We start from the raw sequence: 55,836 nt of genomic DNA, 5'->3' as shown, positions 1-55,836 counted from the left end.
GCTGGCGGCCGCGGGCAGGGCGGCTTCACGCTGCTCGAACTGCTGGTGGTGATGGTCATCATCGGCCTGCTGGCCGCCTACGTGGCCCCGAGCTACTTCGGCCAGGTCGGGAAGTCGCAGGAGAAGGTGGCGCGCGCGCAGATCGAGGCCTTCGACCGCGCGCTCGAGCAGTACCGGCTCGACGTCGGCATGCTGCCGAGCACCGAGCAGGGGCTGGCGGCGCTGGCCACGGCTCCCGAGGGCCAGTCGCGCTGGGCCGGCCCCTACCTGAAGCGCCAGGTGCCGCTCGATCCCTGGGGCCATCCCTACCACTACCGCCATCCGGGCAGTCGTGCGGAGTTCGACCTGTTCTCCCTGGGCAAGGACGGTCGCCCGGGCGGCGAAGGCGAAGCCGCCGACATCACCAACTGGTGAAGCCGATGCGATTCCACGTCAGGGGCCTGAAGGGCGCGCGGGAAGTCGCGGCGCTGACGATCGATGCCGCCGATGCGCAGGATGCCGCGCACCAGGCGCGCGAGCAGGGCGTGAGCGTGGTGTCGGTGCGCGCCGAGCGCACGCCGCTGCGCCTGCCCGGGGCGTCGCGGCGCTTTCCGCTGCTGCTGTTCGCGCAGGAGCTGGTCGCGCTGCTGGACGCCGGGCTCAACGCGGTGGAGGCGCTCGAGATGCTGTCCGAGCGCGGCGCCGGCGGCGCGCCGCAGCCGGTGCTGCGGCGGCTGCGCGCGGCGCTGCAGGACGGCCACACCTTCTCGCAGGCGCTCGAACGCATGCCCGAGCTGTTCCCGCCGCTGTTCGTCGCGGCGGTGCGCGCCAGCGAGCGCACCGGCGACCTGCGCGAGGCGCTGGCGCGCTACATCGACTACCAGGTGCAGGTCGAGCAGGCGCGGCAGAAGCTCGTCAACGCCACGATCTATCCGGCGCTGCTGCTCGGCGTCGGGGCGCTGGTGGCGGTGTTCATGCTGGTCTACGTCGTGCCACGCTTCAGCCTGGTCTATGCCGGGCTGGGGCAGGACCTGCCGCTGCTGTCGCGGCTGCTGCTGGGGCTCGGCGAGGGGCTGCGCGACCACGCGCTGCCGCTGGCGGCGCTGCTGCTGGCCGGCGCAGCGGCCGCCGTCCAGGCGCTGCGCCGCCCGCCGCTGCGGCAGTGGCTGCTGACGCGGCTGCTGTGGCGCCTCCCGGGGGTCGGCGAGCGCGCGCGCCTGCACCAGCTCGGGCGCTTCTACCGCACGATGGGCATGCTGCTGCGCAGCGGCATCCCGGTGGCGAGCGCGACCGAGATGGCCGCCGGGCTGCTCACGCCGAGCCTGCGGCCGGCGCTGCAGCATGCGACGCGGCAGCTGCGCGAGGGGCAGGCGCTGTCGGTGGCGCTCGAGCGCAACGGGCTGGCGACGCCGGTGGCGCGCGGGCTGCTGCAGGTCGGCGAGCGCAGCGGCCGCATCGGCGAGATGATGGAGCATGCCGCGACGCTGTGCGAGAACGAGATCGCGCGCTGGATCGAGCGCTTCACGCGGCTGTTCGAGCCGCTGCTGATGGCGGTGATCGGCCTGGCGGTCGGCGTGATCGTGCTGCTGCTCTACCTGCCGGTGTTCGAGCTGGCCGGCAGCATCCGCTGACAGCACGGCCCGGCGGCGGCTCCGCTGCGGATCAGGCCTCGTTGCCGGCCGGGCCCGCGGCCCGGCCGGCGCGGTAGTCGCCCGGCCGCGCGCCGGTCCATTTCCGGAACGCGCGGTGGAAGGCGCTCGGCTCGCGAAAGCCCAGCAGGTCCGCCATCTCGGCGATGCTGAGCCCGCCGTGGCAGAGGTGGTGGATCGCGATGTCGCGGCGCAGCGCGTCCTTGATCTCCTGGTAGGACACGCCCTCGGCCTCGAGGCGGCGCCGCAGTGTCGCCGGGGCGACGCCGAACCTCGCGGCCAGCTCGTCGAGCGTCGGCCAGGGCGCGCCGAGGCTGCCGCGCAGCTGGCGGCGGATGCGCGCGCTCCAGCCCTCGGTGTTGCGGTACTTCAGGAACACCGACTGCGGCGCGCTGCGCAGGAAGGCCTTCAGCGCCGCCTCGTCCTGCACGATGGGCAGCGCCAGCACGCGCGCGTCGAGCCGCAGCTCGGTGCTCGGCGCGTCGAAGCGCAGCTGCTGCGAGAACAGCAGCCGGTATTCCACGGCATGCTCGGGCGCCGGGTAGGCGAAGTCGGCGGCACGGATCGCGATGCGCCGCCCGCCCAGCCAGCACAGCAGGCCGTGCACCATCACGAGGTAGGTCTCGACCGCGAAGCGCCGGTCCGCGAGCCCCGCCATGCGGTGCCCGATGCGCAGCACGCAGTCCGCGCCCTCGACGTGCAGCTCGGCGTCGATGTCGTCGAGGAAGACCGCGAAGCCGCGCAGGCACTGCCGCAGCGCCCGCTCGAGCGTGCCGCAGTGCAGCAGCGCATGGCACAGCAGCGCGAAGCTGCCGACCTTCATGCGCCGCGCATCGAGCCCGAAGAACTCGTCGTCGAGCTCGCGCGCGACCGCCAGCCACAGCGCCGCGAAGGCGCGCGCCGGCACGCGCGCCTGCGCCGCGCCGAGCAGCGCGGCGGGGATGCCGGCCTGCGCGAGCACGCGCGGCAGCGCGGCGGCCGGCAGCTTGGCGAGCGCGGCACGCACGAAGTACATCGAGACGCTGTCTTTCTCCATCCGGGGCAGGGCGGCGCGACTGGCAAAAACGCGCAGCCGCAGTGATCGCTTTCGCTATGGCGGCGCGCGCGCAGCCTTCCTAAACTGGGGAGGATACCTTTCCCGTCCCTCGCCACCGTACTGCAGGAACCTCGCACCGTGACCGACCTGTCCGCCGACTACAAGGCCCTGACCGAATTCCGCCCGCAGCACAAGGTCCGCTTCGTGACCGCCGCGTCGCTGTTCGACGGGCACGACGCCTCGATCAACATCATGCGCCGCATCCTGCAGGGCATGGGCGCGGAGGTGATCCACCTCGGCCACAACCGCTCGGTGGACGAGGTCGTGACCGCCGCGCTGCAGGAGGACGCGCACGGCATCGCGATCAGCTCCTACCAGGGCGGCCACGTCGAGTACTTCAAGTACATGGTCGACCTGCTGCGCCAGCGCGGCGGCGCGCACATCCAGGTCTTCGGCGGCGGCGGCGGCGTGATCGTGCCGGCCGAGATCCGCGAGCTGCAGGCCTATGGCGTCTCGCGCATCTTCAGCCCCGAGGACGGCCAGCGCATGGGGCTGCAGGGCATGATCGGCGAGATGCTGATGCGCAGCGACCGCGACCTGTCGGTGCACGCGTCCAAGGACGTCGCGGCGATCCAGGGCCACGGCGAGATGGCCTGGCGCGCGCTCGCGCAGCTGATCACGGCGCTGGAGAACGGCGCGGCACCCGCCGAGGTGCGCGAGGCGCTGCAGGCGCAGGCGGCCGGAAAGCGCGTGCCGGTGCTCGGCATCACCGGCACTGGCGGCGCGGGCAAGTCGAGCCTCACCGACGAGCTGATCCGCCGCATCCGGCTCGACCAGGACGACGAGTTGCGCATCGCGGTGATCTCGATCGACCCGTCGCGGCGCAAGAGCGGCGGTGCGCTGCTGGGTGATCGCATCCGCATGAACGCGATCAACCCGTGGAGCAAGGGATCCCGGGTCTACATGCGCAGCCTCGCCACGCGCGACTTCGGCAGCGAGATCAGCCAGGCGCTGCCGGACGTGATCGCCGCGGCGAAGGTCGCCGGCTTCGACCTCGTGGTCGTCGAGACCTCGGGCATCGGCCAGGGCGACGCCGCGATCGTGCCGCACGTCGACGTGCCCGTGTACGTGATGACGCCCGAGTTCGGCGCCGCGAGCCAGCTCGAGAAGATCGACATGCTCGACTTCGCCGAGTTCGTCGCGATCAACAAGTTCGACCGCAAGGGCTCGCTCGACGCGCTGCGCGACGTCGCCAAGCAGGTGCAGCGCAACAAGGAGGCGTTCGGCAAGCGGCCGGAGGAGATGCCGGTGTTCGGCACGATGGCCGCGCGCTTCAACGACGACGGCGTCACCGCGCTGTTCCAGGCGCTGATGCCGCGGCTGAAGGAGCTCGGCCTGAAGGCGGGGGAAGGGCGCCTGCCGCTGGTGGACACCCGCCACAGCACGCAGCAGACGCCGGTGGTGCCGCCGGCGCGCACGCGCTACCTCGCCGAGATTTCCGATGCGGTGCGCGGCTACAAGAAGCGCGCGCGCGAGCAGGCGAAGCTCGCCCGCGAGGCGCAGCAGCTGCTGGCCTCGGAGGCGATGCTGAAGGCGGCCTGCTGCGACGCCGCGGCCGAGGCCGCCGGCCCGAGCCTGCGCCAGCTCGCCGACGAGCGCCTCGCCAGGCTCGATTCGCACTCCCGCAAGCTGCTCGCGCAGTGGCCCGAGATGCAGAAGGCCTACGCCGGCGACGAGTACGTCGTGAGGATCCGGGACAAGGAGATCCGCACCTCTCTCGTGCACACGACGCTGTCGGGCAACAAGATCCGGAAAGTCGCGCTGCCGCAGTACGAGGACCACGGCGAGCTGCTGAAGTGGCTGCTGCTGGAGAACGTGCCCGGCTCCTTCCCCTACACCGCCGGCACCTTCGCCTTCAAGCGCGAGGGGGAGGATCCGACCCGCATGTTCGCGGGCGAGGGCGACGCCTTCCGCACCAACCGTCGCTTCAAGCTGCTGTCGGAAGGGATGCCGGCCAAGCGCCTGTCCACCGCCTTCGACTCGGTCACGCTCTACGGCAACGACCCGGACCCGCGCCCCGACATCTACGGCAAGGTCGGCAACTCGGGCGTGTCGATCGCGACGCTCGAGGACATGAAGGTGCTGTACTCCGGCTTCGACCTGTGCAGCCCGAGCACCAGCGTGTCGATGACGATCAACGGCCCGGCGCCGTCGATCCTGGCGATGTTCATGAACACCGCGATCGACCAGCAGCTGGAGAAATTCCGCGCCGACAACGGCCGCGAGCCCACCGACGACGAGACGGCCAAGATCCGGGCCTGGGTGCTGGAGAACGTGCGCGGCACCGTGCAGGCCGACATCCTGAAGGAGGACCAGGGCCAGAACACCTGCATCTTCTCCACCGAGTTCAGCCTGAAGGTGATGGGCGACATCGCCGAGTTCTTCGTGCACAACCGGGTGCGCAACTTCTATTCGGTGTCCATCAGCGGCTACCACATCGCCGAGGCCGGCGCCAACCCGATCAGCCAGCTCGCGTTCACGCTGTCCAACGGCTTCACCTTCGTGGAGGCGTATCTGGCGCGCGGCATGCACATCGACGACTTCGCGCCGAACCTGAGCTTCTTCTTCAGCAACGGCATGGATCCGGAGTACACCGTGCTCGGCCGCGTGGCGCGCCGCATCTGGGCGGTGGCGATGCGCGAGAAGTACGGCGCGAACGAGCGGTCCCAGAAGCTGAAGTACCACATCCAGACCTCGGGCCGGTCCTTGCACGCTCAGGAGATCCAGTTCAACGACATCCGTACCACGCTGCAGGCGCTGATCGCGATCTACGACAACTGCAACAGCCTGCACACCAACGCCTTCGACGAGGCGATCACGACGCCGACGGAAGAAAGCGTGCGCCGCGCGATGGCGATCCAGCTCATCATCAACCGCGAGTGGGGCCTGGCGAAGAACGAGAACCCGAACCAGGGCGCCTTCATCATCGACGAGCTGACCGAACTGGTGGAGGAGGCGGTGCTCGCGGAGTTCGAGAAGATCGCCGAGCGCGGCGGGGTGCTCGGCGCGATGGAGACCGGCTACCAGCGCGGCAAGATCCAGGAGGAGAGCATGCACTACGAGATGCTCAAGCACACCGGCGAGTACCCGATCATCGGCGTGAACACCTTCCGCAATCCGCACGGCGACCCGGTGCCCGAGACGATCGAGCTCGCGCGCTCGACCGAGGAGGAGAAGCAGAGCCAGCTGCAGCGCCTGGAGGCCTTCCACGCGCGCCATGCGGCCGAGGCGCCGGTGCAGCTCGCGCGGCTGCAGCAGGCGGTGATCGAGAACCGCAACGTGTTCGAGGTGCTGATGGACGCGGTGCGGGTGTGCTCGCTCGGGCAGATCACCAACGCGCTCTACCAGGTCGGCGGCCAGTACCGGCGCAACATGTGACGGGAGGCCCGGAGGGGGCAAGAGGGGGTCCCGAGGGGGGCGGGAGCGGCCCTGGCGGCCGGCACTCCGGTCCGTCCCCCGTCCCTGCGGGGTAATTCCCCTCCGGTCGGGGGAAATACCCCCTCTAGAATGAGCGAAAGGCTGCCAGACGTCGCAGCCCCGATGGAGAACAGCTCATGCCGCAAGCCAAACCCAGCGCAGCCGGCGCCGGGACCGAGGGCGCCGAGGGCTCGGTGCGCACACTGAAGAAGTATCCGAACCGCCGCCTCTACGACACACAGACCAGCAGCTACATCACGCTCGCCGACGTCAAGCAGATGGTGCTCGAAGGCGAGACCTTCGTCGTGCGCGACGCCAAGACCAACGAGGACCTCACGCGCAGCATCCTGCTGCAGATCATCCTGGACGAGGAGTCCTGCGGCGTGCCGATGTTCTCGACGCAGATGCTGGCGCAGATCATCCGCTTCTACGGCCACACGATGCAGGGCCTGATGGGCTCCTACCTGGAGAAGAACATCCAGACCTTCATCGACGTGCAGAACAGCTTCGCCGAGCAGTCCAAGGGCATGTACGAGGGCGTGAACCCCGAGCTCTGGACCCAGCTGCTCAATGTGCAGGCGCCGATGATGCAGGGCCTGATGACGAGCTACCTCGAGCAGTCGAAGAACCTGTTCGTGCAGATGCAGGAGCAGATGCAGAAGCAGGCCGAGTCGCTGATGCCACCCGGCTTCCCGGGCTTCCCCGGCAGCAACAAGCGCTGACGGCGGCTTCCCGCCGAGCCGGCCGGCCTGCATGTGCCGGCCGGATGTCCTGCCGCGCGCCGCCCCCACGGGACGGCCGGGAAGCCCGCATCGGCGAAAATCCCGGCCATGACGCAAGACACCCTCTCCGCCGGCGCCGTCGAGGCCGGCGCGACCCCCCGCATCGGCTTCGTGAGCCTCGGCTGCCCGAAGGCGCTGACCGACTCCGAACTGATCCTCACGCAGCTCAGCGCCGAGGGCTACGCCACCTCCAAGACCTTCGAGGGCGCCGACCTCGTGATCGTCAACACCTGCGGCTTCATCGACGACGCCGTCAAGGAGAGCCTGGACACGATCGGCGAGGCGCTCGCCGCCAACGGCAAGGTGATCGTCACCGGCTGCCTCGGCGCGCGCACCGGCGAGGCCGGCGGCAACCTGGTGCAGCAGATCCATCCCAAGGTGCTGGCCGTCACCGGCCCGCACGCGACGCAGGAGGTGATGGACGCGGTGCACAAGCATGTCCCGAAGCCCCACGACCCCTTCGTCGACCTGGTGCCGCCGGCCGGCATCAAGCTGACCCCGAAGCACTACGCCTACCTGAAGATCAGCGAGGGCTGCAACCACCGCTGCACCTTCTGCATCATCCCGGGCCTGCGCGGCGACCTGGTGTCGCGCCCGGTCGGCGACGTGCTGACCGAAGCGCAGCGCCTGTTCGAGGGCGGCGTCAAGGAACTGCTCGTCGTCAGCCAGGACACCAGCGCCTACGGCGTCGACGTGAAGTACCGCACCGGCTTCTGGAACGGCTCGCCGGTGCGCACGCGCATGCTCGACCTGGTGCAGCAGCTCGGCGCGGTTGCCCAGCGCCACGGCGCGTGGGTGCGCCTGCACTACGTCTACCCCTATCCGCACGTCGACGAGATCGTGCCTCTGATGGCGCAGGGCCTGGTGCTGCCTTACCTGGACGTGCCCTTCCAGCACGCGCACCCGGACGTGCTCAGGCGCATGAAGCGCCCCGCGAGCGGCGAGAAGAACCTCGAGCGCATCCAGCGCTGGCGCGAGCTGTGCCCGGAGCTGGTGGTGCGCTCGACCTTCATCGCGGGCTTCCCCGGCGAGACCGAGGAGGAGTTCCAGTACCTGCTCGACTTCCTGCGCGAGGCGCAGATCGACCGCGCCGGCTGCTTCGCCTACTCGCCGGTTGAGGGCGCGGCAGCCAACGAGCTGCCCGGTGCGTTGCCCGACGAGGTGCGCGAGGAGCGCCGCGCGCGCTTCATGGCGGTGGCCGAGGAGGTGTCGGCAGCGCGCCTGAAGCGCCGCGTCGGCGCCACGATGCAGGTGCTGGTCGACTCGGCCCCGGCGCTCGGCCGCCGCGGCGGGGTGGGGCGCAGCTACGCCGACGCGCCGGAGATCGACGGCACCGTGCGGCTGCTGCCGCCCGAGAAGGCGTCCAAGACGCTGAAGGTCGGCGAGTTCACGCGCGCGCGCATCGTCGCGACCGAGGGCCACGACCTGATCGGCTTGCCGATCTGAGCCTGAACCCCGCGGGGCGGCGCTGCCGGTGCCGCCCTCTTAAGATGGCGGCATGAAGCCGCCCACCTCCACCGAGCTGATCCACCATCCCTACACGCCGCCCGAGGGTTTCCAGGCACCCCAGCCCGGCGTGTTCAAGGCCTCAACGGTGCTGTTCCCCAACGTTGCCGCGCTGCGCGCGCGCAACTGGAAGGAAAAGACCGGCTACACCTACGGCCTGCACGGCACGCCCACCACCTTCACGCTCGAGGAACGCCTCGCGACGCTCGAGGGCGGGCGGCAGGCGCTGCTGACGCCGAGCGGGCTCGCCGCGATCGCGCTGGTCGACTTCGCGTTGTTGAAGACCAGCGACGAGGTGCTGATCCCGGACAACGCCTACGGGCCGAACAAGGAACTCGCACGCCACGAGCTCGCCGCCTTCGGCATCGCGCACCGCTTCTACGATCCGCTGATCGACGCCGAGGCGCTGAAGGCGATGATCGGCGAGCGCACGCGACTGCTGTGGCTCGAGGCGCCGGGCTCGGTGACGATGGAGTTCCCGGACTTGAGCGGGCTCGTGCGCGCGGCGCGCGAGTGCGGCGTGATCACCGTGCTCGACAACACCTGGGGCGCGGGGCTGGCCTTCCGCCCCTTCGATCTCTGCGGCGACGGCAGCCTCGGCGTCGACATCTCGGTGCAGGCGCTGACCAAGTACCCCTCCGGCGGCGGCGACGTGCTGATGGGCTCGGTCACGACGGTCGACGAGGCGCTGCACCTGAAGCTGAAGTTCGCGCACATGCGTCAGGGCTGGGGCGTGGGCGCCAACGACGTCGAGGCGGTGCTGCGCAGCCTGCCGACGCTGCCGCTGCGCTACGCGGCGCACGACGAGGCCGCGCGCGAGCTCGCCCGCTGGTGCCAGAAGCAGCCGGAGATCGTGCAGGTGCTGCACCCGGCGCTGCCGGGCTCGCCCGGTCACGAGCACTGGCGGCGCCACTGCCGCTCGGCCGCCGGCCTGTTCTCGGTGGTGTTCGACCCGGCGCTCGGCTGGGCCAGGGTGGACGCCTTCGTCGACACGCTCAGGCTCTTTCGCATTGGCTACTCCTGGGGCGGCCCGATGAGCCTCGCGGTGCCCTACGACATCGCCGGCGCGATGCGGGCGCAAACGCATGGCGTGCGGGGACCGCTGGTGCGCTTCTCGGTCGGCCTCGAGGCGGTGTCGGACCTGATCGGGGACCTGGAGCAGGCCTTGCGCACCTTGCGGTGAGGGGGCCAGGCGGCTGCAATCTCCGGCCGGGGAAATACTTTTTGTTACATTGGCTCGTTTGATACAAGATGTTTCACGAGGCGCGATGAAGCTAGGAACAGTGCGAGTGACGCTGCGGACGGCGGACCGGGAGTGCGTGTCCGAGTTGGACGTCATCTGGATCGGCAACGCGCCGCACGCGGTCCTCGAATGGCGGCCCGGGCCGGGCGGTCCCGTTCCGGCGGAGACGCTGCGGCTGCGGACCAGCCATCTGCATCCTCTGGAATCGGAGGACGGCGAGGGCTCGGAGGACGAGGACGAGGTCCAGAAGTGGCAGTACTCGGCCCCGGTGGACGAGGCGAGCAAGATCGTCCACTGAGGCGCTGACGCCAAGCCGGGCAGGCGCGGCACCCGCCGCGGGACGGGCCGTCGTGGCGCCGCCGCCCCCGCGCAGCCGTCGCGGGCAGGCGGGCGCGGCGCGCGCTCAGCTGTTGTTCGACGAGACCTTGTGCCGCATCAGCCGGCCCTTCTCGCGCTCCCAGTCGCGCTTCTTCTCGGTCTCGCGCTTGTCGTGCGTCGCCTTGCCCTTGGCGAGCGCGATGTCGGCCTTGATGCGGCCCTTGGTGTAGTGCAGGTTCAGCGGCACCAGCGTGAAGCCCTTCTGCTCGACCTTGCCGATCAGGCGCTGGATCTCGTCCTTGTGCATCAGCAGCTTCTTCGTGCGCTGCGCCTCTGGGCGCACGTGGGTGGATGCGGTGCGCAGTGGGTTGATCTGGCAGCCGATCAGGAACAGCTCGCCGTCGCGGATCACGACGTAGCCGTCGGTGAGCTGCACCTGGCCCTCGCGCACCGCCTTGACCTCCCAGCCCTCCAGCACGATGCCGGCCTCGTAGCGTTCCTCGATGTGGTAGTTGAAGTGGGCTTTGCGGTTTTCGGCGATGGACATGGGAACTCGGCGGGCCCGGCAGGGGCGTCACTACAATCGCTGCATTGTATGAAGCACGTCAAGAAGTCCATCCTGTTGTGGTACTCCCCGAGCGAGATGTACCGTCTCGTGACCACCGTGGAGGACTATCCGAAGTTCCTGCCATGGTGCGAGAAGGCCGAGGTGCTCGGCCGCAACGACACGAGCATGACCGCGCGGCTCACGCTCGCCTACGCGGGGCTGCGCCATGCGTTCACGACGCACAACACCCATGTCGAGAACGAGCAGGTGCTGATCAAGCTGGTCGACGGCCCCTTCTCGATGCTCGAGGGCGAATGGCGCTTCGTGCCGCTGGGGCAGGGCGGGGCGGCCTGCAAGATCGAGTTCGACCTGCGCTACGCCTTTGCGAGCGTCGCGCTGCAGGCGGTGGTCAGCCCGGTGTTCGACCGCATCGCCAACACCTTCGTCGACTCCTTCGTGAAGCGTGCCGAGCAGGTCTATGGCAGCCGCTGAGCTGAGCGTCGAGGTGGTGTATTCGGCGCGTCCCGGCGAGCTCGACCGGGTGCCGCTGCGCCTTGCCGAAGGCTCGACCGTGCTGCACGCGCTGCGCGCCAGCGGCTTGCTCGAGCGCCATCCGGAGATCGATCCCGGCAGCCAGCCGGTCGGCGTGTGGGGCCGCAAGTGCCCGCTGTCGCAGGGGCTGCGCGACCGCGACCGGGTCGAGCTGTACCGGCCGCTGACGGTGGATCCGAAGGAGGCGCGCCGCCTGCGCTACCGCAGCCAGCGCGAGCGCTCGCCGAAGCGTCCCTGAGCGGGCGGTGCCGCCCTCGTCGCGCTCGCTACTTGCAGTTCAGGGCGAGCGAGCGGCGCAGGCGGGCGATCTCCTCGGTGCGCTGCGCGTCGTCGAGGATCTCGCGTTCGCCGCTGTCGTTCGTGCGCGACAGCCGCTCGCCGGACTCCAGCGCCCGCAACTGGCCGCGGCCGCGGTTGCAATGCTCGGCCCGCTCCTTCGCGGCCCGCTGCTCTTCGGCCTTGCGGCGTGCCTCTGCGGCCTGCTCCTCGGCCTTGCGGCGCGCCTCCACCTCCTTGTCGAGCGGGCTGCCCGAGGCCTTCTGCGCCGGGGCGCTCGCGGCCTGGGCCGGCGCCGCGACCACACGGCCGGCACCCGCCGCGGCACGCGCGGCCGCGCCCTCGTTCGGAAGCCGCAGGATGTCGCTGTCCGGCACGCCGGCCGGAGGCGGGAGGTCGCTGTACTGCACCTTGCCCTGCGCGTCGCGCCACTTCCATTGGGCCGAGGCGGGCATCGAGAGGGCGGCGGCGGCAAGCGCGAGCGCGAACAGGAAAGAGCGGGACGGTTGCATGCCCGCCAGTTTAAAGGCCTATCGGAGCGGCGCGACGAGGAGTCGAACGGGATGGGCGGAAGCCTGTGAAGGCGTTCCGGGAGAGGGGCGGGCCGCGACTCCGTATAATCCGCTTTTGCGTCTGGAGCCTCTCTCATGCGCCTTCTCGGCAAAGCGCTCACCTTCGACGATGTGTTGTTGGTGCCGGCCTTCTCCCAGGTGTTGCCCCGCGACACGTCCCTCGCGACCCGTCTGTCGCGCAATATCGCCCTGAACCTGCCCGTGGTGTCCGCTGCGATGGACACCGTCACCGAGGCGCGTCTTGCGATCGCGCTGGCGCAGGAGGGCGGCATCGGCATCGTCCACAAGAACCTGACCGCCCGGCAGCAGGCCGCCGAGGTCGCGCGCGTGAAGCGCTACGAGTCGGGCGTGCTGCGCGACCCGATCACGATCACGCCCGACACTCCGGTGCGTGCAGTGAAGGAGTTGTCGGCGCAGCACGGCGTCTCGGGCTTCCCGGTGCTGGAAGGCAAGACCGTGGTCGGTATCGTCACCGGCCGCGACCTGCGCTTCGAGACGCGCCTGGACGTGCCGGTGCGCGACATCATGACGCCGCGCGAGCGCCTCATCACGGTCAAGGAAGGCGCGTCCATCGACGAGGGCAAGGCGCTGATGCACAAGCATCGCCTCGAGCGCGTGCTGGTCGTCAACGACGCGTTCGAGCTGCGCGGGCTGATGACGGTCAAGGACATCACCAAGCAGACCAACTTCCCGAACGCCGCGCGCGACGCGCAGGGCAAGCTGCGCGTGGGCGCGGCGGTCGGCGTCGGCGAGGGCACCGAGGAACGCGTCGAGCTGCTCGCTGCCGCGGGCGTGGACGCGATCGTCGTCGACACCGCGCACGGCCACAGCGCCGGCGTGATCGAGCGCGTGCGCTGGGTCAAGCGCAACTTCCCGAACGTCGACGTGATCGGCGGCAACATCGCCACCGGTGCGGCGGCGCTGGCGCTCGTGGAAGCCGGCGCCGACGCGGTCAAGGTCGGCATCGGCCCGGGCTCGATCTGCACCACCCGCATCGTCGCGGGCGTGGGCGTGCCGCAGATCACCGCGATCGACAACGTCGCGACCGCGCTGCTGGGCACCGGCGTGCCGCTGATCGCCGACGGCGGCATCCGCTACTCGGGCGACATCGCCAAGGCGATCGCCGCAGGCGCGTCCACCGTGATGATGGGCGGCATGTTCGCCGGCACCGAGGAAGCCCCGGGCGAGGTCATCCTCTACCAGGGCCGCAGCTACAAGAGCTACCGCGGCATGGGCTCGATCGGCGCAATGAAGGCCGGCTCCGCGGACCGCTACTTCCAGGAGAACGACGAGGCCGTCAACCCGAACGCCGACAAGTTCGTGCCCGAGGGCATCGAGGGCCGCGTGCCCTACAAGGGCTCGGTAGTCGCGATCCTCTACCAGATGGCCGGCGGCCTGCGCGCCTCGATGGGCTACTGCGGTTGCGCGACGATCGAGGAGATGCGCAGCAAGGCCGAGTTCGTCCAGATCACGGCCGCGGGCATGCGCGAGAGCCACGTGCACGACGTGCAGATCACCAAGGAAGCGCCGAACTACCGGATGGAGTGAGGCCCCCCGGGCCGCCTGCGGGCGGCCTTTTCGTTTGGACCCCTTGAAGAGAAGAGGATCGGTGGATGGGTGAGCGCCGGAGCTGGCTTCCCGCGGCCGTGGGCGGTGCGCTGATCGCCGTCGGGCTGATCGGGCTCGGCGGCGCGGTCTCGTCCGGGCTCGTGCAGTTCCGCGCGATGGAGCGCAGCGTCGAGGTCAAGGGCCTTGCCGAGCGCGAGCAGCCGGCCAATCTCGCGATCTGGCCGATCACCCACGCCGACGCCGACAACGACCTCGCCGCGCTGCAGGCCCGCATCGAGGCCAAGAACGCCATCGTGCTCGACTTCCTGCGCAAGCGCGGCTTCGACGGAGCCGAGCTGTCGGTGGTGCCGCCGTCCTTCGTCGACAAGCTCGCGCGCGAGTTCGGCGGCGAGGAGGGCGGGCGCTTCCGTTACACCGCGCGCACCGGCATCACCGTCTACACGCCCAAGGTCGACGCGGTGCGCGCCGCGCTGGCCCAGGTCGGCGAGCTCGGCCGCCAGGGCATCGCCGTCACCGGGGGCGACCCCGGCATGGGCGCCGGCGTGCAGTTCCTCTATACCGGCCTCAACGACATCAAGCCCGCGATGATCGAGGAGGCCACCCGCAACGCGCGCGAGACGGCGACCAGGTTCGCCGCCGACTCGCAGAGCACGCTGGGCAAGATCCGGCGTGCCAACCAGGGCCAGTTCTCGATCGAGGACCGCGACGCCAGCACCCCGCACATCAAGAAGGTGCGCGTCGTCTCCACCGTCGAGTACTACCTGCAGGACTGACCATTCTTTTTTCCGCCGCCGCCCGCCGGGCACGGCAACCCGCACCATGCACGACAAGATCCTCATCCTCGATTTCGGCTCCCAGGTCACGCAGCTCATCGCGCGCCGCGTGCGCGAGGCGCATGTCTACTGCGAGATCCATCCGAACGACGTGTCGGACGAGTTCATCCGCGGCTTCGCCCCGAAGGGCATCATCCTCTCGGGCAGCCATGCCTCGACCTACGAGGAGCAGGAGCTGCGCGCGCCGCAGGCCGTGTGGGATCTCGGCGTGCCGGTGCTCGGCATCTGCTTCGGCATGCAGCACATGGCGTCGCACTTCGGCGGCAAGGTCGAGTGGAGCGACCGCCGCGAGTTCGGCTACGCCGAGGTGCGCGCGCACGGCCACACCAGGCTGCTCGAGGGCATCCAGGACTTCAGCACGCCCGAGGGCCACGGCATGCTGAAGGTCTGGATGAGCCACGGCGACAAGGTCACCCAGCTCCCCCCCGGCTTCAAGCTGATGTGCTCGACGCCGAGCTGCGAGTTCGCCGGCATGGCCGACGAGGAGCGCGGCTACTACGCGGTGCAGTTCCACCCCGAGGTCACGCACACCGTGCACGGCGCGGCGATGCTCACGCGCTTCGTGCGCGAGATCTGCGGCGCCAGGGGCGACTGGATCATGGGCGACTACATCGAGGAGGCGGTCGCGCGCATCCGCGAGCAGGTCGGCGACGAGGAGGTGATCCTCGGCCTGTCCGGCGGCGTCGATTCGAGCGTCGCCGCGGCGCTGATCCACCGCGCGATCGGCGACCAGCTCACCTGCGTCTTCGTGGACCACGGCCTGCTGCGCCTGAACGAAGGCCAGATAGTGATGGACATGTTCGTCGGCAAGCTGCACGCGAAGGTGGTGCACGTGGATGCGAGCGAGCAGTTCCTCGGCCACCTCGCCGGCGTGTCCGACCCCGAGCAGAAGCGCAAGATCATCGGCCGCGAGTTCGTCGAGGTCTTCAAGGCCGAGGCCGCCAAGCTCAAGGCGGCGGGCGACGGCTCGGTCCAGGGCGCGAAGTGGCTGGCGCAGGGCACGATCTATCCGGACGTGATCGAGTCCGGCGGCGCCAAGACCAAGAAGGCGGTCACGATCAAGAGCCACCACAACGTCGGCGGCCTGCCCGAGCAGCTGGGCCTGAAGCTGCTCGAGCCACTGCGCGAGCTGTTCAAGGACGAGGTACGCGAGCTGGGCGTGGCGCTGGGCCTGCCGCCCGAGATGGTCTACCGCCATCCCTTCCCCGGCCCGGGCCTGGGCGTGCGCATCCTCGGCGAAGTGAAACGCGAGTACGCCGACCTGCTGCGCCGCGCCGACGCGATCTTCATCGACGAGCTGCGCAGCACGCTCGACCCGGTGAGCGGCAAGAGCTGGTACGACCTCACGAGCCAGGCCTTCACGGTGTTCCTGCCCGTCAAGAGCGTGGGCGTGATGGGGGACGGGCGCACCTACGACTACGTCGTCGCGCTGCGCGCGGTGCAGACCAGCGACTTCATGACCGCGGACTGGGCCGAGCTGCCCTACAGCCTGCTCAAGCGCGTGTCGGGCCGCATCATCAACGAGGTGCGCGGCATCAATCGCGTGACCTACGACGTCTCGAGCAAGCCGCCGGCGACGATCGAGTGGGAGTGAGGCCGGCAGCCCGCCTGCCGGCGGGCTACCGTGCCAGATCGCCCAGCAGCGGGCCCGCGACGGCCTCCTCCGCGATCGCGAGTCCCTGCCGCCGCATCGCGGCGGCGAGCGCCGCGTCCCAGGGCGCCTCGGCGGGCGTGCCCTGCAAGCCCTGTCCCGGTCGCGGCGCCTGCTCCGCCGCCGCCTCGTAATCCGCTGCGCCGAAGCGCCACGGCTGTGCGCCGTGCTCGCGCATCACGTGCGCCGCGATGCGCAGTCCCGCCCAGTCGAAGTCGGCATGGCAGCGCAGCCGGGCGCCGGCCAGCGCGAGCTGCGTGAGCAGCAGTCGCTGCGCCGCGGCCGGCATGCCGTCGGTGCAGACGAGCGGCGCGCAGCCGGCGCCCAGCCGGTCCGCGGCGATCGCGACGAGGTTAGGGTTCTCGCAGACATGCACCTCGACGTCTCGCACCGCCCAGCGCGGCGGCGAGCGCAGCAGGGCCCGCAGCGACAGGTAGGCCGGCTCGCCCGGTGGCGCCCGGCCGGTGCTTTCCCCATCGACCGGCAGGTTCAGGAACAGCGCCGGCCGCGCCAGCTCGTTGACCAGCACGCCGGCCGAGGCCCAGACCTCGCGCTCGCTCTCGGCGCGCCGCTCCTCGGCGCTTGCGCTGCCCTGTTCCCCGCCGGCGTTTCCGTCCTCGCCCGCGGCAAGCATCACCCGCCGCCATGCGGCAAGCACCAGCGTGGCGGTCGGCTGTCCGGCGTCGAGCGCATGGGCGTCGCCCAGCACCTCGGCGGCGAGCTGCGCGCGGGGCAGTCCTGCCGCAGGCAGGCGCTCCAGCACGGCCGCGGCACGCCGGCAGAGCGAACGGGCCGTCCCCGCATCGCGGCCCGAGAGACGGCGTAGCAGTCCCAGACCCTCCGGCAGCGCCAGCAGCCGCGCGAGCGCCGGATGTCCGCACCCGTCGATCACGGACTGCCAGCGCGCCTCCTCCTCGTCACGCAGCGCCGCCCTGTCCAGAATGGGACCGTCGAGCCGCTCCAGCGCCTCCCGCAGCGACGAGGCGATGCCGGCCTGCCGCAGCGCGTCGTCGATGCGCGCCACGTCGATCAGCATCGAGGCGGCGGGCCGCGCCGCGGGGCGGCCGAGCAGCCGGGCGAGGGCTTCGTGCTCGTGCGGCGCGAGCTGCGCGAGCCGCAGCTCCGGCAGCGCCGTGCCCGGCGCCAGCTGCTCGAAGCGCCGGCGCAGGCGCTGCCGCAGCGCGGCAAGCCCCTCGCCGCCGAGCAGCCTGAGCAGACGCGGGTCGTTCGCCCTGCTCATGTCCCGGGCGCGAAGCGGCGGTCCGGGTCCTCCTCGCGGCGGCGCGCGCGGCCGTCCCAGCTCCAGCGCGACACGAACACCGCGTCGATCCCCTCGCGGCGCTGCAGCTGGCAGATCGACACGCCCGGCAGCTCGGCGTAGCAGGCCCATTCGCGCTCGCTGGTGATCACGAAGTCGAGGTCGAACTCGCGGATCAGCGCCATGCAGTGCGCGCGCGCCGCGTCGTCGATGCCGGCGAAGGCCTCGTCGAGCAGCACCAGCCGCGGCGCATGCGCGTAGCCGCCGTGGCTGTAGAAGCTCGCGACCGCGGCAAAGAGCGGCACCGTCAGGCCGAGCGCGCGCTCGCCGCTGGAGGCGGGGCCCGAGAGCTTGCGCCACTGGCCGTCCTGCCAGCGCAGCACGCGGAACTCGTGCCAGTGCCGGTAGTCCAGCGCGCGGGCGAGCTGCTCGAGCAGGCTGCCGCCCTCGCTGCGCTCGCGCTCGGCGGCGATGCGCTGCTGCAGCATCGCGCCGACGACTCTCCGGTCCTCGGCCGACCACAGGTCGGCACCGGTGTTCAGCAGCCGCCGGCGCGCCGCCTCGAGCCCGACCGGCGCGCCTTCGGCGCCCTCGGGCAGCGGCTGCCACTGCAGCTTGAAGCGCACGCCGGTCGAGGTCGGGCGCTTGTGCAGCTCCCGGTTGATCGCCTCGACCTGGCGCTCGGCGGCCTGCAGCAGCCGCTGCACCTCGATCGCGATCTCGGCCTGCAGGTGGTTCTCCAGCACCTCGCGCTCGCCGGCGCTGAGCAGCTCGCGGCGCTGCGCGATCTCGTCGGCGAGCCGTGCGGCGAGCCGGTCGGGACGCTCGGGGCGGTTGCGCCAGACGATGCGCACGACGAGCCCGTAGTCGCTGGCCTCGCCGTGCGCCTGGTGGCCGAGCGCGGTCAGCGCGCCCTGCAGCTCGGTCAGGTCGGCGCCGATGTGCTTCTGCACGCGCTCCCAGCTCGCGTCGTCGGCGTCGACCTCGCGCAGCGCCTGCTCGGCGGCGCGCGCCGCACCGCGCTGCTCCAGGGTCTGCGCGGCGCCGTTCGCGCGGGTCTCGGCGACGGCCAGGGCCCGGGCGGCCTCTAGCCGGTCTTCCCCCGCGGCCTTCTCTTCCCGCTCGGCGGCACCCACCGAGGCCCGGGCCCCGGCGATGCGCTGCTGGAGCTCCTCCACGCGGGCGCCGACCGTCTCCCGCAAGGCGGTCAGCCGCGCCCGGGCCTCCTCGGCCTCGATTGCGGCGGCCGCGAGCGCCTCGCGGGCCTCGGCGTGGTCCTGCCGCGCCTCGGCCTCGCGGGCCTGCTGGCGCTGGAACTCGGGCTGGTGCAGGCGCAGGTCCCAGGCCGCCTGGACCAGCGACTGCAGCGCCTCGTCCAGCTCCTGCAGCGCCGCCTCGATCGGCGAGAGCGACTCCGGGGGCGGCGGCAGGCGCAGGTCGGCGGCGTCGTCGGCGAGCCGCTGCTGCGCCGCCTCCAGCGCGCGGGCCGCGTCGAGCCGCTGCGCGTCGGCCTGGGCCAGCCGTTCTCGGGCGCGCTGCAGCTCGCGCTCGCGAGCGGCGGCACTCAGGTGTGCCTGGCGCAAGGGCTCGTCGCCCGGGGCGGTGCGCCCCTCCTGATCGGCCTGCCGCTCGGCCTCGGCCTGCCGGGCGAGCCGCTCGCGCAGGGCCTGCTCCTCGGCCGCGAGCGCCTCCAGCCGCCGCGCGATCTCGGTCAGCCGCCGCTCGCGCGCCGCGGCGCGGGCTGCGAAGCCGATGTGCAGTGCGGCCGGCTTGTGCCAGGCGCCGGCGAGCGCGCCGAGCCGGAAGCGGCCGTCCGGCGCAACCCAGGCCTCGGCATCCGCGGGATCCCGGGCGCCGCAGGCCACGCCGGCGAGCAGCCGCGCGAGCACGGCCGAGGGCACCGGCGCGTCCGGCTCACCGGCCGGCTGCAGCCAGTCGGCCAGCGAGCCGCCGGGCTGCAGCGGGCGCGACAGCCACTGCGTGTCGTGCAGCGGGCGGCCGTCGCCCGCCGCGTGCAGCGCCCCGTCCGGCGCCACCCAGGCGTCGAGCAGCCCGGCGGCCTCCAATGCGGCCTCGAGACCGGCGCGCTGCGCCGCGTCCACCTCCTCCCGGAACTCGACCAGCTGCCACAGCGGGGCGCCGAGCCGGGCGTCGCGCACGCCGGGGCCGCGCGTCCAGGGCTCCGGGGGCGCGGGGTCCTCGCCGGCGGCGAGGCGCTGCCGCTCGGCGTCGAGCGCCTGCCGCTCCTCCCGCAGAACCAGCCCTTGCATTTCGAGCGCATGCCGTTCGGCGGCGAGGCGCGGCAGGGCCTGCTGCTGCGCGGCCAGCAGCGCAAGGCGGGCCGGGTTGTCGCCTTCGGGGGCCGTCACCCAGTCGGCCAGCGCCTGCAGCGCCGGCCCGGCGTCGGGGGCCAGCTGCGCGAGCGAGGCGAAATGCGCCTCCCAGGCCTGCAGCAGCGCACGGCCGGCCTGCTCGGCCGCCTCGTCGGCCTCGGCGCGTGCGGCGGCGGCTTCCTCCGCTTCGTCCCGGCGCTCCTGGCGCGCCTGCTCCCGCTGCGTCTCCTCGGCGCGGGCCTGCGCCAGCTCGGCATGGCGCCGGCGCAGCAGCGCAATCTGCTCGCGCCGGCCGGCCAGCAGCGCGCGCAACCCCGCACGGGCGCTGTCGAAGTCCTCCGGCGCCAGTGAAGCGATCCCGAGCGGATCGGGCACCGCGAACGGATGCGGCTGCAGCGCGCCGTCGAGACCGGCCGTGCCGGCATGCTGCAGTGCGTCCTGCCGTGCCGCGTTCAGGGCGGCGGTCGCCTGCTCGACCTGGATCGCGCGCCGGGCGCTCTCGGCCTCGTTCTCGCGCAGCCGGCGGGCCGCCTTGTCGAGCGCCTCCTGCGCCTCCCGCACCGCGCGCTCGCGCCCGGCCGCGTCGCGCTCGGCCTGCGCGAGCCGGTTGGCGTCCTGCATCGCCGGGTCGGATTGCAGCGTGTCGAGCGTGGCGCGCCGGCCGGCGAGATCGCGCTCCGCCTGCTCCCGGCGCGCCAGGGCCTGCGAGTCGCGCTGCCGCGCGGCCTCGAGGGCCTGCTGCGCCTCGCCGAGCGCGCGGCTCGCGCCGTCGAACTCGGTCTGCGCCTGGCGCAGCACCCGCGCCTCGCGCCGGCTGAGGGTGCGCGCGTAGACGCGGTAACGCTGCTCGAAGCGGTTCACCGCCTTCTCCAGCGCCTCGTACTCGGCCAGCTGGCGGCGGTCCTCCTCCAGCTGGCCGAGCGCGTCGGCCACGTCGCCGAGCAGCTCGCGCGACATCGGTGGCAGCGCCTCGGTCAGCGCCCGGGACAGGCTCGCCTCGTCCGGCTTCTTCGACAGCTGCGGCTGGCGCAGCTGGATCAGCGTGTCCATCAGCGCGGCGTAGCGCGCCTCGCCGAGGTGGAAGAGCCGCTCGTCCACCGCGCGGCGGTAGGCGGCGGCGGTGTCGAAGACCTGGCCGTGGCCCTGCAGCACCTCGCGCAGCTTCTCGCGCGTGAGCACCGCGCGCTGCGGCGTCGTGAGCCAGAGATCCCGGCCGAGGCGCGGACCCTCGCCGCGCCCGTCCACGACGAAGAACCAGGCCTGCACCTCGGGCCGCGCCGCCACGGCGGCCAGCCCCGCGCCGAGCGTCAGGAAACGCGGCGCGCCGTCCTCGCCGACGCGGCCGAACTCGATCCAGGCGTAGCCGATGCGCCGGTCGTGGCTGTTCATCAGCAGGTTCCACGCCATCTTCTTGCCGGCATCGCCGTCGGGCTCGATGCGCGAGGACTTCAGCTGCGCGTCGAACAGGAAGGGCAGCGTCAGCGACAGCACCTTGGACTTGCCGGTGCCGTTGTTGCCGCGCAGCAGCAGGTGGCCGTCGCGGAACCAGAACTCCTCGCTGTCGTAGTGGAAGAGCTCCACGAGGCCCAGGCGCAGCGGCTGCCAGCGCGCGAGCGCCGGCTGCGGCAGCGCGGGCCGCGTCTCGGGCAGGGGCCGCAGGTCGAAGGGATCGTTCATGTCGGGTCGTCGAACAGGGAGCCGGTGTCTTGCCCAGGCGCGCCGGCCGGCCCGGGGCGACGGGCGCGGCACGGCCCGCCGCTGCCGGGGAGCTCGCGGATCTCGGTGGAGCCCAGCGCGAAGCGGGCGAGGGCAGGGCGGGGCCGCAGGACCGGGCCCTCGCACGCCACCAGCTGCAGCATCGCAAGGCGCTCGATCGCGAGCCGCGCGAGCTCGCGCTCGGCGCCGGGCTCGCGCGCGGACTTGCGCCAGTAGCGGCCGAAGCGCTCCTTCGCCTCGCCGAGCCAGGCAACGAGCTGGTCCTCGGTGATCGGAACCTCGCCCTGGCGTGCGCGGCCGGCGAGGTATTCCGCCGCCAGCAGCGTGGCGTGGGCCTCGGTGCCCTCGGCGGGCATCCTCACATCCGTCAGCGCGCCGGTCTCGTCTGCCAGCGCCAAGCCTTCCGCGCGCTGCTCGGCGAGCAGGCCGGTCGCCTCGCACAGCCGGGCGGCCATCGCGCCGCGCTGGTTGACGAAGTAGGCGCGCGATTCGGCATCGAGCGTGTCGAGATAGACGACCGGGTCGTCGAGCAGCCGCCTTGCGAGCCGGTGGCGCAGCGCGGTGCGGCGCGCCTCCTCGCTGTCGGCCACGTGCTCGTCCACCAGCGCGCGCAGGCGGTCCTCCAGCCCAGTCGGCGCCTCCCCGGCCGCCCAGGAGGAGGGGCCGCGCACGGCGGCGAGCATGCCGGAGAGCGCGCGGCGCTGCACGTCGTAGAGCGCGTCGGCCTGCTCGCCCGCGGCGCGCACGAAGCCCTCCTCGTCGCCGGCCACGCGCTGCAGCACGCCGAGATCGAGCAGCGTGCGGCACACGGCGACGAGCTCGCGCCGCTCGTGCTGCGCCTCGAGCGTGAAGGCGAAGTCGCGCGAGCGCAGCGCCGGGTCGGCGGCGAGCTGCAGCAGCCGCTCGCCGAGCAGGCGCAGCGTGATCTGCGGCTCGGCCCGCTCCAGCACCGCGCAGGCCAGGCACAGCAGCACGTAGCGGCGCCGGTCGTAGCCCGGCAGGCCGCGCGTGGCATCGCCGAGCTCGGCCGGGCGCTTGTGGAGCCGCGCCCCGTCGCGCTCGACCTGCAGCACCCAGCCGGCCTCGCGCGCGAACCATTCGCGCAGCGCCGCGGCCTGGCGGCGCACCGCGGCGAAATCCTCGTGGGCCGGGCCCATCAGCGGCGTCATCAGCAACGCGCGCAGCGCGGTGCGGAACTCCTCCTGCTGGTGGCGCTCCTGCTGGCGGCCGATGGTCCGGCTGTCGGTGCCGCTGTCGGGGCGGCGGTCGTGGCGCTCGTTCATCCGGCCTCGTCCAGCACGGTGATCGTGATCAGGTGGTCGCGGCCGGCGAAGCAGCCGTGCGGGGTGCGGATCTCGGCGCGGCTGTCGGCGGCGAGCGGCTCGAGCCGCAGCTGCATCAGCCCGTCGCCGCTCAGTCGCTCGACCGGCCGGTCCGGGTCGGCCTGCTCGGTCAGCGCCTCGCCGAGCAGGCGCAGCAGCAGGCCGAAGGCGTGGGGGTCGAGCTCGCCAAGCTCCGACAGCCGCAGCGGCCGTCCGGTGGCGAGCCGCGCGCGGGCGGCCTCGACCTGCCGCGACTCCTCGGCGAGCTGGCGCGCGAGCAGCTCGCGCTCCTGGCGCCGCTCGCGCACGGTGGGCAGCGGGCCGCGCGGGGTCGCCTCGCCGTACTCGCGCAGGCGTGGGTGGATCACGAGCGGCGGCGCCTCGGCCCACGGGGTGGTGGCCGGCAGTGCAGTGTCGGCGGCGGCTTCGAGCGAGAGGTGGCGCGCCGGGTTGAGCGCGAAGGCCGCGCGTGCGAGCCGGTGCGCGTCGGCGTCGCTGTCGCAGGCGGCGAACCAGCCGGCGAGCAGGCGGAAGTCGGCCGAGCGGTCGCTGCGGCCGGCGCGCCGCTCGTTGAGCGCGGCGATCGCGCCGAGCAGCTGGGGGATCGCCGCGCGGGCCCGCGCCCGCAGCAGCTCGGCCTGCGGTGGCTCGTGCCCGGTGGACAGGAACCAGCCGCGCAGGCCCTTCCAGCGCTCGCGCCAGGCCTGCCAGCGCCGCGCCTGCGCCTCGGCCTGCTCCTGCGCGTCGCCGGGCGCGGCGTCGCGTGCCTCGCGCTGCGCGACGAGCCACAGCAGCGCGTCGACGCGCGGGCCGAGCGCCTGCAGCCGCCGCGCGATCGTGTCGGCGCGGCGCACCAGGTCGCCCATGAAGCGCTCGAGGTAGTCGATCAGCCGGCGCTTGTAGTTCACCACCGCGGTGGCGTCGGCCTGCTGCAGCTCGATGCTGCGCGCCACGCCCGCCATGAAGGCCTGCGCGTTCTCCGCCAGGCTCTCGAAGACGCGCACCAGGTCGCGCAGCGTCTCGTGGACCTTCGCGGCGTCGGGCTCGGCCTCGCCGGCCAGCGCCTCGAGCGCGGCGAGGCGGCTGTCGATGTCGTCGAGCGCGACGGTCTGCAGCTCGGCGCGGTGCGCCAGCGTCTGCGCGAAGGTCGCGAGCGCCGCCTCCACCGCCTCGCCGCCGTGCGAGAGCCGGTAGAGGAAGCGGGCGCGGTAGAAGTCGCCGAGGCTCGCGACGCGCGCGGTGTCGGGCTGGGACTCGAGGTTGCCCCAATCGGCGAGCTGCGCGAGCGCCGCGTTGACCTCCTCGATGCGCGGGCGCTCACCGGGCCAGGAGGCTTCCGCCAGTACCTCGTCGGGGCGCAGCTGGAGCCGGTACTGGCGCTTGGCCGCGGCAAAGACGTCCATGACGGCGCGGTACAGCGCCGACTTCTCGGCGCTGACATGGCGGAACAGGTCGCCGGCCTCCGCTCGCATCGCTCTCCTCCTTGGCAGTCCGCGCATTCTGCGGCATCGGGGGAGGACCGGCCCGGCCCGCGGTGACGAGGCGCGGATGCCGGCACCGCGGGCGAGGCCGGGGCGGCGCTGGGTCGCGGGCCCCGTGAGCGACGCCGGTGCGCATGGCGCCCCCCGGTGCCTTGTGCCCGCCGGGCAGGGCCGGGCCGGCGACCGAGAGGGGTAACTGTCGGGCGCGGGCACGCACGGCGAAGTAGAGTGTCGTGGAGTCCTCGGCGCCGCTCCGCGCGACGAGGACGAGCTACCACCCTGGGGGCCCTTCGGGCAGCGTCCGGCTTCCGGGGCCCTGCTCGGCGAGGCAGTCCCGAGGCTGGCAATGCGCGGCGGCTGCCGCCGTGCGCACCATCCCATCCCGATCCAGCGAATGAACGTCGCAAGCGAGCGTCCCCGCACTTCTTCCCCGTCGCCCGTGAGCGCGTTGTGGCCGGCACCGCTGCTGGTGTTCCTGCTGTCGCTGCTCGTCACGGGCGCGCTGCTCGCCCTTGCTTGGCGCGCGCTCGAGGCGCGCGACCAGGCGCGCTTCGGCATGGAGGCCACGCGGACCGTGACCGCGATCCAGGAGCGCATCCGCATCACCTCCGCGCTGCTCGAGGGGGCGGCGGGACTGTTCGCCGCGAGCGAGCAGGTGAACAAGGACGAGTTCGCCGCCTATGTCGAGCGGCTGGACTTGCGCGAGCGCTACCCCGGCATCCTCGGCATCGGCTTCAGCCGCCGCATCCCGGCGGGCGAGCTGGAGCAGGTGCAGCAGCAGATGCGGGCGCAGCACGGGCCCTCGTTCCGCGTCTGGCCGACCGAGCCGCGCGACGAGTACCACAGCATCCTCTTCCTGGAGCCGCTGGACCAGCGCAACGCCGCAGCGATCGGCTACGACATGTACAGCGAAGCCGAGCGGCGCAGCGCGATGGCGGCGGCGCGGGACTCGGGTCAGGCCCGCGCCAGCGGCAAGGTGATGCTGGTGCAGGAGATCGACAAGGAGAAGCAGGCCGGCTTCCTGATCTATCGGCCCATCTATCGCGGCCTGGAGGTGCCGGCCGGGCCGGACCAGCGCCGAGAGCGGCTCCTCGGCTTCGTCTACAGCCCGCTGCGGGTGGGGGACCTGCTGCAGGGCGTGCGGGGCGGCTCCGACCAGCTCGACTTCGAGCTGTACGACGGCACCGAGGCGCGGCCCGAGGCGCTGCTGCGGACCACCAATCCCGACGCCTCGCAGGCGCCCCACATCCAGGTCGAGCGCACGCTGGAAGTGGCCGGGCGGCCCTGGCTGGTGCGGCTCAAGAGCCGGCCCGAGTTCGACTCGCTGTCGCAGCAGCAGATGCTGCCGTGGCTGGCGCTGGCCTGCCTGGCGGCCAGCGCGCTGCTGGCCTTCATCACGCTGCTGCAGGCACGTGCGCGCGAGGCCGCGCAGGCCGTGACGCGCGCGCAGGCCGAGGCGGCCGAGCGGCTGCACCGCGAGCACAGCTGGCTCGCCGCCACGCTCGGCAGCATCGGCGACGCGGTGGTCGCCGTCGACGCGCGGCAGCGCATCCTGTTCATGAACGGCATTGCCGCGCGGCTGACCGGATGGAGCGCCGACGAGGCGCGCGGCCGCCCGCTGACGGAGGTGGTGCGCACCCGCGACGCCGCGGCCGGGGAGATCGTGGAGGGCGTGCGGCAGGCGGGAGGGCCGCAGCTCGGGCAGCTGCGGCTGCTCGACCGCGACGGCGGCGAGCGGCCGGTCGACCACAGCCTCGCGCCGATCCGCGATCCGCAGGGCGCGGAGAGCGGCGCGGTGATCGTGATGCGGGACGCGACCGAGCGTCTGCGCCACGAGGCCGAGATCCGCGCGAGCGGGGAGCGCGAGCGCGAGCGCTCGCGTCGGCTGCAGCAGCTGAGCGCGGCCACCCCGGCGCTGAACTCCGCCCCCTCGGTGCAGGCACTGCTGCCGGTGATCGAGCAGGAGGCGCGGCGCCTGCTGGACGCGCCCGGCGCGAGCGTGCGGCTGGGCGCCGCCGTCACCGACTTCACCGACGGACTCGCCATCGCGCTCGACGGACGCGACGGCCCGGGCGGCGTGCTGCACGTCGCGCCGCGGCCCGAGCGGCCCTACGGCGAGGACGAGCGCGTGCTGCTCGGGCAGCTCGCCGGCATCGCGACGATCGCGCTGCGCAACGCGCAGCTGTACGCCGAGCTGCGCGAGAACGACCGCCGCAAGGACGACTTCCTCGCGACGCTCGCGCACGAGCTGCGCAACCCGCTTGCGCCGCTGCGCACCTCGCTGGAGATCCTGCGGCGCACGCCCGACGCGGGGGCGGCGCGGCGCTGGCTCGATGTCGCGGAGCGGCAGACGCGCCACATGGTGCGGCTGCTCGACGACCTGCTCGACGTCTCGCGCATCTCGCGCGGCACGATCGTGCTGCAGCGCGAGCCGGTGACGGTGGCCGCGGTGCTGGACGCGGCGATCGAGACGAGCCGCCCGGCGATCGACGCGCGCGGGCATCGGCTGCGGCTCGATGCGGTCGACCCGGCGCTCACGGTGCTCGGCGACGCCACCCGCCTCGCGCAGGTCTTCTCCAACCTGCTCAACAACGCCGCGAACTACACCGACCCGGGCGGCGAGATCCGCGTGCGGGTCGCCCGGGAGGGGGACCGGGTCGACGTCACGGTGCAGGACAACGGCATCGGCATCGAGGCCGCGATGCTGCCGCGCGTGTTCGAGATGTTCGTGCAGGCCGAGCGGCCGGCCGATCGCAGCGGGGGGCTGGGGATCGGGCTGATGCTGGTGCGCAGCCTGGTCGAGCTGCACGGCGGCACGGTGCGCGCGCGCAGCGAGGGGCGCGGGCACGGCAGCGAGTTCACCGTCTGCCTGCCGCTGCTGGTCAGCGGCGCGCGCGGGCAGGGGCCCGACCGCGAGGAGCGGGCCGCATCCCCGGCGCGGGGCCTGCGGATCCTGCTGGTCGACGACAACCGCGACGCGGCCGAGAGCCTCGCGGCGCTGCTCGCCGGCGACGGGCATGCGGTGGAGCTGGCGCACGACGGCCCGCAGGCCCTGGAGGCGGCCGCCCGCTCGCGGCCCGACGTGGCGCTGCTCGACATCGGGCTGCCGGGCCTCGACGGCTACGAGGTGGCGCGACGCCTGCGCCGCGGCCCGGAGGGCGAGCGCTTGCGGCTGATCGCGATCACCGGCTGGGGCCAGCCGGAGGACCGCCGCCGCACGCGGGATGCCGGCTTCGACGCACACCTGGTCAAGCCGGTGGACTACCCCGCGCTGAGCCTGCACCTGCGCGAGTTCACGCTGCCCTAGCCACGGCACCGGGCGCGCGGCAGGGGCGGCCCCCGGCCGCTACACTGTCGGCCCCGCCACGCCACGCCCTGCCCAGTCCTCCTTGCCCGCCATGTTCACTCCCGCCGACGAACACGCCATGCGCATCGCGCTCGACCAGGCGCACAACGCCTGGCTGGTCGGCGAGGTGCCGGTCGGCGCGGTGATCCTGCGCGAGGGGCAGGTGATCGCCACCGGCTACAACCGGCCGATCACCGAGCACGACCCGACTGCGCATGCCGAGATCGTCGCGCTGCGCCACGCCGCGCAGCTGCTGGGCAACTACCGGCTGCCCGAATGCGAGCTCTACGTGACGCTCGAGCCCTGCGCGATGTGCGCGATGGCGCTGATGCACGCCCGCTTCAGGCGCGTCGTGTTCGGCGCGCCGGACCCGAAGACCGGCGTCGCCGGCTCGGTGCTGGACCTGTTCGCCGAAGCCCGGCTCAACCACCACACCACGGTCGCCGGGGGCCTGCTGGCCGAGGCGAGCGGCAAGCTGCTGAAGGAGTTCTTCGCCGAGCGCCGCGCGATCCAGCGCGCCCAGCGCGAGGAGGCGGCGCGCCTGGCAGCGTCCCAGGCCGCGGCCCGGGCGCCGGGCGGGGAGCGGCTGCCCACCGGCGACGTGCTCGAGCTGCCCCATTTCCCCCTCGACCCGGAGACGCCTTGAGCGCCAGCCTGACCCTGTTCTCGCCTTCGGGCATCGTCACCCCCGCCGCGAAGCTCAGGCGCGCGGCCCAGCGCCTCGGCACGCTCGGCTTCGAGGTGCAGATCGACGAGGCCGCGCTCGCGCGCCACCAGCGCTTCGCCGGCGACGACGACACGCGGCTCGCGGCTCTGCACCGCGTCGCGGCGGCGGCGCCGTCGGTCGCGATGGCCAGCCGCGGCGGCTACGGCCTGTCGCGGCTGCTCGACCGCATCGACTTCGGGCTGCTCGCGCGCAGCGCCGAGAACGGCACGCGCTGGGTCGGCCACAGCGACTTCACCGCGCTGCAGCTCGCGCTGCTGGCGCACCACCGCAGCGTCACCTGGGCCGGCCCGATGGGCTGCTCGGATTTCGGCGCCGACGAGCTCGACGACGTGACCGCGCCCTGCTTCGCCGAGGCGATGGACGGCGAGCTGGAGGCGGTGGGCTTTCGCACCGAGGCCGGCTTCGACGGCCTGGACGTCAAGGGCGTGCTGTGGGGCGGCAACCTCGCGATGGTGCTGTCGCTGCTCGGCACGCCGCACTGGCCCAGGGTGAAGGGGGGCGTGCTGTTCCTCGAGGACGTCAACGAGCATCCCTACCGCATCGAGCGCGGGCTGATGCAGCTGCTCCAGGCCGGCGTGCTCGCGGCGCAGAAGGCGGTGGTGCTCGGCCGCTTCACCGAGTTCCGCAAGTCGCCGCTGGACCGCGGCTACGACCTGAAGACGACCGTCGCGCAGCTGCGCGCGCTCACGCCGGTGCCGGTGCTGACCGGGCTGCCCTTCGGCCATGTGCCGACCAAGGTGACGATGCCGGTGGGCGCGCGCGTGCAGCTCGTCGTGCAGGGCCGCGACGCGCTGATCGCCTGGTAGGCGAGGGACGGGGCGCGCGGCGAGCGGGCCTGCATCGCCCGCGCCGCGGCGGCCCGGCCGTGAGAGACTTCGCGGCATGCGCGTCACGCTGGGAGAGGACAGCACTGCCGCCCGCATCGCGGCGGCGTCGGCCGTCGTGCTGCTGCACCTGCTGGTGCTGCGCGCGCTGATGACGCTCGAAGTGCGGCCGCACGCGCCGCCGGATCGCGACAAGCCGTTGCAGGTGGTCTTCGTCGAGCCGCTGCGGCCGCCCCCGCCGGTGCTGCTTCCAGCGCCGAGGCCGCCGGAGCCGCTGCCGCGGCCCGTGCCGCCCCCGCCCGAGCCGCGGCGCCAGGCAACGCCGCCTCCACCCCCGAAGAAGGCCGAGCCGCCGCGTCCGGCGCGAGCCGTGCCGCGGGCTCCGGCACCCGCGCAGCGGCTGGAGCCGCAGCCGAGTCCGGCGCCCCCGGTGCCCGCGCCACCGCCCCCGGTGGCGGCCGAGGCGCCCCGGCCGCCCGCACCGCTGCCGCCCGCACCGCTGCCGCCTGCACCTGCACCTGCACCTGCACCTGCACCTGCACCTGCACCTGCACCTGCACCTGCACCTGCACCTGCGCAGCCCGCCCGCGCCGCGATCGGCATCGCCTGCCCGACGCAGGTCGCGCCCGAGATGCCGCGCCGCGCGCTGCTCGACGGCATCGGCGGCGTCGTGCGCGCGCAGGCGCGCATCCGCCATGGGCGCGTGCTGGAGGTGCAGATCCTGTCGGGGCCGCCGGTCTTTCACCAGGCGGTGCGCAGCGCGATGCTGCAGTACCGCTGCGTCGCGCGCGGCGACGAGGAGGTGCTCGCGGTGCAGGAGTTCCGCTTCGAGGTAGAGTGAGTCCCGGCGGGGGGCTTTGCGCTACGTCGCGGGACCGGGCCGGCCCCGCGCCGATCTCCGGCGCGGGGAGGCGCTTGCGCGCGCCGGCCTCACATCTGGCCGGAGCCGCGGATCAGGCCGACCGCGATGCCCTCGACCGTGAAGTCGTCGCCCGGCTGCACGACGATCGGCTCGAAATCGGGGTTCTCGGGCAGCAGCTCGACCACGCGGCCGCTGCGGCGCAGGCGCTTGACGGTGACCTCGTCGCCGAGGCGCGCGACGACGATCTGGCCGCTGCGCGCCTCGCGGCCCTGCTGCACCGCGAGCAGGTCGCCGTCGAGGATGCCGGCGTCGCGCATGCTCATGCCGCGCACCTTCAGCAGGTAGTCGGGCTGGCGCTGGAACAGGCTGGCCTCGAGGTGGTAGGTCTGCTCGATGTGCTCCTGCGCGAGCATCGGCGTGCCGGCGGCGACGCGGCCGACCAGCGGCAGCGCGAGCTGGTTGCGCCCGGGCGGCGGCACCAGCGGCTGCGGGGCCGCGCCGAAGGCCGCGCGGCGTGTGTCAGACTTCAGACGGATGCCGCGCGAGGTGCCGCCGACGAGCTCGATGACGCCCTTGCGGGCGAGCGCCTGCAGGTGTTCCTCGGCGGCGTTGGCGGAGCGGAAGCCGAGCTCGGCGGCGATCTCGGCGCGCGTCGGCGGGGCGCCGGTGCGTTCGATGGCGCCGGCGATGAGTTCGAGCACCTGCTGCTGGCGGGCGGTGAGTTTGGGCGTGTCGTCCACGGGATGCCTGTATGAAATGCCGTGCCCCGGTCCGGGCGCTGCAGCGGCCGGGCAGGGTCTGTCTGAATATCCAGTATCTGTATTTTTATCCAGCGATACGCGAATGCAAAGCACTTCTTCCAGGGTGGTGATCCTCGGCACCGGCGGCACGATCGCCGGCACCGCCGCGTCGGCGTCGGACCAGGTCGGCTACAGCGCCGCGCAGCTCGGCGTGGCGCAGCTCGTCGCGGCGGTGCCGGAGCTCGCGGGCGTGCCGCTGGAGGCCGAGCAGCTCGCGCAGCTCGACAGCAAGGACATGGACCACGCCACCTGGCGCGCGCTCGCGCAGCGCGTCGCGCGGCACCTGGAGCGCGATGAGGTGGCGGGCGTGGTCGTCACGCACGGCACCGACACGCTCGAGGAGACCGCCTGGTTCCTGCAGCGGGTGCTCGCGCCCCGCAAGCCGGTGGTCCTGTGCGCCGCGATGCGGCCTGCCACCGCGCTCTCGCCGGACGGCCCGCCCAATCTGCGCGACGCGGTGCGTGTCGCGCGGGAGCCGGGCGCGCGCGGCGTGCTGGCGGTGCTCGCCGGCCAGGTGCACGGCGCCGCGGAGGTGCAGAAGCTCCACGCCTACCGCATCGACGCCTTCGGCTCCGGCGAGGCGGGGCCGCTGGCCTGCGTCGAGGAGTCGCGGGTGCGGATGCTGCGAGCCTGGCCGGAGGGCGACGCGCTCGGGCTCGGGCTCGTGCAGGCCGACCCCGCGGACTGGCCGCGCGTCGAGATCGTCACGAGCCACGCGGGGGCGGGCGGCGCGATCGTGGAGGCCCTGTGCGCGCAGGGCGTGGACGGGCTGGTGGTCGCCGCCAGCGGCAACGGCACGGTGCACCACGCGCTGGAGTCGGCGCTGCTGGCGGCGCAGCGCCAGGGCGTCGCGGTGCTGCGCGCCACCCGCTGCGTCTTCGGCCGGGTGATTCCGGTGGCGGGGCAGGCGCTCGCCGATGCCGGGGGGCTGAACCCGGTGAAGGCGCGGGTCGAGCTGCTGCTGCGGCTGCTTGCCGCGCGGCTCAGCGCCGGGGCTCCGTGTCCTCCACGAACAAGCCGTGCTGCACGCCGTACCTGACCAGCGCCGCCGTGCTGTCGAGCTTCATCTTCTCCAGGATCCGGCTCTTGTGCGTGCTGACGGTCTTGACCGACAGGTGCAGCCGCTCGGCGATCTCGGTCAGGCGCAGGCCGGCGACGATCATGCGGAACACCTCGAACTCCCGGTCGCTCAGCAGCGTGTGCGCCGGCGCCTCGTGCAGCCCGGTGAGCTCGACCGCCAGCCGCTCCGCGAGCGCCGGCGACAGGTAGGCGCCGCCGCCCGCGACCTTGCGCAGCGCGCCGAGCAGCTCCTCGGGCGCGCAGTCCTTGCTCAGGTAGCCCTGGGCGCCGGCGCGGAAGGCCCGCAGCGCGTACTGCTCCTCGGCATGCACGGTGAGCACCAGCACGCCCAGCGCCGGCCACTCCGCGCGCAGCCGCCGTATCAGGTCCAGCCCGCCGAGTCCCGGCAGGTTCAGCTCGACCAGCGCGACGTCGACAGGATGACGGCGCAACTGCTCGAGCACCTGGTGGCCGGTGGCGGCTTCGGCCGAGACGGACATGTCGCCGTCCTCGTCGAGCAGGCGCCGCAGCCCTTCGCGCACGATGCGGTGCGGATCGGCGAGCAGCACGGTACTGCCGACAGGGCCGGGGCCGGTCATGCGCGGCAGGAAACCGGCATCCGCGGCAAGGGCGCGGGGAGGAGGGGCAAGACGGCGCTCCGGGGATAGGTGGGCCTGGGGGAACTCGCCGAGGCTAGCCGCAAGTCCGCCGGGGAGCAACGCGAGGCCGCGGGCGGCACCTCCAGACCGGGGATACGGTGGGTTCGCGTTTCATCCTGGAGCCAGGAATTCTCCTGAGCTGGATTAGGAATTTTCCTATCGATCAAGGTGTTCGCTTACGAGAGGTCGGTCGAAATGCCGATACCCATCGCAGGTGCGAGCGGTCAAAGTTGGCACCCTGTGCGGCGCCCTTGCAAGTGCGCCGAGGAGTGTCGATGCAGATGTCGCAGAGCGGTGCCGCAGGCGCGGTACCCCGAGGGGGCGAAGGCCCGACGGCCCACGACAGCGCCCCCGCACATGCCGAGTGCAGTGCGTCCGAATTGCTCGAGTGGCTCGGGATGCCGGAGGAGGTCGACGCGGTGACCGATTGCCTGCGCTTCCAGGTGCGGCGGGTGCGGGCCGGCCGGTCCCTGGTGCTCGAAGGTGGCGTGCTCAAGAGCCTCTATTTCGTCGCGGCCGGATGCTTCAAGTGCATCCAGACGCATGCGGACGGTCACGAGCAGGTCCTGGGTTTCCCGATGCGGGGCGAGCTCATCGGGATCGACGCACTCGACGAGGGGCGCTATGCGAGCGGAGCGTTGGCGCTGGAGGATTCCACGGTCCTGGTGTTGCCTTTCCGCGAGCTGGTCCGCCTGGGACAGGAGGTGCCGGCGCTCGAGCGCATGCTGCAGCGCTGTACCGGCCGGGAGCTCGCCCGACGCGACCGCTGCGCCGTGATGACGGCCGGGGCTGGCGCGCAGGCGCGGCTGTCGCGCTTCCTGCTCTGGCTGGCCGGACAGCAGGGCGGCACGGAGGGGCCGGTGCAGCTGCTGCGCCTGCCGATGAGCCGGCGCGACATCGCGAGCCATCTCGGCCTGCCCTGCGAGACCGTCGCGCGCCTGCTGTCGACGCTGGAGGCGCAGGGCTGCATCGAGCTGCGGCCCGGTGAGCTCGAGCTGCTCGACGCGGACGCGCTCGAGCAATTGCAGCACCAGCCCTTGCCCGTCGCCGAGCCCTGCGGGTTGCGGGACCGCCTGCCGCAGCGCTCGCGCCGCGGGCGCGCGGCCGGTGCGCTGAGAATGCCGGCTGCGTAGGGGCGGCTCCCCGGCAGGGCAGCCGGCGCCCTCAAGTTCGGCGAGGAAATGCCGAATCCAGGATCAGCCCGTTCTGCTGCCGGCCCGGCTGCCCGCCGGGATTGCCTTGCCCACCTTCCGTCCCGACCGATGAACCGCGGACCGATCGCTCCCGTCGCGGCGCTGGTGCCCGCGCGCCTGCTCGGCCCGACGACGGCCCGCGTCTACCAGCCGCAGGGCTGGGAGCGGCTCGATGCGCGCCACCCGCTCTACCTGGCCGGACGGGTGTTGAAGGCGGTGTGGACGGCGCCCGGCAGCGCGCTCGAGATCGCGCTCGACGCGCCGCTGCGGCTGCCGCCCGACCTGGTGCGCCGGCCGGTGCCGAAGCAGGCGCTCGCGGTGGCGGACGTGCCGATCCTCGCCGCTGCCGCGCTGCCGAGGCGCGCCGACGTGCACTGGATCGTCGAGCTGGCCGGAGTCGCCCGCCTCGACGAGTGGCGTATGCCGCGGCCGGCCGCCGGCGAGCGGATCGAGGCGGTGGGCTACGGCTTCCCGGGCGAGCGCGGCGCGCCGCTGCTGCGCGCCGAGTTCGTCTTCGTCGCCGGCCACGCCTATCCGATGCGCTCGGGCCGGCCGCGCTGAAGCAGCCGGCCGCGGGGCTCAGGCCACCTTCAGCGACACGTCGATGTTGTTGCGCGTGGCGTTCGAGTAGGGGCAGACGACGTGGGCGGCCTGCACCAGATCCTCGGCCTGCGCGCGTTCCATGCCGGGCAGGTTGACCGTCAGGTCGACCTTGATGCTGAAGCCGGTCGGGATCGGGCCGATGCCGACGTTGGCGGTGACGCTGGTGTCGGCGGGCAGCTGGACCTTGCGCTGTCCGGCGACGAACTTCATCGCGCCGAGGAAGCAGGCCGAGTAGCCGGCGGCGAAGAGCTGCTCGGGGTTGGTGCCGGAGCCGTCGTCGCCCCCCAGGCCCTTGGGCACCGAGAGCTGGACCTGCAGGCGGCCGTCGTCGCTGTTCGAGCGGCCCTCGCGCCCGCCGGTGGAGGTGGCCTGGGCGGTGTAGAGAATCTTCTCGGGCTTCATGTTCAGACTCCAATTTGAGGCGCTCTCAACCCCTGATTTGCTTGAGGGTCATCGCGCAAGTTGCTGTCAGCTTTGGACTTTATCGTTCCGGGCTTCCCGCAGGCCGGTTCGGCGCCATCCGTCCCTGTCGTGCCGCATCGAGCAATTTGGCGTAGGTCTTCGGTCTCTCGAGATGAAAACCTATACCAGTCGCTATGCCGGCCTGACGTCACGCAACTCGATCCGCGCGGCCAAGCTGCTCAAGCTTGGCGAGCACCTCACGATACCGGACGCCCCCGGCTTGCAGCTTGAGGCGTCAAGCACCCGGCGTGCCTGAACCTACCGATTCAAGAGCCAGATCGACGGTCACTGCACCAAGTGAAGATCGGCCTGTGGCGGGTGGGCAGCGCGGGCGCAGTGTGGGCGGAGTGCGAAAAGCTACGCCAGACCCGCGAGGCCGGGCGCGACCCCGCGCAGGAGCGGCGCGGCGCCTCCGAGTAGGCCCGTGCAACCGTCGAGGTCGAGCGAGCGCAGAAGGCATCTCAGGACTACACGATCCGCAAGCTGTGCGATGACTACCTGCGCAGACACGTCGAGTGCCCCCGCAACGCGGCCAGCGTCGCCCAGGCGCGGCACCTGATGTCCGATACGCTGCTCGGCGAGCACTCGGGAGTGCCGGCGGTTGAAGTGACGTGCGCGCAGGCCCCGCGGCTGAGCCACGAACTCGCGGCCGCTTGGGACTTTGCGCAGGGTGCAGCCCGGATTCCGGCGGACGCGCCGAACTGGTGGCGCCTCGTGTACAAAGGCCGCTACAGTCCGCCGGGCGCACGCGCGCGGGGCAGCGCATCGGCACCGGCGAGCGTGTCTTGAGCGGGGTCGAGGTCGTCGAGCTGACCCGCTGGCAGGCAGTTCGCGGAGGGGGGTGACCGTCAGCGGCGGGCGGACGAGGGCGACACCGGCCCCCAGGAGCAGGCGCCCCCGCTCATCATTTCCCGAGCCTCGTCCTCGCTGATCTCGTTGCCCCAGTCGATCGGCTTGGGCGCAGAGTCCATGTAGGGCACGAACCGGCCATCCTTCGGGCTCCAGACCTCCCTCGGCACTCCCCGAGCAGGTCCGCGGAACAGTGCGCCTTCGTTCTCGATGTAGATCATCTGTCTCTCCACCCAAGGGCTACCGCCCAGAAAGAAACCCCGGAGGCCGAAGCCGCCGAGGTGAATATTGTGAAGATCCAGCCGCCCCAAGCTCGGGCGACGTCCTCATCTTATGGAGATGGCTCCTTGGCTGCAGCAGTGCCTGATGGAGGGGCTGGCAAGGGCGTAGACTGTCCGTGAGCGGTGGAGGGCGAGCTGTGTCACCTTCTCCCGCAAGGCCGGCAGTGTCCGTCGTCGTGCCGGCGCCGCTCCCTGAGTTCCCCTCGGGAGCTTGGCCGCTCAGCAGCTGATCGCCCGGAAAAATGAACGCCGGCCCTTCTCCGTCATCAAGGCGCCCGAACCTCAGGTGACGCAGCAGCTCGGGGCCCTTCTCTTTGGCGCCGCTTGCGTGCCTATCGGCACCCCAGGGCGGACCAAGCTGTGCCCTGCGACGTCAGCCGTCTGACGACAGCGCCTCTCTCCATCCCGCGGCACTGCAGCGACTTCGACCGTGGCCCGAACGCGGCTTCGAGCAGGCCGAGCGCCTGCAGTCGGCGCAATGCGGCGATTAGCGGCTGCAACTCGGCGAGCGCCTCGGGGGAGTCGTCGGCGGGGAAGAAACGGGTTTTGCCGGCGGCGACTTGGGCAAGGACTGAGCAGGTGAGAGCATCCATCTGGACTTCCTGTGGTGGTGAGACCTCAGTGTCCCGAAGCTGTGCGCGCAGCGCCTGCGGGGCGATTTCGGGGCGCCCGCCGGATGCGGGTGGCTCGTGCCCATCTCTCCGTGTAGGTTTCAGCGTAGGTTTGCTGAGTAGGCTGCCGTGTTCATAGGGAAGACAGCATGATCGGGCTTCATGTCCTTCCTTTCGTCGGTGGATCCCCGCGAAGCGGAACGCCCCGCGGAACCGGACATCTTGGGCCGCGACCTGTGCCACCCGGTCGGAGATGACTTTCGGCGGGCCGGCAGGCCCGCGCGGGGCCTGCGCTCTCAGCCCGCCGCGGCCTGCAGCGCGTCGAGCTCGGTGCTCAGCTCCAGCCAGCGCATCTCGAGCTCCTCGAGCTCGTCGCCGAGCGCCTTCAGGCGCCGTCCGTGTTCGGCAAGCTGCGGCGGGGGCAGGCTGCCGCCGGCGAGCGCCTCCTCCAGTCCGGTCTTCTCGGCCTGCAGCGCCGCCATCCGCTTGTCGATCTTCGCGATCTCGCTCTTGATCGGCTTGGCCTGTTCGGCGATCTTCTGGCGCGCCGCCGCCTGCGCCTTGCGCTCGTCGCGGCGGTTCACCGCGGGCTCGGCTGCGGCCTGTGCGGCAGCGGCCGGGGAGGGCGCCTTGCCCGCGTCCTTCGCGGCCTCCTTCGCGGCGCGCGCCACCTCTCGGCTCTGCTCGAGCAGCCAGCGCTGGTAGTCGTCGAGGTCGCCGTCGAAGGGCGCAACGCCCCCCTTGGTGACGAGCCAGAACTCGTCGCAGACCTCGCGCAGCAGTGCGCGGTCATGGCTGACCAGCATCACCGTGCCCTCGAACTCGTTGAGCGCCATCGACAGGGCCTCGCGCGTGGCGAGGTCGAGGTGGTTGGTCGGCTCGTCGAGCAGCAGCAGGTTGGGGCGCTGCCAGACCAGCATCGCCAGCACCAGCCGCGCCTTCTCGCCGCCGCTCATCGTGCCCACCGGCTGCATCACCATGTCGCCGACGAAGCGGAAGGAGCCCAGGAAGTCGCGCAGCTCCTGCTCGCGCGCCTGCGGGCTGACCTCCCTGGCGAGGCGGATCATGTGCGCGAGCGGGTTGTCGTCCGGGCGCAGCACGTCGAGCTCCTGCTGCGCGAAGTAGCCGATCGCGAGGTTCTTGCCCTCGGTGATCTGGCCGCCGAGCGCCGGCAGCACGCGCGCGACCGTCTTCACGAGCGTGGACTTGCCCTGGCCGTTGGCACCGAGGATGCCGATGCGCTGACCGGCGAGCACCGAGCGGTTGACGTTCCGGACGATGACGCGCTCGCCCTCGGGCCCCTCGTCGGAAGCTCCATTGGAAACGCGGTAGCCGCAGGCCACGTCCTTGAGCGCGAGCATCGGGTTCGGGATCGCCACCGGCTCGCGGAATTCGAAGGTGAACTCGGCGCTGGCGAGCACCGGCGCGAGCTTCTCCATGCGGTCCAGCGCCTTGACGCGGCTCTGCGCCTGCTTGGCCTTGGTCGCCTTGGCCTTGAAGCGCTCGATGAAGCGCGTGAGTTGCGCGATCTTCTCCTGCTGGCGCGAGTAGGCGGCCTGCTGCTGCAGCATGCGCTCGGCGCGCATCTCCTCGAAGGCGGTGTAGTTGCCGCCGTAGCGCGCGAGCTGCGCGTTGTCGAGGTGCAGCGTCACGCGCGTGATCGCGTCGAGGAACTCGCGGTCGTGGCTGATGACGAGCATCGTGCCCTCGAAGCGCTTGAGCCAGCTCTCCAGCCACACCAGCGCGTCGAGGTCGAGGTGGTTCGTGGGCTCGTCGAGCAGCATCAGGTCGGCGGGGCACATCAGCGCGCGCGCGAGCTGCAGCCGCATGCGCCAGCCGCCCGAGAAGCTGTTGACCGGGTCGTCGAGCTGCGTCGGCAGGAAGCCCAGGCCGAGCAGCAGCGCCTGCGCGCGCGACTTCGCGTCGAAGCCGCCGGCCTCGTCGATCGCCTGGTGTGCCTCGGCGATCGCGTGGCCGTCGCCGCCCGCTTCCGCTGCGGCCAGCGCGCCTTGGGCCTCCATCAGCCGCGTGTCGCCCTGCAGCACGAAATCGGTGGCCGAATCGTCGGTCTCCGGCATGTTCTGCGCGACCTGCGCGATGCGCCAGCGCGCCGGGATCTCGAAGTCGCCCGCGTCGGCGTGCAGCTCGCCGGTCAGCATCGCGAACAGGCTCGACTTGCCCGCGCCGTTGCGGCCGACCAGGCCCACCTTCTCGCCGGGCTGCAGCGTGACGGTCGCGCCGTCGAGCACGACCTTAGTGCCGCGGCGCAGCGTGACGTTGCGCAGCGTGATCACGCGAGCCCTCCGTTCACGAGCGCCTCGCGCGTCACGAGCAGCGTCTGGTCCTCGCCGGCGCTGGTCTCGAGCCAGACCACTTCGAGCGCGGGGAAGGCCGCCTCGAAGTGCTCGCGCTCGTTGCCGATCTCGAGCACCAGCACCGCGTGCTCGCTCATCCGCGCCGGCGCATCGCGCAACAGATCGCGCACGAAGTCCATGCCGTCGGCGCCCCCTGCGAGCGCGAGCTCCGGCTCCGCGCGGTACTCGTCGGGCAGCGCCGCCATCGAGGCCGAGTTGACGTAGGGCGGATTGCACAGGATCAGGTCGTAGGGACCTTGCACCGCCGAGAGGCCGTCGCTCTCCAGCAGCGTGATGCGCTCGCCGAGGCCGTGGCGCTCGACGTTGATGCGCGCGACCTCCAGCGCCTCGGGCGACAGGTCCGCGGCGTCCACCTCGACCTCGGGCCAGGCCAGGGCCGCGAGCACCGCGAGGCTGCCGTTGCCGGTGCACAGGTCCAGCACGCGGCGCGTCGCGTCCGACAGCCAGGGGTCGATCGTCGCGTCGGCGAGCAGCTCGGCGATGAAGGAACGCGGCACGATCGCGCGCTCGTCGACGTAGAAGGGCACGCCCTGCAGCCAGGCTTCCTTCATCAGGTAGGCGGCGGGCTTGCGCGTCGCGATGCGCTCCTCCACCAGCGCCTCGACGTCGGCGCGCTGCGCATCGGCGACCGGGGTTTCGGCGACGGCGTTGAGGCCCTGCTCCATCAGCCGCAGCTTCCAGAGCACCAGCCAGGCGGCCTCGTCGAAGGCGTTGGTCGTGCCGTGTCCAAACGAAACGCCCGCCTGTTCGAGGCGGGCGCTCATCGCTTCAATGAGTTCGATGACGGTCATGCAATGTTCTTCGCGAATTCAGGTGACCAGCGCCTCGAGCGTGCGCCGGTAGATGTTCTTCAGGGGGTCGAGCTGCGCGACCTCGACGTGCTCGTCGACCTTGTGGATGGTCGCGTTGGTGGGGCCGAACTCGACGACCTGCGGGCAGATCTGCGCGATGAAGCGGCCGTCGGAGGTGCCGCCGGTGGTCGACAGCTCGGTCTGCAGGCCGCACTCGGCCTCGATCGCCTGCGACAGCGCGCCGCTGAGCGTGCCGGCAGGCGTCAGGAAGGGCAGGCCGCCGAGCGTCCAGTCGAGCCGGTAGTCGAGCCCGTGGCGCTCGAGCACCTCGTGCACGCGCGCCTTCAATCCGTCCGGCGTCGATTCGGTGCTGTAGCGGAAGTTGAAGTCGACCACCAGCTCGCCCGGGATCACGTTGGTGGCGCCGGTGCCGGCGCGCACGTTGCTGACCTGCCAGCTCGTCGGCGGGAAGTACTCGTTGCCGCGGTCCCACTCGACCGCGACGAGCTCGGCGAGCGCCGGCGCGAAGCGGTGCACAGGGTTGCTCGCGAGGTGGGGGTAGGCGATGTGGCCCTGGATGCCCTTCACGGTCAGCCGGCCCGACAGCGAGCCGCGCCGGCCGTTCTTGATCGTGTCGCCCAGGGCGTTCACCGAGGTCGGCTCGCCGACGATGCACCAGTCGAGCCGCTCGCCGCGGGCTTTCAATCGCTCGCAGACGATCACGGTGCCGTCGTTGGCCGGGCCTTCCTCGTCGCTCGTGATCAGCAGCGCGATCGAGCCGGCGTGGTCCGGGCGCGCGGCGACGAATTCCTCGATCGCGACCACCATCGCCGCGATCGAGCCCTTCATGTCCGAAGCGCCGCGGCCGTAGAGCCGGCCGTCGCGGTGCGTGGGCACGAAGGGGTCGCTCGTCCACTGATCGAGCGGGCCGGTCGGCACCACGTCGGTGTGGCCGGCGAACACGAGCAGCTTGCCCGCCGGGCCCTCGCGGCCGGTGCGGCGAGCCCACAGGTTGCTCACGCGGAAGTCGGCCGGGCCGCTCTCGATGAACTCGCAGTCGAAGCCGATCGCGCCGAGCCGCTCGGCGATCAGCTGCTGGCAGCCCTCGTCGGCGGGGGTGACCGATCGGCGGGAGACGAGTTGCTCGGTCAGTTGCAGCGTGGCGCTCATCGTCGGGAATCGGGGTGGGGGGACTTCGGGGCGGCGTTCAGCGCAGCGCGCCGAAACCGGAGGAGCGGGGCTCGGCGTGGACGTCGAGCGTGATCTCGGTGAAGGAGGGCTCGTCGTCGGCCGCCTCCTCCTGTTGCGCCTTCGGCTTGGCGACGCCGCCGCCGTCGTTCTCGAGGCGCCACAGCAGGTTGGTCGGCGAGTCCGAGTTGGCGAGGCCCTCCTCGCGGCTGACGAGGCCGCTGCGGATCAGGCGCGCGATGTCGGTCTCGAAGGTCTGCGAGCCCTCGGCCATCGACTTCTCGACCGCCTCCTTGACGCCGGCGATGTCGCCCTTCTCGATCAGCTCGGAGACGAGCTTGGTGTTGAGCAGCACCTCCACCGCCGGCACGCGCCCGCCCTGCGGCGTCTTCAGCAGGCGCTGCGAGACCACCGCCTTGAGCGCCGTGGACAGGTCGCTCAGCAGCGCGGGACGTGCCTCGGTCGAGTAGAAGCTCAGGATCCGGCCGAGCGAGTGGTAGCTGTTGTTCGCGTGCATCGTCGCGAGCACGAGGTGGCCGGAGAGCGCGTAGGAGATCGCCGCGCTCATCGTCTCGCGGTCGCGGATCTCGCCGATCAGGATGCAGTCCGGCGCCTGGCGCAGCGCATTCTTCAGCCCGATCTGCAGCGACTGCGTGTCGCGGCCGACCTCGCGCTGGTTGACGATCGACTTCTTGTTCGAGAACAGGAATTCGAGCGGGTCCTCCAGCGTCAGGATGTGGCCGGTCTTGTTCCTGTTGCGGTGCTCGAGCATCGCCGCGAGCGTGGTGCTCTTGCCGGTGCCGGTGGCGCCCACCATCAGGATCAGCCCGCGCTTCTCGAGGATCAGGCTCGAGAGCACCGGCGGCACGTTCAGCGACTCGAGCGCGGGGATGTCGTAGGGGATGAAGCGGAACACCGCCGCCACCGAGCCGCGCTGCTTGAAGGCGCTGAGGCGGAAGCTGCCGACGCCGGGGAGGCTGACGCTGAGGTTGAGCTCGCCGGTGTCGTCGAGCTCCTCCAGCTGCGCCGGCGTGAGCATCTCCGCGATCAGCTGCCGCGGCTGCTGCGGCGTCAGCACCTGGTTGTTGACCGGCACCATCTGGCCCTGGATCTTCATCTGGATCGGCGAGTTGGTGGTCAGGAAGACGTCCGAGCCTTTCTTCTCGGCCATCAGCCTCAGCACCCGCTCCATGTTGCCGGCCATGCGTGTTCCTCTCGCTGCTGTGATCCCGGGGTCCGACGGTGCCGTGCCGCGCGTCAGGCGCGCAGCAGCTCGTTGATGCTGGTCTTCGAGCGCGTCTGCGCGTCGACGCGCTTGACGATCACCGCGCAGTACAGGCTGTACTTGCCGTCGCTGCTGGGCAGGTTGCCGCTCACCACCACCGAGCCCGCCGGCACGCGGCCGTAGCTCACCTCGCCGGTGGCGCGGTCGTAGATCTTGGTGCTCTGGCCGATGTAGACGCCCATCGAGATCACCGAGTTCTCCTCGACGATCACGCCCTCGACGATCTCCGAGCGCGCGCCGATGAAGCAGTTGTCCTCGATGATGGTCGGGTTGGCCTGCAGGGGTTCCAGCACGCCGCCGATGCCGACGCCGCCCGACAGGTGCACGTTCTTGCCGATCTGCGCGCACGAGCCGACGGTGGCCCAGGTGTCGACCATCGTGCCCTCGTCGACGTAGGCGCCGATGTTGACGTAGGACGGCATCAGGATCACGTTCTTCGCCTGGAAGCTGCCGCGGCGCGCCACGGCCGGCGGCACCACGCGCACGCCGGTGGCGCGCAGCGCGTCGGCGTCCATGCCGGCGAACTTGCTCGGCACCTTGTCGAAGAACTGCAGGTCGCCGCCGCCCATCGGCGCGTTGTCGTTGAGGCGGAAGCTCAGCAGCACCGCCTTCTTGATCCACTGGTGCACCGTCCACTGGCCGACGCCCTCGCGCGTGGCCACGCGCAGGCGGCCGGCGTCCAGCTCGGCGAGCACATGGTCCACGGCCTCGCGGATCTCGGCGGGCGCGGCATTCGGCGACAGGCTGGCGCGGTCGTCCCAGGCCTGGTTGATGATCTGTTCGAGCTGTTGGGTCATTTGGAGGAGTATTTGCGGGTGAATTCGACGATGCGCCGCGCGGCCTCGACGCATTCGTCGACGGAGGCCACGAGCGCCATGCGGATGCGGCCGGCGCCGGGGTTCGTTCCCTGCGCCTCGCGGGCGAGGTAGCTGCCGGGCAGAACCGCGACATTGTATTGAGCGAGCAGCTCGCGCGCGAACTCGGTGTCGCTGCCCGGCACGCCGGCCCACAGATAGAAGCTCGCGTCGGGCAGCCGCACGTCCAGCACCTCGGCCAGCAGCGGCGTGACGGCCTCGAACTTCTGGCGGTAGAGCGCGCGGTTGTCGACCACGTGCTGCTCGTCGTTCCAGGCCTCGATGCTCGCCGCCTGCACCGGCAGCGCCATCGCGCTGCCGTGGTAGGTGCGGTAGAGCAGGAAGGCCTTGATGATCTCGGCGTCGCCGGCAACGAAGCCCGAGCGCATGCCCGGCACGTTCGAGCGCTTCGAGAGGCTCGTCAGCATGATCAGCCGACGGAAGTCGCTGCGGCCGAGCTTCACGGCCGCTTCCAGCCCGCCGAGCGGCGCCTCGTCGCCGAAGTAGATCTCCGAGTAGCACTCGTCCGACGCGATCACGAAGCCGTACTTGTCCGACAGCTCGAAGAGCCGGGCCCACTCCTCGAGCGGCATCACCGCGCCGGTCGGGTTGCCGGGCGAGCAGACGTAGAGCAGCTGCGTCGCGGCCCAGACCTCCTCGGGCACCGAGCCCCAGTCGGCGGCGAAGTTGCGCGCCGGGTCGCTGTTGGCGTAGTGGACGCGCGCGCCGCCGAGCAGCGCCGCGCCCTCGTAGATCTGGTAGAACGGGTTGGGGCAGACCACGACCGGGCCGCCGACGTCCCGGTGCTGCGTCGGATCGAGCACCGTCTGCGCGAGCGAGAACAGCGCCTCGCGCGAGCCGTTGACCGGCAGCAGCTGCGCGAGCGGATCGACCGTGACGCCGTAGCGGCGCTGCACCCAGGCCGCGCAGGCCTCGCGCAGCGCCGGCGTGCCGCCGGTCGCCGGGTAGCCCGCCAGGCCCTCGAGCGAGCCCATCAGCGCGTCGCGGATGAAGCCCGGCGTCGGGTGCTTGGGCTCGCCGATGCCGAGGCTGATCGGCCGCAGCGCCGGGTTCGGCACCACGCCGCGGTTGAGTTCGCGCAGCCGCTCGAAGGGGTAGGGCTGCAGTCGGGAGAGCAGGGGATTCATGGGGCGCGATTATCGGCGAGCGGCGCCGCCGGGTTTCAGAGCCGGCCGGCGCAGTTCGGCGCGCCGCAGCGGCATTCGAGCCGGCCCTCGTGGTGCGTCTCGCCGTAGTTCACGGTGATCTCCTCGCCGGGCGCGATGTCGCGCAGCGCGCGGATCTCGATGCGGCCCTCGTCGAGCGCGAGCCGCGCGTTCGGCGCGCAGGAGTGGTTCGTGAAGCGCATCGGGTCGCTGGAGCGCGTGGCGTCGACGGCGCGCTTGTGCGAGACCTCGACGATCATGATGCGGCGCTGCCCCTCGGCGCGGCGCCGCGCCTCGGCCACCGGGATCGCCTCGCCGCGGATCTCGCCGATCACCGCGTCGGCGGGGATCGGCTCGGCCGCGAACACGCCGAAGCCGTCGATGCGGCTGCGCCGCACCGCGACCTCGAGGTACTGCCAGGGCGGGCGGTCGGCGAGCGCCATCGCTGCGGCTGCCGGCCGGGCCTCAGAGCATGCCGGAGGCGGCGTCGTGCGCGGGCAGGTCGACGCGCGGCTGCGGCTTCCAGCCCTTCTTGCGGTGCTCGACGACGACGTTGGTGTAGATGCCACCGCGCACGTACCACTTCGCGGTGATGCGGATGAAGCGCGGCTGCGTGACCTTGACGATGTCGTCGAGGATGTCGTTGGTGACCTTCTCGTGGAAGGCGCCCTCGTTGCGGTAGCTCCAGAAGTACATCTTCAGGCTCTTGAGCTCGACGCAGAGCTTGTCCGCGATCATGTCGATCGTGAAGTGCGCGAAGTCGGGCTGGCCGGTCAGCGGGCAGTGGCAGGTGAACTCGGGCACCTGGAACTGGATCACGTAGTCGCGCTGCGGCGCCGGGTTCGGGAACACGTGCAGCTGCTTGGACGGCGCCGAAGGCGGGTTGGGCGGCATCTCGCGCTGCGGCGCGACCGGCGCCGGATCCTTCGCCGCGCGCGGGGTCTTCACGCGGGCGGAGGCGGTCTTGGCGGCGGTTTTCGCGGCGCCGGCGGCGCGGCTGCGCGCGGTCTTGGTCGGTGTGGAGGAAGGCATGGAGACACGGCGGGCGCAGGCCCGGACGCAAAAGGGCGCGATGGTATCATCCCGGCTCCCCGGGGCGCCCCGTCGCCTCGGAAAACCACTGCGAAATCAACCACTTGGGCGCTCGTTCAGGCGCCGCCGCAGCGCCCACTGCCCCCTCGTTCCCCCATGCGCCTGAACTCGATCAAGCTCTCCGGTTTCAAGTCCTTCGCCGAGCCGACGCAGTTCCAGCTGCCCGGGCAGCTCGTCGGCGTGGTCGGGCCCAATGGCTGCGGCAAGTCCAACATCATGGACGCGGTGCGCTGGGTGCTCGGCGAGTCGAAGGCCTCGGAGCTGCGCGGCGAGTCCATGCAGGACGTGATCTTCAACGGCTCGGGCAACCGCAAGCCCGCCAGCCGCGCGAGCGTCGAGCTCGTCTTCGACAACACGGCCGCGCGCGCCGGCGGCCAGTGGAACCAGTTCACCGAGATCGCCGTCAAGCGCGTGCTCACGCGCGACGGCACCTCCAGCTACTTCATCAACAACCAGGCGGTGCGCCGCCGCGACGTGCAGGACGTGTTCCTCGGCACCGGCCTCGGGCCGCGCGCCTACGCGATCATCGGCCAGGGCACGATCAGCCGCATCATCGAGTCGCGCCCCGAGGAGCTGCGCCTGTTCCTGGAGGAGGCGGCCGGGGTCTCGAAGTACAAGGAGCGCCGCCGCGAGACCGAGAACCGGCTCAAGGACACGCGCGAGAACCTCACGCGCGTCGACGACATCCTGCGCGAGCTCAACGCGAACCTCGAGAAGCTCGAGCGCCAGGCCGAGGTCGCCGCGCGCTACCAGACGCTGCAGCAGCAGGGCACGCTGAAGCTGCACCAGCTCTGGTTCCTGAAGCACCGCGACGCCGCGACCGAGCAGGACCGCGTGCGCCGCGAGGTGCTGGCCGCGACCAACGCGCTGGAGGCCCGGCTCGCGGAACTGCGCCACGTCGAGGCGCAGATGGAGACGGTGCGCCAGGCGCACTACGAGGCGAGCGACGAGCTGCACACCGCGCAGGGCGCGCTCGGCGAGGCGAGCCTGGAGGTCAGCCGGCTCGAGGAGCGCATCCGCTACGTGGTCGAGGGCCGCGAGCGCGTCGAGCGGCGTCTGGCCGAGCTGCGCGCGCAGGACCAGCAGTGGCAGCAGCGCCGCGAGGGCGCCGAGACCGAGATCGAGCAGCTCGCCGAGCAGAGCGCCGAGGCCGAGGAGCAGGCCGAGATCCTTGCCGCGCAGGCCGAGGAGCAGGCGGCTCGGCTGCCCGACTTCGAGGACGCGGTGCGCGCCGCGCAGCAGCGCGCCAGCCAGCAGCGCAACGCGGCGGCCGCGATCCAGCAGCAGATCCAGCTCCTTGCCGCCGAGTCGCGCAACGTCGAGGACCAGAGCCGCCAGCTGAAGCTGCGCCGCGAGCGCCTCGCCGGCGAGGGCCGCAGCCTCGCGATGCCCGACGAGGCGCGCCTGGCCGAGCTGCGCCGCCAGCTCGCGGTGGCCGAGGAGGACGGGGCTGCCGCCGAGGCGCGGCTGCACGAGCTGAGCGAGCAGGCCCCGGCGCTCGACGAGGAGCGCCGTGCGCTGCAGGCGCAGGCCAACGCCGAGGGCGCCAAGCAGGCCGAGATCGCCGCGCGCCTGGACGCGCTGCGCGCGCTGCAGGAGAAGGTGCAGACCGAGGGCAAGCTGCGCCCCTGGCTCGCGAAGCACGGGCTCGAGGGCCTGCAGGGGCTGTGGACGCGCGTGCACATCGAGCCGGGCTGGGAGACGGCGCTCGAGGCGGTGCTGCGCGAGCGGCTGCACGCGCTCGAGGTCGGCCGCATCGAGACGGTGCGCGCCTTCGCCGCGGACGCGCCGCCGGCCAAGCTCGCCTTCTACACCGCGCCCGGCGCCGCGCTCGACAACCGCCATCACACGCTGCCGCGGCTCACCGACCTGCTGCGCCTGGGCAGCGGCGACGCCGCGCCGCTGAAGGCGCTGCTCAACGACTGGCTCGAGGGCGTCTACACCGCCGCGTCGATCGAGGAGGCGCTCACCGACCGCGGGCGGCTGACGCACGGCGAGGTGATCGTCACGCGCGAGGGCCACGCGGTCAGCCAGTTCGCGGTCAGCTTCTACGCGCCGGACTCCGAGCAGGCCGGGCTGCTCGCGCGCGCGCAGGAGATCGAGAACCTGGAGCGCCAGCTGCGCGCGCAGGCGCTCATCGCCGAGGACTCCCGCACGCGGCTCGTGCGCGTCGAGGCCGCCTACACCGAGGTGTCGCAGCGGCTCGTCGCGCAGCGCCGCGAGGCCGCCGAGCAGCAGACGCGCCGCCACCAGCTGCAGGTCGAGGTGCTGCGTCTGACGCAGCAGGCCGAGCAGGCGCAGTCGCGGCGCAGCCAGATCGACGCCGAGCTCGCCGAGATCGACGCGCAGCTCGAGGAGCTCGACGAGCGCCGCGCCACCGGCGAGGCGCGTTTTGAGGAGCTCGACCTGCAGCTCGCCGCCGAGCAGGAGCGCCATGCCGAGCTGGAGGAGGCGGCGATCGTCGCGTCGCGCCGGCTCGACGACGCGCGCGAGCAGCTGCGCTCGCTCGAGCGCCGCGCGCAGGAGCAGCAGTTCTCGGCCCGCTCGCTCGCGGCGCGCCGCGGCGAGCTGCAGCGCTCGATCGAGACCGCGCTGCAGCAGCTGCGCGCCAACGCGCAGTCGGCCGCGCAGGCGCAGGACGAGCTCGCCCGGCTCAACGACGGCGCCGCCGAGTCCGGGCTGCAGGAGGCGCTGGCGCTGCGCGCCGAGCGCGACGCGGCGCTCGCCACGGTCCGCAGCCGCTACGAGGAGCTGTCGGCGCAGCTGCGCCGCGCCGAGGAGCAGCGCCTCGAGTTCGAGCGCAGCCTGCAGCCGCTGCGCGACCGCATCACCAAGCTGCAGCTGGAAGAGCAGGCCGCCGCGCTCGGCGGCGCGCAGTTCATGGAGCAGCTGCAGCAGGCGAACGTCGACCTGGAGGCGCTCGGCCGCGGCATCGAGGAGGGCGGCGTGAAGCTCTACGGGCTGCAGGGCGAGATCGACCGCATCCAGCGCGAGATCGCCGCGCTCGGCGCGGTCAACCTCGCGGCGCTCGACGAGCTGACCGCGGCGCGCGAGCGCAAGGGTTTCCTGGATGCGCAGTCGGCCGACCTGATCGACGCGATCACGACGCTCGAGAACGCGATCCACAAGATCGACATGGAGACGCGCGACCTGCTGAAGAAGACCTTCGACTTCGTCAACGAGCACTTCGGCACGATGTTCCCGCGCCTCTTCGGCGGCGGCAACGCGCGGCTCGTGATGACGGGCGACGAGATCCTGGACGCCGGCGTGCAGGTGATGGCCCAGCCGCCGGGCAAGAAGAACAGCACCATCCACCTGCTGTCGGGCGGCGAGAAGGCGCTGACCGCGATCGCGCTGGTGTTCGCGATCTTCCAGCTCAACCCGGCGCCGTTCTGCCTGCTCGACGAGGTGGACGCGCCGCTCGACGATGCGAACACCGAGCGCTATGCGCGGCTGGTCAAGAGCATGTCGTCGGGCACGCAGTTCCTCTTCATCTCGCACAACAAGATCGCGATGGAGATGGCCGAGCAGCTGGTGGGCGTGACGATGCAGGAGCAGGGCGTCTCGCGCATCGTCGCGGTGGACATGGAGGCCGCGCTCGGCATGGCCGAGGCGGCATGAGGATGGCCGGCCGCGGGCCTGGCCGATGACAACATTCCCGAAAGGACTCTGAGGCATGGACAGTCTGCAAACGATGCTCGCGGGGCTCGGTGGCCTGGTGCTCGCCGGCCTCGTCGGCCACAGCCTGTGGCAGTCGCGCCGCGCGGGCAGCATCCGGCGCGCGGTGCCGCCGCACGAGCCGGCGATCGATCCCGCGGTGGAGCCGACGCTCGGCGACGCCCCGGCGGACGCGGCGGCAACGCCGGCCCCGGCGGGCCCGGCCGGCGCGCCCCGGGCCCAGGCGCCTGCCGCAGGCCCCGCGCCGGTCGAGGCGCCGGTGGTGGCCGCGCCGCGGCGCAACCCGCTGCGGCTCGACCCGCTGATCGACGCGATGGCGCAGCTCGTCGCCGACGCGCCGCACAGCGGCGACCAGGTGCTCGCGCACCTGCCCGCGACGCGCCGCGTCGGCAGCAAGCCGCACTGGATCGAGGCGCGCAACGAGGCCAGCGGCGAGTGGGAGCATCCGCAGCCCGGCCGGCTCTACCGCGAGTTCCGCGCCGGCGTGCAGCTGGCCAACCGCAGCGGCGCGCTCAACGAGATCGAGTATTCGGAGTTCGTGCACAAGGTGCAGGGCTTCGCCGACACGATCGGCGCGGCGACCGACTTCGAGGACATGCTCAACGCGGTGTCGCGCGCGCGCGAGCTCGACGCCTTCGCCGGCGAGCACGACGCGCAGCTCGCGTGCAGGCTGTACGCGCGCACCGCCGCCTGGTCGGTGGGCTACATCCAGCAGCAGGCGCTCGCCTGCGGCTTCCTGCCCGGACCGGTGCCGGGGCGGCTCGTGATGCCCGGCAGCGAGGAGGGCGCGCCGCCGGTGCTGACGCTGCAGTTCGACTCGAAGGCCGCCTTCGCCGACGATCCCAACGAGGCCGCGGTGCACGAGCTGGTGCTGAGCTTCGACGTGCCGCAGACCCCGTCCGCGGAGCAACCCTTCGACGCCTGGCGCAACAGCGCGCAGGCGCTGGCTGCAGCGATGGACGCCGTGATCGCCGACGACCACGGGCGGCCGCTGACGCCGGAGAGCTTCGAGGCGATCGGCCGCGAGCTCGGGCAGCTCTACGACCGCCTCGAGGCGCGCGAGCTGGCGGCCGGCTCGCCGGCGGCGCGGCGCCTGTTCAGCTGACGCGGCACGGCGTCCCCGGCGCGCAGGACGCGACGTGGCCATGCCCCTCCTGAGGCTCGCCCGAGGCGACGAGGCCGCGTCGCTCGCGGCGCTCTATCGCCGCAGCGTGCTCGTCCTCGGGCCGCGCGCCTATGCTGCGGCCCAGGTGGCGGCGTGGGCCGCCTTCGCGGACGATCTGCCGGCGATCCGCGCCTGGCTGGACGGCACGCGGACCTGGCTGCTCGACGAGGGCGGCGAGCCCGGCGGCTTCTGCGCCGTGGCCGGCGACGGCGAGGTCCGGGCGCTCTACCTGCGCCCCGAGTCGGCCGGCCGCGGCCTTGCGCTGCGCCTGCTCGCGCATGCGCTCGACGATGCGCGAAGCCGCGGCTGCAGCCGTTTCACCACCCATGCCTCGCACCTGAGCCGCCCGGTCTTCGAGCGCGCCGGCTTCCGGGTCGTCGAGCCCGAGCGGGTGGTGCGCGGCGGGCTGCAGTTCGAGCGCTTCAGGATGAGCACCTGAGGCCGCACGGCGCGTGCGGCCCCGACACCCTTACCCTTTCACATGACCGAACAATCCAGCCTCTTCGACGCCCCGCCCGACCCCGCGGTCCCCGAGGAGCGCGTCGCGGCGCTGCGCGAGCTGCTGCACCGCCACGCGCACCGCTACTACGTGCTCGACGACCCGGAGATCCCGGACGCCGAGTACGACCGCCTGTTCCAGGAGCTGCAGGCGCTCGAGGAGGCGCACCCCGCGCTGCGCACGCCCGACTCGCCGACGCAGCGCGTGATCGGCAAGGTGCTGCCGGGCTTCACGCCGGTGCGCCACCGCGTGCCGATGCTCTCCATCCGCACCGAGACCGACACGCTGGCCAGCGGCGCGGCGAACTTCGACGCGCGCGTGCGCCGCGAGCTGGGCCTGGCCGAGACCGAGCCGCCCGTCGAGTACGCCTGCGAGCTGAAGTTCGACGGCCTCGCGGTCAACCTGCGCTACGAGAACGGCGTGCTGGTGCAGGCCGCCACGCGCGGCGACGGCGAGACCGGCGAGGACGTGACGCAGAACATCCGCACCATCGGCCAGATCCCGCTGCGGCTGCAGGGCGTGGCGCCCGAGGTGCTGGAGGTGCGCGGCGAGGTCTACATGCGCCGCGACGACTTCGAGCGCCTGAACGCGCGCCAGCGCGAGGCCAACGAGAAGACCTTCGTGAACCCGCGCAACGCCGCCGCCGGCGCGGTGCGCCAGCTCGACCCGGCGATCGCCGCGCGCCGGCCGCTGAGCTTCTTCGCCTACGGCCTCGGCGAGGTGATCGGCTGGACGCTGCCCGGCACGCACTCCGGCGTGCTCGACGCGCTCGACGCCTTCGGCCTGCCGGTCAGCCGCGAGCGCGCGGTGGTGCAGGGCGCCGAGGGGCTGGCGGAATTCCACCGCCGCATCGGCGCGCAGCGCGACGCGCTGCCCTTCGACATCGACGGCGTGGTCTACAAGGTCAACCGGCTCGAGCTGCAGCAGCGCCTGGGCTTCGTCACGCGCGAGCCGCGCTGGGCGGTGGCGCACAAGTACCCGGCGCAGGAGCAGCTGACGCAGGTCGATGATATCTACATACAGGTAGGCCGCACCGGCAAGCTCACGCCGGTGGCGCGGCTGGTGCCGGTGTTCGTCGGCGGCGTGACGGTGACGAACGCGACGCTGCACAACGAGGACGAGACGCGGCGCAAGGACGTGCGCGTCGGCGACACGGTGATCGTGCGTCGTGCCGGCGACGTGATTCCCGAGGTGGTCGCGGTGGTGCCGGACCGCCGCCCGCCCGACGCCGGCGAGCCCTTCGACCTCTACCAGCGGCTCGGCGGCAGGTGCCCGGTCTGCGGCAGCGACATCGCGCGCGAGGAGGGCGAGGTGGACTGGCGCTGCACCGGCGGCCTGTTCTGCGCCGCGCAGCGCAAGCAGGCCATCCTGCACTACGCGCAGCGCCGCGCGATGGACATCGAGGGCCTGGGCGAGCGGCTGGTGGACCAACTCGTCGACGGCGGGCTGATCCGCACGCTGCCCGAGCTCTACCGGCTCGGCGTCGCCAAGCTCGCCGCGCTCGAGCGCATGGCCGACAAGAGCGCGCAGAACCTCGTCACCGCGCTCGAGCAGCGCAAGCACACGACGCTGCCGCGCTTCCTGTTCGCGCTCGGCATCCGCCATGTCGGCGAGGCGACCGCGCGCGACCTCGCGCGGCACTTCGGGCGCCTGGACCGCATCATGGACGCGAGCGTCGAGCAGCTGCTGGAGGTGCCGGACGTCGGGCCGGTGGTCGCGCAGAGCATCCGCACTTTCTTCGACCAGCCGCACAACCGCGAGGTGGTCGAGCAGCTGCGTGCCGCCGGCGTCGAGTGGCCGGAGGGCGAGGGCACCGCGAGCGACGCGCCGCGGCCGCTGCTCGGCAAGACGCTGGTGCTGACGGGGACGCTGCCGACGCTCAGCCGCGACGAGGCCAAGGACCTGATCGAGACCGCCGGCGGCAAGGTGGCGGGCTCGGTCAGCAAGAAGACGCACTACGTGGTCGCCGGCGAGGAAGCCGGCAGCAAGCTCGCGAAGGCGCAGGAGCTGGGCGTCCCGATCCTCGACGAGGACGGTCTGAAGGCGCTGCTGGCGGGCTGAAGGGGGAAGGAGCGATGAACGAGGCCTCCTGCGACGACGCACCGCTGCTCGGCATCGACCTCGGCGGCACCAAGATCGAGATCGCCGCGCTCGACGCCTCGGGCGCCTTCCTGCTGCGCGAGCGGCTGCCCACGCCCGCGGGCGACTACGCCGCGACGCTCGACGCGATCGCCTCGCTGGTGGCGCTGGCCGAGTCGCGGCTCGGGCTCGCCGGCCGGCGTCTGCCACTCGGCGTCGGCATCCCCGGCTCGCCGTCGCCGCGCGGCGGGCTGATCCGCAACGCGAACTCGACGGTGCTCAACGGCCACCCGCTGCAGGCCGACCTCGCCGCGCGGCTCGGCCGCGCGGTGCGGGTGCGCAACGACGCCAACTGCCTTGCGGTGAGCGAGGCGGTCGACGGCGCCGGGGCCGGCGAGGAGCTGGTGTTCGCGGTGATCCTGGGCACCGGGGTCGGCGCGGGCATCGCGATCGGCGGGCGCGACTGGAGCGGCCGTAACGGGGTGGCCGGCGAGTGGGGCCACAACCCGCTGCCCTGGCCCGACGCCGCGCAGGGCGAGCTGCCCGGGCCGGCCTGCTGGTGCGGGCAGGCCGGCTGCATCGAGACCTGGCTCAGCGGCCCCGGCTTCGCCGCCGACCATGCGCGGCGCCACGGCGGGGCGACGACCGCGCCGCAGATCGTCGCCGCGATGCGCGCCGGCGATGCGGCGGCGCGCGCGAGTTTCGAGCGTTACGCGGCGCGGCTCGCGCGGGCGCTGGCGCACGTGATCAACGTGCTCGATCCGTCCGTGATCGTGCTCGGCGGCGGCATGAGCAACGTCGCCGAGCTCTACGAGGAGCTGCCGCGGCGCTGGGGCGCCTGGGTGTTCTCGGACATAGTGGACACGCCGCTGCGGCCGGCCCGCCACGGCGACTCGTCGGGCGTGCGCGGCGCCGCCTGGCTGTGGCGTTCGCCGGCCTGAAGCGCCGCTGTTCTATCGGGAGGAAGAGGGAAATGGCGGTACGGGAGATCCTGAAGATGGGCGACGCGCGGCTGCTGCGCGTCGCGAAGCCGGTGCAGCAGTTCGACACGCCGCAGTTGCACGCGCTCGTCGCCGACCTGTTCGACACGATGCATGCGGCCAACGGCGCGGGGCTGGCCGCGCCGCAGATCGGCGTCGATCTCGCGGTCGTGATCTTCGGCTTCGAGCGCAATGCGCGCTACCCGGAGGCGCCGCCGGTGCCGCCGACGGTGCTGGTGAACCCGGTGATCGAGCCGCTGTCGGACGAGGAGGAGGAGGGCTGGGAGGGCTGCCTGTCGGTGCCGGGCCTGCGCGGCATCGTGCCGCGTTTCAGGCGCATCCGCTACGGCGGCTTCGATGCGCAGGGAGTCCGGATCGAGCGCGAGGCCGAGGGCTTCCACGCCCGCGTCGTGCAGCACGAATGCGATCACCTGATCGGGCGGCTCTACCCGATGCCCATCCGCGACTTCAGCCGCTTCGGCTTCACCGAGGTGCTGTTCCCCGGTCTCGACGCGCGCACGGACGACTGAGCCGCAGGGCGGGCAGCGCGGCCCGCTCAGGCCAGCGCGTCGAGCAGCTCGCTCTCGATCTCGAGCTGCGTGCGGTTCTGCTGCAACGCCGGGCCGTCGATCAGGAAGGTGTCCTCGACGCGCTCGCCGAGCGTCGTCACCTTGGCGAGCTGGAGGTTGACCTTGTGACGAGCGAGCACCCGGGCGATCGAGTAGAGCAGCCCGTTGCGGTCGCTCGCCGAGACGCTCAGCAGCCAGTGCTGCGCGCGCTCGTCCGGGCGCAGCGTCACGCGCGGCTGCACCGGGAAGCTGCGGACGCGCCGCGACAGCCGGCCGCGGCTCGGCTCGGGCAGCGGGCCCTCGGCGGCGAGCGCATGCGCCATCTGGGTCTCGACCAGCGAGATCAGGTCGCGGTAGTGGTGGTCGAGCTGCGGCGCGACGACCTGGAAGGTGTCGAGCGCGTAGCCGGCGCGCGTGGTGTGGATCTTCGCGTCGAGGATCGAGAAGCCGGCGCCGTCGAAGTAGCCGCAGATGCGCGCAAACAGGTCCGGGCGGTCCGCGGCGTAGACCAGCACCTGCAGCCCCTCGCCGACCGGCGACAGGCGCGCGCGCACGATCGGCTTGTCGCACTTCACGTGGCGCGACAGCGAGCGCGCGTGCCAGGCGATGTCGCTCGCCTCGTGGCGCACGAAGTAGCTCAGCTCGAGCGTGTTCCACAGCGCGTCCTGCGCGCCCGGCAGCATCGAGTGCAGGTTCAGCAGCTGCACCGCCTCCTGCTTGCGGCTCTCGATCACCGCGTGCAGGTTGGGCCGCGCGCCGCCGAGCGCGCGCAGCGTGAGCCGGTAGCAGTCCTCGAGCAGCTTGCCCTTCCACGCGTTCCAGACCTTGGGGCTCGTGCCGCGCACGTCGGCCACCGTCAGCAGGTAGAGCGCGGTGAGCGTGCGCGGTGTCTTCACACGCTGCGCGAAGCCCTCGATCACGTCCGGATCGCTCAGGTCGGCCTTCTGCGCCAGGCGCGACATCGTCAGGTGTTCCTTCACCAGGAACTCGATCAGCGCCGCATCCTCGCGCTCGATGCCGTGGTCGCGGCAGAAGCGCCGCACCTCGACCGCGCCGAGCTCCGAGTGGTCGCCGCCGCGGCCCTTGGCGACGTCGTGGAACAGCGCCGCGACGTAGAGCACCCAGGGCCGGTCGAAGTGCGCGGCGAGCTGGCTGCAGAAGGGGTACTCGTGCGCGTGCTCCGGGATGAAGAAGCGCCGCATGTTGCGCACCACCATCAGGATGTGCTGGTCCACCGTGTAGACGTGGAACAGGTCGTGCTGCATGCGCCCCACGATGCGGCGGAACACCCACAGGTAGCGCCCGAGCACGCTGGTCTGGTTCATCAGCCGCAGCACGTGCGTCTGGCCCTCGGGCTGGCGCAGGATCTCCATGAAGGTGGCGCGGTTGGCCGGGTCGCGCCGGAAGCCGCTGTCCATCAGCTCGCGCGCGTGGTAGAGTGCGCGCAGCGTGCGCGCCGACAGCCCCTCGATGCCGCGCTCCTGCTGGAACACGAGGAAGGTGCGCAGGATCGCGTGGCGGTCGCGCTCGTAGAGGTCGTCGCTCGCCACCTCCAGCAGCCCGCCGCGGTCGAAGAACTGCGGCGTGATCGGGCGCATCGGCACGTCCCGCATGCCGTTGACGCGCTCCTCGATGTCGAGCATCAGGATCTGGTTGAGCTGGCTCACCGCCTTGGCGGCCCAGTAGTAGCGGTGCATCAGCTCTTCCGACGCGCGCTTGCCGCGCCCACCGGTGTAGCC

General features: G+C 72.3%; 48 protein-coding genes (2 of these 48 cut by a window edge). 27 read left to right on the top strand and 21 right to left on the bottom strand.

The features are described from left to right. Both gspG and D3A59_RS07240 read left to right on the top strand, forming a co-directional pair. Positions 1–414, top strand: the 3' portion of a protein-coding gene (gene gspG, locus D3A59_RS07245; RefSeq protein ID WP_119154246.1) for a type II secretion system major pseudopilin GspG. Its footprint begins 30 nt before the window's first position; the window shows 414 of its 444 coding nt (coding positions 31–444); its start codon lies off the left edge, out of view; its stop codon occupies positions 412–414. A gap of 5 nt (positions 415–419) precedes the next feature. Then, complete coding sequence (locus D3A59_RS07240; protein WP_119154326.1) at positions 420–1,610, top strand: type II secretion system F family protein; 1,191 nt, start codon at positions 420–422, stop codon at positions 1,608–1,610. A 31-nt stretch (positions 1,611–1,641) separates the two neighbouring features. Here D3A59_RS07240 and D3A59_RS07235 read toward each other — a convergent pair whose 3' ends face one another. Beyond that, complete coding sequence (locus D3A59_RS07235; protein ID WP_119154245.1) at positions 1,642–2,664, bottom strand: AraC family transcriptional regulator; 1,023 nt, start codon at positions 2,662–2,664, stop codon at positions 1,642–1,644. Positions 2,665–2,802: 138 nt separating this feature from the next. On the opposite strand from D3A59_RS07235, the gene icmF reads away from it, so the two are divergent. The 5 genes from icmF to D3A59_RS07210 all read left to right on the top strand — a co-directional run bounded on the left by icmF (position 2,803) and on the right by D3A59_RS07210 (position 9,970). Next, positions 2,803–6,102 carry a fused isobutyryl-CoA mutase/GTPase IcmF gene (gene icmF / locus D3A59_RS07230; RefSeq protein WP_119154244.1) on the top strand — a complete coding sequence of 1,100 codons (3,300 nt, stop codon included), beginning with the start codon at positions 2,803–2,805 and terminating at the stop codon, positions 6,100–6,102. A gap of 176 nt (positions 6,103–6,278) precedes the next feature. After that, complete coding sequence (gene phaR / locus D3A59_RS07225; RefSeq protein ID WP_119154243.1) at positions 6,279–6,863, top strand: polyhydroxyalkanoate synthesis repressor PhaR; 585 nt, start codon at positions 6,279–6,281, stop codon at positions 6,861–6,863. Positions 6,864–6,971: 108 nt separating this feature from the next. Then, complete coding sequence (gene rimO / locus D3A59_RS07220; RefSeq protein ID WP_119154242.1) at positions 6,972–8,369, top strand: 30S ribosomal protein S12 methylthiotransferase RimO; 1,398 nt, start codon at positions 6,972–6,974, stop codon at positions 8,367–8,369. Positions 8,370–8,421: 52 nt separating this feature from the next. Continuing rightward, positions 8,422–9,612, top strand: a complete 1,191-nt coding sequence (locus D3A59_RS07215; RefSeq protein WP_119154241.1) for a PLP-dependent transferase — start codon at positions 8,422–8,424, stop codon at positions 9,610–9,612. A 136-nt stretch (positions 9,613–9,748) separates the two neighbouring features. After that, a complete protein-coding gene (locus D3A59_RS07210; RefSeq protein WP_157991436.1) occupies positions 9,749–9,970 on the top strand; it encodes a hypothetical protein in 222 nt (73 codons plus the stop codon). A gap of 105 nt (positions 9,971–10,075) precedes the next feature. Here D3A59_RS07210 and smpB read toward each other — a convergent pair whose 3' ends face one another. Further along, on the bottom strand, positions 10,076–10,537 hold the full coding sequence (gene smpB / locus D3A59_RS07205; protein WP_119154239.1) for an SsrA-binding protein SmpB: 462 nt from the start codon (positions 10,535–10,537) through the stop codon (positions 10,076–10,078). Positions 10,538–10,585: 48 nt separating this feature from the next. Between smpB and D3A59_RS07200 the strand changes: the two genes are divergently transcribed. After that, entirely contained in the window at positions 10,586–11,029 is a 444-nt protein-coding gene (locus D3A59_RS07200; protein ID WP_119154238.1) for a type II toxin-antitoxin system RatA family toxin, read from the top strand. Next, positions 11,016–11,327: an RnfH family protein gene (locus D3A59_RS07195; RefSeq protein WP_119154237.1), complete on the top strand. Its 312-nt coding sequence runs from the start codon at positions 11,016–11,018 to the stop codon at positions 11,325–11,327. Before D3A59_RS07200 ends, D3A59_RS07195 begins: the two co-directional genes overlap by 14 nt. A gap of 28 nt (positions 11,328–11,355) precedes the next feature. Here the strand turns inward: D3A59_RS07195 and D3A59_RS26655 are convergent, their stop codons facing one another. Next, positions 11,356–11,877 (bottom strand): DUF4124 domain-containing protein, encoded by a 522-nt coding sequence (locus tag D3A59_RS26655; protein WP_119154236.1) that lies wholly within the window; start codon positions 11,875–11,877, stop codon positions 11,356–11,358. A 135-nt stretch (positions 11,878–12,012) separates the two neighbouring features. Here D3A59_RS26655 and guaB point away from each other — a divergent pair, with 135 nt between their 5' ends. The 3 genes from guaB (at position 12,013) to guaA (ending at position 15,933) form a co-directional block, all read left to right on the top strand. After that, positions 12,013–13,485, top strand: coding sequence for an IMP dehydrogenase (gene guaB / locus D3A59_RS07185; protein ID WP_119154235.1), 1,473 nt, complete (start codon positions 12,013–12,015; stop codon positions 13,483–13,485). A gap of 65 nt (positions 13,486–13,550) precedes the next feature. After that, complete coding sequence (locus tag D3A59_RS07180) at positions 13,551–14,279, top strand: SIMPL domain-containing protein (RefSeq protein ID WP_119154234.1); 729 nt, start codon at positions 13,551–13,553, stop codon at positions 14,277–14,279. A gap of 46 nt (positions 14,280–14,325) precedes the next feature. Then, on the top strand, positions 14,326–15,933 hold the full coding sequence (gene guaA, locus D3A59_RS07175; protein WP_119154233.1) for a glutamine-hydrolyzing GMP synthase: 1,608 nt from the start codon (positions 14,326–14,328) through the stop codon (positions 15,931–15,933). A gap of 25 nt (positions 15,934–15,958) precedes the next feature. On the opposite strand, the gene D3A59_RS07170 is transcribed toward guaA, so the two are convergent. Genes D3A59_RS07170 through D3A59_RS07155 form a run of 4 tightly spaced genes read right to left on the bottom strand, consistent with a single transcriptional unit; the run spans position 15,959 to position 24,091 of the window. Then, complete coding sequence (locus D3A59_RS07170; RefSeq protein WP_119154232.1) at positions 15,959–17,230, bottom strand: TIGR02679 family protein; 1,272 nt, start codon at positions 17,228–17,230, stop codon at positions 15,959–15,961. Further along, a complete protein-coding gene (locus D3A59_RS07165) occupies positions 17,227–21,258 on the bottom strand; it encodes a TIGR02680 family protein (protein ID WP_119154231.1) in 4,032 nt (1,343 codons plus the stop codon). Before D3A59_RS07165 ends, D3A59_RS07170 begins: the two co-directional genes overlap by 4 nt. After that, positions 21,255–22,580 carry a TIGR02678 family protein gene (locus D3A59_RS07160; RefSeq protein WP_119154230.1) on the bottom strand — a complete coding sequence of 442 codons (1,326 nt, stop codon included), beginning with the start codon at positions 22,578–22,580 and terminating at the stop codon, positions 21,255–21,257. The genes D3A59_RS07165 and D3A59_RS07160 overlap by 4 nt, the downstream gene beginning before the upstream one ends. Next, positions 22,577–24,091 (bottom strand): TIGR02677 family protein, encoded by a 1,515-nt coding sequence (locus D3A59_RS07155; protein WP_119154229.1) that lies wholly within the window; start codon positions 24,089–24,091, stop codon positions 22,577–22,579. Before D3A59_RS07155 ends, D3A59_RS07160 begins: the two co-directional genes overlap by 4 nt. Before the next feature lie 403 nt (positions 24,092–24,494). Here D3A59_RS07155 and D3A59_RS07150 point away from each other — a divergent pair, with 403 nt between their 5' ends. From D3A59_RS07150 to D3A59_RS07135, 4 genes are all read left to right on the top strand, one after another. Beyond that, positions 24,495–27,407, top strand: a complete 2,913-nt coding sequence (locus D3A59_RS07150) for a CHASE domain-containing protein (protein WP_170162317.1) — start codon at positions 24,495–24,497, stop codon at positions 27,405–27,407. Between the two features lie 91 nt (positions 27,408–27,498). Beyond that, positions 27,499–28,092, top strand: a complete 594-nt coding sequence (tadA, locus tag D3A59_RS07145; RefSeq protein WP_119154227.1) for a tRNA adenosine(34) deaminase TadA — start codon at positions 27,499–27,501, stop codon at positions 28,090–28,092. Continuing rightward, positions 28,089–28,979 carry an LD-carboxypeptidase gene (locus D3A59_RS07140; protein ID WP_119154226.1) on the top strand — a complete coding sequence of 297 codons (891 nt, stop codon included), beginning with the start codon at positions 28,089–28,091 and terminating at the stop codon, positions 28,977–28,979. The genes tadA and D3A59_RS07140 overlap by 4 nt, the downstream gene beginning before the upstream one ends. Before the next feature lie 76 nt (positions 28,980–29,055). Continuing rightward, the gene (locus D3A59_RS07135; protein WP_119154225.1) at positions 29,056–29,838 is read left to right on the top strand and encodes an energy transducer TonB; all 783 of its coding nucleotides are present in this window, start codon (positions 29,056–29,058) and stop codon (positions 29,836–29,838) included. Positions 29,839–29,927: 89 nt separating this feature from the next. Here D3A59_RS07135 and lexA read toward each other — a convergent pair whose 3' ends face one another. Then, positions 29,928–30,599: a transcriptional repressor LexA gene (gene lexA, locus D3A59_RS07130; RefSeq protein ID WP_119154224.1), complete on the bottom strand. Its 672-nt coding sequence runs from the start codon at positions 30,597–30,599 to the stop codon at positions 29,928–29,930. A 103-nt stretch (positions 30,600–30,702) separates the two neighbouring features. Between lexA and D3A59_RS07125 the strand changes: the two genes are divergently transcribed. Next, positions 30,703–31,698 (top strand): asparaginase, encoded by a 996-nt coding sequence (locus D3A59_RS07125; RefSeq protein WP_119154223.1) that lies wholly within the window; start codon positions 30,703–30,705, stop codon positions 31,696–31,698. Here the strand turns inward: D3A59_RS07125 and D3A59_RS07120 are convergent. After that, on the bottom strand, positions 31,643–32,317 hold the full coding sequence (locus D3A59_RS07120; RefSeq protein WP_119154222.1) for a response regulator: 675 nt from the start codon (positions 32,315–32,317) through the stop codon (positions 31,643–31,645). The genes D3A59_RS07125 and D3A59_RS07120 overlap by 56 nt on opposite strands. A 458-nt stretch (positions 32,318–32,775) precedes the next feature. On the opposite strand from D3A59_RS07120, the gene D3A59_RS07115 reads away from it, so the two are divergent. Both D3A59_RS07115 and D3A59_RS07110 read left to right on the top strand, forming a co-directional pair. Continuing rightward, on the top strand, positions 32,776–33,510 hold the full coding sequence (locus D3A59_RS07115; protein WP_170162316.1) for a Crp/Fnr family transcriptional regulator: 735 nt from the start codon (positions 32,776–32,778) through the stop codon (positions 33,508–33,510). Positions 33,511–33,639: 129 nt separating this feature from the next. Beyond that, entirely contained in the window at positions 33,640–34,131 is a 492-nt protein-coding gene (locus tag D3A59_RS07110) for a hypothetical protein (RefSeq protein WP_119154220.1), read from the top strand. A gap of 18 nt (positions 34,132–34,149) precedes the next feature. Here the strand turns inward: D3A59_RS07110 and D3A59_RS07105 are convergent, their stop codons facing one another. Beyond that, positions 34,150–34,575: an organic hydroperoxide resistance protein gene (locus D3A59_RS07105; RefSeq protein WP_119154219.1), complete on the bottom strand. Its 426-nt coding sequence runs from the start codon at positions 34,573–34,575 to the stop codon at positions 34,150–34,152. Between the two features lie 172 nt (positions 34,576–34,747). Here D3A59_RS07105 and D3A59_RS25285 point away from each other — a divergent pair, with 172 nt between their 5' ends. Both D3A59_RS25285 and D3A59_RS25280 read left to right on the top strand, forming a co-directional pair. Continuing rightward, a complete protein-coding gene (locus D3A59_RS25285; RefSeq protein WP_157991435.1) occupies positions 34,748–34,891 on the top strand; it encodes a hypothetical protein in 144 nt (47 codons plus the stop codon). A gap of 302 nt (positions 34,892–35,193) precedes the next feature. Next, positions 35,194–35,424 (top strand): hypothetical protein, encoded by a 231-nt coding sequence (locus D3A59_RS25280; RefSeq protein WP_157991434.1) that lies wholly within the window; start codon positions 35,194–35,196, stop codon positions 35,422–35,424. Between the two features lie 59 nt (positions 35,425–35,483). Here D3A59_RS25280 and D3A59_RS07100 read toward each other — a convergent pair whose 3' ends face one another. The 10 genes from D3A59_RS07100 to queF all read right to left on the bottom strand — a co-directional run bounded on the left by D3A59_RS07100 (position 35,484) and on the right by queF (position 44,929). Then, positions 35,484–35,705 carry a hypothetical protein gene (locus D3A59_RS07100; protein WP_119154218.1) on the bottom strand — a complete coding sequence of 74 codons (222 nt, stop codon included), beginning with the start codon at positions 35,703–35,705 and terminating at the stop codon, positions 35,484–35,486. 392 nt (positions 35,706–36,097) lie between these two features. Further along, a complete protein-coding gene (locus D3A59_RS07095; protein ID WP_119154217.1) occupies positions 36,098–36,358 on the bottom strand; it encodes a hypothetical protein in 261 nt (86 codons plus the stop codon). A 314-nt stretch (positions 36,359–36,672) separates the two neighbouring features. Continuing rightward, positions 36,673–38,670: an ABC-F family ATP-binding cassette domain-containing protein gene (locus tag D3A59_RS07090; RefSeq protein WP_119154216.1), complete on the bottom strand. Its 1,998-nt coding sequence runs from the start codon at positions 38,668–38,670 to the stop codon at positions 36,673–36,675. Next, positions 38,667–39,542 (bottom strand): 50S ribosomal protein L3 N(5)-glutamine methyltransferase, encoded by an 876-nt coding sequence (prmB, locus tag D3A59_RS07085; RefSeq protein ID WP_119154215.1) that lies wholly within the window; start codon positions 39,540–39,542, stop codon positions 38,667–38,669. The genes D3A59_RS07090 and prmB overlap by 4 nt, the downstream gene beginning before the upstream one ends. An 18-nt stretch (positions 39,543–39,560) precedes the next feature. After that, entirely contained in the window at positions 39,561–40,712 is a 1,152-nt protein-coding gene (gene dapE / locus D3A59_RS07080; protein ID WP_119154214.1) for a succinyl-diaminopimelate desuccinylase, read from the bottom strand. A gap of 37 nt (positions 40,713–40,749) precedes the next feature. Beyond that, positions 40,750–41,934 (bottom strand): PilT/PilU family type 4a pilus ATPase, encoded by a 1,185-nt coding sequence (locus D3A59_RS07075; protein ID WP_119154213.1) that lies wholly within the window; start codon positions 41,932–41,934, stop codon positions 40,750–40,752. Between the two features lie 53 nt (positions 41,935–41,987). After that, a complete protein-coding gene (gene dapD / locus D3A59_RS07070; RefSeq protein WP_119154212.1) occupies positions 41,988–42,812 on the bottom strand; it encodes a 2,3,4,5-tetrahydropyridine-2,6-dicarboxylate N-succinyltransferase in 825 nt (274 codons plus the stop codon). After that, a complete protein-coding gene (gene dapC, locus D3A59_RS07065) occupies positions 42,809–44,017 on the bottom strand; it encodes a succinyldiaminopimelate transaminase (protein WP_119154211.1) in 1,209 nt (402 codons plus the stop codon). Before dapC ends, dapD begins: the two co-directional genes overlap by 4 nt. A 35-nt stretch (positions 44,018–44,052) precedes the next feature. Further along, positions 44,053–44,478, bottom strand: coding sequence for an SET domain-containing protein (locus tag D3A59_RS07060; RefSeq protein WP_119154210.1), 426 nt, complete (start codon positions 44,476–44,478; stop codon positions 44,053–44,055). Positions 44,479–44,500: 22 nt separating this feature from the next. Beyond that, positions 44,501–44,929, bottom strand: coding sequence for a preQ(1) synthase (gene queF, locus D3A59_RS07055; RefSeq protein WP_119154325.1), 429 nt, complete (start codon positions 44,927–44,929; stop codon positions 44,501–44,503). 294 nt (positions 44,930–45,223) lie between these two features. On the opposite strand from queF, the gene smc reads away from it, so the two are divergent. The 6 genes from smc to def are packed head-to-tail and all read left to right on the top strand — an operon-like array spanning position 45,224 to position 54,058. Then, on the top strand, positions 45,224–48,748 hold the full coding sequence (smc, locus tag D3A59_RS07050) for a chromosome segregation protein SMC (RefSeq protein ID WP_119154209.1): 3,525 nt from the start codon (positions 45,224–45,226) through the stop codon (positions 48,746–48,748). Positions 48,749–48,803: 55 nt separating this feature from the next. Continuing rightward, complete coding sequence (locus tag D3A59_RS07045) at positions 48,804–49,910, top strand: cell division protein ZipA C-terminal FtsZ-binding domain-containing protein (RefSeq protein ID WP_119154208.1); 1,107 nt, start codon at positions 48,804–48,806, stop codon at positions 49,908–49,910. A 40-nt stretch (positions 49,911–49,950) separates the two neighbouring features. After that, positions 49,951–50,409 carry a GNAT family N-acetyltransferase gene (locus D3A59_RS07040; protein WP_119154207.1) on the top strand — a complete coding sequence of 153 codons (459 nt, stop codon included), beginning with the start codon at positions 49,951–49,953 and terminating at the stop codon, positions 50,407–50,409. Between the two features lie 42 nt (positions 50,410–50,451). Then, complete coding sequence (gene ligA / locus D3A59_RS07035) at positions 50,452–52,530, top strand: NAD-dependent DNA ligase LigA (RefSeq protein WP_119154206.1); 2,079 nt, start codon at positions 50,452–50,454, stop codon at positions 52,528–52,530. 14 nt (positions 52,531–52,544) lie between these two features. Beyond that, positions 52,545–53,489 carry an ROK family protein gene (locus D3A59_RS07030; protein WP_119154205.1) on the top strand — a complete coding sequence of 315 codons (945 nt, stop codon included), beginning with the start codon at positions 52,545–52,547 and terminating at the stop codon, positions 53,487–53,489. A gap of 32 nt (positions 53,490–53,521) precedes the next feature. Beyond that, positions 53,522–54,058 carry a peptide deformylase gene (gene def / locus D3A59_RS07025; RefSeq protein WP_119154204.1) on the top strand — a complete coding sequence of 179 codons (537 nt, stop codon included), beginning with the start codon at positions 53,522–53,524 and terminating at the stop codon, positions 54,056–54,058. 26 nt (positions 54,059–54,084) lie between these two features. Here def and D3A59_RS07020 read toward each other — a convergent pair whose 3' ends face one another. Beyond that, positions 54,085–55,836 carry the 3' portion of a [protein-PII] uridylyltransferase gene (locus tag D3A59_RS07020; protein ID WP_119154203.1) on the bottom strand. Its footprint extends 843 nt past the window's final position, so 1,752 of the gene's 2,595 nt are visible here — the last part of the coding sequence; its start codon lies off the right edge, out of view; the stop codon is at positions 54,085–54,087.

Source organism: Caldimonas tepidiphila, from assembly GCF_003569765.1.
GTDB classification, from domain to species: domain Bacteria; phylum Pseudomonadota; class Gammaproteobacteria; order Burkholderiales; family Burkholderiaceae_C; genus Caldimonas; species Caldimonas tepidiphila.
The sequence above is the reverse complement of the archived record's forward strand: the minus strand, read 5'-3'. Positions and strand labels throughout refer to the sequence as shown.

What these genes read in the sequence shown, in the direction of transcription:
- guaB (WP_119154235.1), top strand. Translation starts at nt 12,013, where the DNA reads ATGCGCCTTCTCGGCAAAGCGCTCACCTTCGACGATGTGTTGTTGGTG.
- D3A59_RS07105 (WP_119154219.1), bottom strand. Translation starts at nt 34,575, where the DNA reads ATGAAGCCCGAGAAGATTCTCTACACCGCCCAGGCCACCTCCACCGGC.
- guaA (WP_119154233.1), top strand. Translation starts at nt 14,326, where the DNA reads ATGCACGACAAGATCCTCATCCTCGATTTCGGCTCCCAGGTCACGCAG.
- D3A59_RS07155 (WP_119154229.1), bottom strand. Translation starts at nt 24,091, where the DNA reads ATGCGAGCGGAGGCCGGCGACCTGTTCCGCCATGTCAGCGCCGAGAAG.
- D3A59_RS07100 (WP_119154218.1), bottom strand. Translation starts at nt 35,705, where the DNA reads ATGATCTACATCGAGAACGAAGGCGCACTGTTCCGCGGACCTGCTCGG.
- D3A59_RS07215 (WP_119154241.1), top strand. Translation starts at nt 8,422, where the DNA reads ATGAAGCCGCCCACCTCCACCGAGCTGATCCACCATCCCTACACGCCG.
- smpB (WP_119154239.1), bottom strand. Translation starts at nt 10,537, where the DNA reads ATGTCCATCGCCGAAAACCGCAAAGCCCACTTCAACTACCACATCGAG.
- D3A59_RS07115 (WP_170162316.1), top strand. Translation starts at nt 32,776, where the DNA reads ATGCCGGAGGAGGTCGACGCGGTGACCGATTGCCTGCGCTTCCAGGTG.
- rimO (WP_119154242.1), top strand. Translation starts at nt 6,972, where the DNA reads ATGACGCAAGACACCCTCTCCGCCGGCGCCGTCGAGGCCGGCGCGACC.
- dapC (WP_119154211.1), bottom strand. Translation starts at nt 44,017, where the DNA reads ATGAATCCCCTGCTCTCCCGACTGCAGCCCTACCCCTTCGAGCGGCTG.
- D3A59_RS07150 (WP_170162317.1), top strand. Translation starts at nt 24,495, where the DNA reads ATGAACGTCGCAAGCGAGCGTCCCCGCACTTCTTCCCCGTCGCCCGTG.
- smc (WP_119154209.1), top strand. Translation starts at nt 45,224, where the DNA reads ATGCGCCTGAACTCGATCAAGCTCTCCGGTTTCAAGTCCTTCGCCGAG.
- D3A59_RS25285 (WP_157991435.1), top strand. Translation starts at nt 34,748, where the DNA reads ATGAAAACCTATACCAGTCGCTATGCCGGCCTGACGTCACGCAACTCG.
- D3A59_RS07110 (WP_119154220.1), top strand. Translation starts at nt 33,640, where the DNA reads ATGAACCGCGGACCGATCGCTCCCGTCGCGGCGCTGGTGCCCGCGCGC.
- D3A59_RS07135 (WP_119154225.1), top strand. Translation starts at nt 29,056, where the DNA reads ATGCGCGTCACGCTGGGAGAGGACAGCACTGCCGCCCGCATCGCGGCG.
- D3A59_RS07120 (WP_119154222.1), bottom strand. Translation starts at nt 32,317, where the DNA reads ATGACCGGCCCCGGCCCTGTCGGCAGTACCGTGCTGCTCGCCGATCCG.
- queF (WP_119154325.1), bottom strand. Translation starts at nt 44,929, where the DNA reads ATGCCGCCCAACCCGCCTTCGGCGCCGTCCAAGCAGCTGCACGTGTTC.
- D3A59_RS07200 (WP_119154238.1), top strand. Translation starts at nt 10,586, where the DNA reads ATGAAGCACGTCAAGAAGTCCATCCTGTTGTGGTACTCCCCGAGCGAG.
- D3A59_RS26655 (WP_119154236.1), bottom strand. Translation starts at nt 11,877, where the DNA reads ATGCAACCGTCCCGCTCTTTCCTGTTCGCGCTCGCGCTTGCCGCCGCC.
- phaR (WP_119154243.1), top strand. Translation starts at nt 6,279, where the DNA reads ATGCCGCAAGCCAAACCCAGCGCAGCCGGCGCCGGGACCGAGGGCGCC.
- D3A59_RS07030 (WP_119154205.1), top strand. Translation starts at nt 52,545, where the DNA reads ATGAACGAGGCCTCCTGCGACGACGCACCGCTGCTCGGCATCGACCTC.
- dapE (WP_119154214.1), bottom strand. Translation starts at nt 40,712, where the DNA reads ATGAGCGCCACGCTGCAACTGACCGAGCAACTCGTCTCCCGCCGATCG.
- D3A59_RS07235 (WP_119154245.1), bottom strand. Translation starts at nt 2,664, where the DNA reads ATGGAGAAAGACAGCGTCTCGATGTACTTCGTGCGTGCCGCGCTCGCC.
- def (WP_119154204.1), top strand. Translation starts at nt 53,522, where the DNA reads ATGGCGGTACGGGAGATCCTGAAGATGGGCGACGCGCGGCTGCTGCGC.
- D3A59_RS07125 (WP_119154223.1), top strand. Translation starts at nt 30,703, where the DNA reads ATGCAAAGCACTTCTTCCAGGGTGGTGATCCTCGGCACCGGCGGCACG.
- D3A59_RS07045 (WP_119154208.1), top strand. Translation starts at nt 48,804, where the DNA reads ATGGACAGTCTGCAAACGATGCTCGCGGGGCTCGGTGGCCTGGTGCTC.
- D3A59_RS07195 (WP_119154237.1), top strand. Translation starts at nt 11,016, where the DNA reads ATGGCAGCCGCTGAGCTGAGCGTCGAGGTGGTGTATTCGGCGCGTCCC.
- ligA (WP_119154206.1), top strand. Translation starts at nt 50,452, where the DNA reads ATGACCGAACAATCCAGCCTCTTCGACGCCCCGCCCGACCCCGCGGTC.
- D3A59_RS07240 (WP_119154326.1), top strand. Translation starts at nt 420, where the DNA reads ATGCGATTCCACGTCAGGGGCCTGAAGGGCGCGCGGGAAGTCGCGGCG.
- D3A59_RS07075 (WP_119154213.1), bottom strand. Translation starts at nt 41,934, where the DNA reads ATGGCCGGCAACATGGAGCGGGTGCTGAGGCTGATGGCCGAGAAGAAA.
- D3A59_RS07180 (WP_119154234.1), top strand. Translation starts at nt 13,551, where the DNA reads ATGGGTGAGCGCCGGAGCTGGCTTCCCGCGGCCGTGGGCGGTGCGCTG.
- D3A59_RS25280 (WP_157991434.1), top strand. Translation starts at nt 35,194, where the DNA reads ATGTCCGATACGCTGCTCGGCGAGCACTCGGGAGTGCCGGCGGTTGAA.
- dapD (WP_119154212.1), bottom strand. Translation starts at nt 42,812, where the DNA reads ATGACCCAACAGCTCGAACAGATCATCAACCAGGCCTGGGACGACCGC.
- prmB (WP_119154215.1), bottom strand. Translation starts at nt 39,542, where the DNA reads ATGACCGTCATCGAACTCATTGAAGCGATGAGCGCCCGCCTCGAACAG.
- D3A59_RS07060 (WP_119154210.1), bottom strand. Translation starts at nt 44,478, where the DNA reads ATGGCGCTCGCCGACCGCCCGCCCTGGCAGTACCTCGAGGTCGCGGTG.
- D3A59_RS07040 (WP_119154207.1), top strand. Translation starts at nt 49,951, where the DNA reads ATGCCCCTCCTGAGGCTCGCCCGAGGCGACGAGGCCGCGTCGCTCGCG.
- D3A59_RS07095 (WP_119154217.1), bottom strand. Translation starts at nt 36,358, where the DNA reads ATGGATGCTCTCACCTGCTCAGTCCTTGCCCAAGTCGCCGCCGGCAAA.
- D3A59_RS07160 (WP_119154230.1), bottom strand. Translation starts at nt 22,580, where the DNA reads ATGAACGAGCGCCACGACCGCCGCCCCGACAGCGGCACCGACAGCCGG.
- D3A59_RS07170 (WP_119154232.1), bottom strand. Translation starts at nt 17,230, where the DNA reads ATGAGCAGGGCGAACGACCCGCGTCTGCTCAGGCTGCTCGGCGGCGAG.
- D3A59_RS07165 (WP_119154231.1), bottom strand. Translation starts at nt 21,258, where the DNA reads ATGAACGATCCCTTCGACCTGCGGCCCCTGCCCGAGACGCGGCCCGCG.
- tadA (WP_119154227.1), top strand. Translation starts at nt 27,499, where the DNA reads ATGTTCACTCCCGCCGACGAACACGCCATGCGCATCGCGCTCGACCAG.